The organism is Microcoleus sp. PH2017_09_SFU_O_A (genome assembly GCF_020738625.1).
In the GTDB taxonomy this organism is placed as follows: domain Bacteria; phylum Cyanobacteriota; class Cyanobacteriia; order Cyanobacteriales; family Microcoleaceae; genus Microcoleus.
The window spans coordinates 1-57671 of sequence record NZ_JAEQCF010000035.1; the positions used below are offsets into that span (position 1 = coordinate 1).

A 57671-nucleotide genomic window follows, 5' to 3' on the forward strand; every position below is an offset into this window, starting at 1 on the left:
ATGATGGGAAACTATCACGTTCCGTTTTGGAGAGCAGTGGAGGGGGCGACTCCTTCACTGACTTTAATTATTTTGAGAAAAGTAGCCAGTAAGTTAGGTGTAAGCTTAAACCAACTGGGTAGACGGTCTTTGACGACTCCCAGCGAGAGTTAGACTTTGGGTATTACCTAAATCTACTTTGTCCGCAGAATCTCAGTGGCGTTGACTCCCTGAGAGTGTCAACTATCGGAAGACACAAAGCCCAAATATTCCCTGAGAAAGATTTCATAACCCCGTTATTTAAGCTAAATATTAATTAGCTCAAATTAACTGATTGCCACTGCTGATTCAAGTGGCTTTTATCAAACTTGAGTTAAAGATTGTGCAGAAATTGAGTTAAATTCAGCCTGTTAACAATCTCAACGATCAAAACTTCTAAATACGGAGAAATTTTGTATGTCTTTTATCAGCTTTAACCTCCCAGTCAAGCGTTTAGTTCGCAGTTTAATAGTTGTTTGTTTTTGTGCATTGATGTTTGTTTCCAATGCTTTCACAGCTTTTGCCGTTACCAGCAGCCCCACCAAAGGTGAAGCTCAACTTTTGGGGATTGAGAAAGAAGCTCAAAAAGCTGTTTTGAAAGACCCGATGTCTCTGGAAGAAACTCAGAAAAAAGCTAATGAAGGGATTAATGAAGTTCAGGGAGATGCTGACAGCGAGAAGATGAAAAATCCTTCTAATACAAGCGCGACATCCTTTGAGCAACAAGTCAAAAAGGCTGTCAGCAAAATCAAAGACTAATTGGGCAGCTAAGCTGTTGTGCATTTAAACTGTATGTCAAGAAATAATTCAAGTCTTGTGGGATGGGCTTCTAGCCCGTCCCGAATATGCAATTGAAATGCACGACAGGGACACGGCAATGCCGTGTCCTTATTTTTTTGTGTCCGATATCAATTTAGCTCTAGTTTGAAGAATTGAGATCAGAGTGTTTGATCGTTCGGAATGCGAGTCCGCATCGGGAGCATCTCAGTTTTGCATTTATATATAGTGCGAGCTTAAGAGCTCGCGTATTGTACAACTCGCGAGCTCTTAAGCTCGCACTATAATAAAAAAAATGCTTTTTACAAAAATGAGATGCTCCCGTCCGCATCCATTACGCTTGACTAAAGTCCTTACTACAAACCAATTTTATGGTGTTGTTCTCAGAGGATATGATATCAGATAGAATAATAAAGTGGAAATGACTTGGCATCTTTCGGCTTGACGAACACTCTTTGCTGCGGCTGCAACTGCAAGTTATCGAATCTTTCTCTTGTCAAATTAGCATTCAGCACTTGACCGTCATCTAAGGTTAATTCCACCTGAATTTCCCATCCCAAATGAATCAAGCGACTGATTCTTGCCGGCACTGTTGCACTATTTTCGGTAGTTTCAATTACTACGTCGTGAGGGCGCAAGAAAATTTCTGGGTTGGCTGAGTCAAAGCCGTTGTCTTGAAACATTCTCGAACTGCTGGGCAAGACATTCACAGGCCCGATAAAACTCATGACGAATGCACTAGCTGGATGGTCGTAAATTTCTGCGGGTGTGCCTACTTGTTCGATTTTACCTTTATTCATTACTGTAATTCGATCGGCAACTTCCATCGCTTCTTCTTGGTCGTGCGTCACAAAGACTGTGGTAACGTGCACTTCGTCGTGGAGTCTTCGCAACCAAGCGCGCAAATCTTTGCGGACTTTGGCATCGAGAGCTCCAAAAGGTTCGTCTAGCAGTAACACTTTTGGTTCCACAGCCAGGGCTCTGGCGAGGGCTACCCGCTGACGCTGGCCTCCTGAAAGTTGCGACGGGTATCTGTCGCCCAATCCTCCCAATTGGACTAAATTTAACAATTCTTCTACGCGGGATTTGACTTTCGTCGGTGGAGTTTTCTGAATTTCCATGCCGAAAGCAATATTTTTTCGCACTGTCATGTGCTTGAATAGCGCGTAGTGCTGAAACACAAATCCAATTTTGCGGTCTTGGACGCTAGTATTGGTGGCATCTTGGCCTGTCAGCCAGATTTTGCCGGAGTCGGGCATTTCTAAACCTGCAATCAGTCGCAGCAGGGTGGACTTGCCGGAACCAGACGGGCCCAGCAGTGCGACTAGAGAACCTGATTCAATTTTCAAGCTGACTCGATCGAGTGCTTGGAAACTGCCAAACTGTTTTGATACGTCTTCTACAACTATTCCCATAGGAAATTCGGCAACGGATGAGTGTAATGGATTTAACGGATGTTGAGCTTTGAGGTTCGAGGAAAGAGCGAAAAAAGTTAATCCCCGGTTTATGGATAGATTTATGTAAGATTTTATAGCACGATCGCACATCCGTTGCTTAATTTTAGGGTTTTGGCGATCGCACATCCGTTTTTAGATAGGAGATTTTAGATTTGAGATTGACTCTGGAAGATTCAATGCGAGTCTGAAATTTTGGCCTCTCCACCACAGCCCTGCGGGACTTTGTATTGGTTTTTGGGCGGAGTCAATCGATTTTAGATTTTAGATTTTAGATTTTAGATTGAGCCCACGGATAAATTCGGGGGAAGAGAGGATTTTCGATTTTCGATTTGGGATTGATTCCACGGATAAATCACGTGGCGGGTACCACCGTTGAAATTCTTGGTCAAACACCGGAAAATTTACAAAAATCCACGTCAATAACAAAACAACACAATTATTTACCACCAAAGTTGGCGTTTGGTACTACAATGCAGCAAAAGTTCAAGCGTTTTTGACTTCAAAGGCTGAGGGGATAAAGGAAAATGGGAGATGTTAGACCTGTGCCTGTAGGCATAGTTGGCGCTTCAGGTTATGGCGGCGTACAACTGGTGCGGCTGCTGGCGGATCACCCAGCGGCAGAAGTAGTGTATGTAGGCGGGGATAGCAGTGCGGGAAAACCTTTTTCCAGCCTTTATCCGCATCTGACTAACTGCATTGATTTGACTATTGAGGCGATCGACCTAGATAAAATAGCGGCAAAATGTGAAGTTGTGTTTCTGTCGCTGCCGAATGGTTTAGCTTGCCAAATGGCACCGACGCTGATTGAAGGCGGCTGCAAAGTTTTGGATTTGTCGGCTGACTACAGATTTGAAAATCTGGACACTTACAAAGCTTGGTACGGCGGCGAGCGATCGGACTCTGCTTTAGCTGCAACGGCTGTTTACGGTTTGCCAGAATTGTATCGCGATCGCATTAAAGACGCTCAATTAGTAGGCTGTGCCGGCTGCTACGTCACTGCTAGTTTATTAGCCCTGGCCCCCTTACTCAAACAAGGTCTGATCGAGCCAGAAACAGCAATTATCGACGCCAAATCAGGATCTTCGGGAGGGGGCCGCAAAGCCGAAGTTAATCTGTTGTTGGCAGAAGCTGACAATTCGATCGGCGCTTACGGGGTAGGCCGCCACCGCCACACCCCAGAAATTGAGCAAGTTTGCAGCCATTTGGCCGGACAAGATATCAAAGTCCAATTTACTCCCCACTTGATGCCGATGGTGCGGGGAATTCTGGCAACTGTTTACGCAAATTTGCGCGATCCGGGATTGGTGCGGGAAGATTTGATCACCATTTTCAGTGCTTTTTACCGCAATTCTCCTTTGGTAAAAGTGTTACCGGCTGGGGTTTATCCGCAATCTAAATGGGCTTGCGGCACGAATCTTTGTTACATTGGCGTGGAAGTAGATCCGCGCACTGATAGGGTAATTGTGATGTCGGCGATCGACAATTTAATTAAAGGTCAAGCCGGTCAAGGCATCCAGTGCATGAACTTGATGATGGGCTGGGAAGAAACTTTGGGTTTACCTCAATTGGCTTTCTATCCGTGATTATGGGGCATGGTAATTGGTAATGGGGATCAGTGTCAACTTAAGTTTGAAACCATTGATAAATCTCGTTTGTAGCTTAGTCTCGATCCCCCTAAATCCCCCTTAAGAAGGGGGACTTTGAATGCTTCTTGTCCCCCCCTTCTCAAGGGGGGCTAGGCAGGGTGGTTTTATTGTCGTCACACAAATTAGGTACGTAGTTGCGCTTAAGCGCTCTTTATAAGATTAGGAAAGAGCGCTTAAGCGCAACTACGTACCTTCGCCCAAGCGCGAGCCAATCTTTGAGCGATAATTTTGGTAGTTTCAGATTTCTTTTCCCGACAATAAAACCACCCTGCTTCTCAAGGGGGGCTAGGGGGGATCGAGCCTTGGTGGTAAACAGCCATGTGTGACTACGTTTGACCTGGTTGTTGACACCAATTCCCAATTCCCAATTACCCATTACCAAATTTTATTTGGGCCCGTAACCGATCGCACCAGCATAAATTGCCCGATCGCCCAATTCGTCCTCAATCCGCAATAAACGGTTATACTTAGCAACCCGTTCGCTGCGGCACAGAGAACCAGTCTTGATTTGACCGGCGCGAGTCGCTACGGCTAAATCAGCAATTGTAGTATCTTCAGTTTCACCCGAACGGTGGCTGATTACCGATCGATAGCTGTTGCGCTTCCCTAAGTCGATCGTATCCAAAGTCTCAGTCAAAGAACCAATTTGATTCAGCTTAATCAAAATCGAATTGCTAGCTTTCAAATCAATCCCTTTTTGCAAGCGCGTGCGATTAGTAACAAACAAATCGTCACCCACCAATTGAACTCTGCTACCCATTTTCTGAGTTAGCGCCACCCAACTATCCCAATCGTCTTCGTGCAAACCATCTTCAATGGAAACGATCGGATATTGTCCAACCAAACCATCCAAATAATCGATTAATTCTGCTGGCGAATGAGCCACACCGTCATAGGTGTACTTCCCATCTTTGTAAAATTCGCTAGCAGCAACATCCAAAGCCAAAGCAACTTGTTCACCCGGTTTGTAGCCAGCTTTTTCAATTGCCATCATTAACAAATCCAAAGCTTCCTGATTGGAACCCAAATTAGGAGCAAAACCGCCTTCATCGCCAACACCAGTCAGCAAATTTTTGTCTTTTAAGACTTTAGCCAGACTAGCAAATACTTCTGCACCCCAGCGCAAAGCTTCCTTAAAAGAAGGTGCTCCCACCGGTACAATCATAAACTCTTGAATGTCTACGTTGTTGTCGGCGTGGGAACCGCCGTTGATGACGTTCATCAAAGGCACTGGTAAAACGTTAGCCAAAGCGCCACCCAAGTAGCGGTAAAGGGGTATTTGTAAAGTCTCGGCGGCCGCCTTTGCTGTGGCTAGGGAGACTCCGAGAATGGCATTAGCGCCGAGGTTAGACTTGTTGGGGGAACCGTCCAAGTCAATCATAGTGCGATCGATTAATGGTTGGTCGATCGCATCCAGATTAGCCAAAGCGGGAGCAATTTTGTGTTCGACGTTAGCAACCGCTTTCAAAACTCCCTTACCACCGTAACGTTTTTTGTCATCGTCGCGGAGTTCGTGGGCTTCAAAAGAGCCTGTAGACGCGCCGCTGGGCACTTGGGCGAGTCCGACAACACCATTGGCTAGATACACTTCAGCTTCGATGGTAGGGCGGCCGCGGGAGTCGAGGATTTCTCTGGCTTTGATAGATTCGATCGCAGTGTCTTGCATATTAACGATTCCTGACTTTGCTCAAGGTTTGATGACATTTGGCAGTCTGTCGGTTCTCCCACACTGACTGCTGACGGGTAATAGAGTACGCGATCCCGAGAATTATTGGCGCAGAGTTCAAAATATTTGCGGATTTGGGCTACATCCAAGTGTCAATAAGCTGTGCTTGTTGAATATTTGTGGTAATTTTGACAGTCATTTAATTTGTTTAACCGCAAATACACGCACATTTGTTAATTGGAACATTTATTAAAATAAGACTGTCTAGAAAGTTCATATCAATCAATCAGGGAAAACTTAAATGTTAGAAACAAATCTCGGAACAGTTAAAGCCTCAGCTATCGACTCCGATCGAATTATTCCCGATCCACCAAACATCAGATTACTCACAGGGCCTTTGCCAAATCCTAGCGATCCCAACTTTTTTGACCTTACTCCCAACAACGATACAGTTCAATTAGCCAACGGAATTCTCCGCAACACTCCCGGAGGTTTGCGAGCCTTAGCAGGCGACGATTTTGTCCGAGGTTCCGGTGGTGCGGAACTGATGAATGGGAATGGGGGCGCAGATACTTTAATCGGAGGTTGTGGCAATGATACTATTCGCGGCGGTCAAGATTTTGACATACTGTACGGAGAATGTGGCAACGATATTCTCAGCGGCAATCAAGGCAATGATTACGCCTATGGAGGCACGGGAAATGACTTTGTTAGAGGTGGCCAAGGCAGTGATGCTTTAGTAGGAGAAAGTGGCAACGATACTCTAATCGGTGATGCTGGAATTGACAGACTTTGGGGAGGAGAAGGTGCAGATTTGTTTGTCCTCCGGAGAGAAGCTGGAGCAACTTCGCGTGAAATTGGTTCCGATCAACCACGTCCTGCTGGGACTTTTCCTGCTAACGTAGAGCAAGTGCCTGCGGATTTTATTCTTGACTACAATCCAGCGCAAGGTGATGTAATCGGATTGGCGGGAGGACTGACGCGAAATGATATTGTTTTAACGGAAAAGTTTTTAACAATTGGTGATGCGAGAGATTACGCGAGCAGTGGCCCTGTTCCTCCGGGAACGATTCAAACTGCTGATTTTAGATTTCTGGATACTAAGGCGACGGTGATTCGGGAAGCTAGCACCGGCAATATCTTGGGCTTGGTGAAAGATGTTTCGCCGAGTCAACTTCAATTTACCTCTGTGTCTGATAGTGCGATCGCCCTTGGATAGGATTTGTGAAAAAAACCCGGTTTATTAGATGGTCGCGAGTGCCCAGAAACCGGGTTTTTACGAAAATTGTTGGTGACAGCGTAGAAACTCAAAAAAACCCGGTTTCTTAGATTATGCACGGGTGGTCAGAAACCAGGTTTTTATGGACTCGTATCGAGAGGCTTTTTAAGTTTCAGCTTAACATTGGTTCCTTTTTTAAGGACAACTTCACCACCAGGACTAGACAAGACATAAGCCGTTGCTGCTGCACCCCCAGCTAAAGTACCATGCTTGAATTTCGCTTTATCACCAACGAATTTACCGGCCACTGCTCCAGCTAAAATAATGCCAGCATTCTGAACAAACTTGCCTTTGGTTTTGGTTTCTACCTGAGTATTTACTAAGGTAACATCAAGGGGAGCGGCTGCACCATTTGCGAGTTTAATGTCATCAAAAACTAGATGCAAACTCGCTTTTTTGCCTTTAGCTGCTTTGACGACATCTTCCAGATGTCCCTGAATCACGGCATCTTTAAGAGTTTTATCTCCTCCTTTGACTCGCAGAGTAAAACGCTCGTTGTTGCGGTTTTTACCCGTGGATAAATCTTGTTGGAGAATGGTATCAAAACTGGTTCCAGCAGGGATGGCCGCTGCCTGATTTTTTAGCTTACCGGAACTAGCGTTGCTTTGGTTAGCCGGAGCAGAAGTTTTGCCGATCGGCTCGTTTGACTTCTGACAAGCAACAGCGTTACTGAGTAATACGGCACTCAGTAGTAAGGGCATTAACTTTTTCATCGTTTTTTTCTTCAATTCAATAGGCTATAAGAATCAGATTATGCTAAAAATAGCCAACGCGAACATAAAAAAAGCGATATTTTACTAAATTTTTGGGCGATCGCCAAGGGAGCATCTCAGTTTTGCATTTATTATTATAGTGCGAGCTTAAGAGCTCGCGTATTGTACAATACGCGAGCTCTTAAGCTCGCACTCAAAGAAAAAACGCTTTTTACAAAAATGAGATGCTCCCATCGCCAACCATACATGACTACTTATTTTTGACAAATAAATGCTTCTATCGTATATACAGCAAACGATTTAGACTGCCTAACTACCGCGACAGGGGGTAAGTTCCGTTTAAGATTGCCAGAAATCTGCCACATCATATCCCATGTCGCGGAGCATTTGCCGCAGCAAAGGCAAACTCAAACCAATCACATTGGTATGACAACCTTCGATTTTTTCCACAAAAAAGCCGCCTTTGCCTTCGAGTGCAAAACAGCCAGCACAGGCGAGAGGTTCTCCCGTAGCGACATAAGCAGCAATTTGACGCGAGGTAACTTCCGCAAAATAAACTTTTGTAACTTGACAGCGAATGAGCGATCGATCCATTGCCACATCAAAGCTATCAAATCTCGTATCAATTAAAGCATGACCCGTATAAAGTTCGCCAACTTTACCGCGCATTTTTTGCCAGCGCGAGATTGCTTCGTCGGCATCCTTGGGTTTGCCGTGAATTTCACCATCAATGACCAAAATTGAATCGCATCCTAACACTACACACGATTTGGGATTGGGGATTTGCGGGTGAGAATTAGCCAGCAAAAAACTAGCTACAGCGTCAGCTTTTCCTTCTGCTAAAACCTGCACTAATTTAGTAGCATCCCTCATTTTTATTTGCCCTTCATCAAAGTCGCTGGGGCAAATCACAGCTTGAATGCCTGCATTGCTTAGCAGGCTGCGGCGCGCGGGGGAAGCTGAAGCTAATACAAAAGTTGGAGTTTTCATAAGTTAAGAAGTCAGTTGACAGTTGACAGTTGACAGTTGACAGTTGACAGTTGACAGTTATTATTTGTCATTAGTTATTTGTTACCAATAACCTTCCAGGCTCTACCTCCAATGACCAATGCCCAATGCCCAATGCCCAATGCCCACTGTCAAATTACTTTTTAACCCTAATAAACAGAGAAAGATTTAACAACTTTCTCAAAAGCTTCTTTGACTTTCGGCCAGCGTTCTTCGGTAGTGGAAACGTTCAGGGTAAATAGTTTGCCACGGCTGACTGCTACGCTAGCTAAGTTGTGCCGTTGTTGGTTTGGGAGTTTGACGGCGTATTCTAAAATGTAATAGTTTTTCGATCGCGATTCCCGACTTTCTGCATTGACTAATTCAGCTTCGCGGCCGGAATCAGCCGGGGCGATCCTCTTCGAGGGCTTCGCTAACGCACTTTTACTAAGCTTGTATCCCACATCCGTCGGCGTGCCCAAATCTGCGAGAGTTTTGTTCCCAGCCACTGGACTGATGACCACGCTGACATTCTCAGTTTGCTGGATCAAATCGCGGAACACCACATCGGGCCCGTTAGAAACTGCGATCGGCAACCAGCCGTTAGGATAAAGAAATTGATAGCCGTCGCCAGTATCAACGTAGCTTTTGAGTCCGGTAGCTACAGAGACACAACCGGTCAAGCTGAGAGAGAAAACCACCAGAAGTATTGCTGCAATTCGTTTGAGCATTATTTTTACAAGTACCGTAACACTAAAATATTTAATTTAAATTGTCTCATCAAACCTTGCAAAAATAGTTAAGCTATGGATCGCCAATTGTGTATTGCTGGCAAGCCATAGCCGTACAGTTTAATTTTAAACAAAGTTATTACAGGTTAGTTAGCCAGCTAATCAGTCCGTGCTTGGTAGAAACTTCTAAAGCCAAGAGAGAAACAAAACCAATCATGGCAAGTCGGCCGTTCAAGCGTTCTGCGTAGGGTGTAAAGCCTGTGCGGGCTTCATCGTCAATGTATACTTTGGGCTCGATCGCAAAATTGTTCATTTTACCGTCGTTGTCAAGTAGTAAGCCTCTGTCAGCCATGTCAGTGTCCTAAGTTGTTTTTGGTGTAATGTAAACTAATGTAACAGACTTATGAAGAGATGTAAAGGATTATGAGTTTTTTTTTCAAAGTCGCGACTCAGATACCAGTTTCCCCCAAAAATCCAACGGGCTGACAAGCTCGAAACCCCTATAGAATAAGTAATTCCCAACCTAAAATCTCAAATCTTAAATCTCCAATGGCATGACTGTAGACAGTAGACTCACGGCCCCGGAGGGGGGAGGATAGAGTTGAGAGGCGCAAAAATCGATGGTGTGGCAAATCCCAGTCTGGGTTTGACGAAAATAGTGGAAGAATGGAGGAAAAATTTATGCGGGCCAGTCTGGAAATGCGGTGGTTTTATAGCGGTGCGCTGCCAAAACCGATCGGGCAATGGTTTGGAAGCGAGAGTCTGGGCGGGTATCTATCCCCGCCTGAAGAGCGAGAAGATTTATATTTGCTGATACCTAGTTGCGACTACTTGGGAGTAAAACTGCGCGGGAAAAATTTACAAGTAAAGTGGCGGCAGGAAGAATTGGGGGTGATGCAGTTCGGCAACCGCTGGGAAGGCAAAGTCGAGAAATGGCTGAAGTGGATATGTGCCGACACGATGGCGCCAGTACCGGCGGATATAATCGCAACTGGAAAGTGGGTGAGGGTGAAAAAAAAGCGAGCCCAGCGTCTTTACCAAGTTTCTGCCCCGGGCGTGCTGATGTCTGTGCCTGTCGAAGCCCCAATTCCCCAAGGCTGTATTGTAGAAATTACTCAGTTAAATGTTAACGGCACTGCGTCGTGGACTTTGGGATTTGAAGCGTTTGGTAGCGAAGGTTTTTTGACCGAAAGTCTGGAAACAGTAGCTAATTGGACGAGCAAAAGTTATCAGGCGCAAAAGTTGAAAGCTGAGGATTCTTCGGGTTATCCGATTTGGCTGGCTGGTAAGTAATATCAAATCCCTTTGAATCATACCGCCTGTATTCTTTAGTTCTCATCTGTTGGGACGAAAAATAAGACGGCGGTTGAAACCGCGTCTACACAAACTAAGTCCGCCTCCGCGGACTGAAGAAAATAACGCAATTTTAACCGCCCGGTCTTTCTTCTATTCGCCTTCTCCTATTCTCCCCACTTTGGCAGAAGTTCTGAGAATTTGACAAGCCAAAATCGCCGCCCCAAACCCATTATCAATATTAACCACACCCACACCAGCCGCACAAGAATTGAGCATAGTTAAAAGAGGAGCAATCCCGCCAAAACTCGCGCCGTAGCCTACACTCGTCGGCACAGCAATCACCGGACAATCCGCCAAACCTGCAACCACACTCGCCAAGGCACCTTCCATACCCGCAACCGCAATCAACACATCAGCATCATCAATTACGTGGCGATTACTTAGCAAGCGGTGAATGCCGGCAACTCCCACATCCCACAAACGCCGAACCCCAAAACCGCAGAGTTCCGCAGTCACAGCCGCTTCTTCCGCCACAGGCAAATCCGCTGTTCCAGCACTGATAATAGTCACTGTACCCGGATGCTGGGGAGTGGAGGATTTATCAGAAATTGCACAAATTCGAGCTGTTTGGTAGTAGCACAAGTCGGGTATTTTTTGCTGCAATTTCTCAAAAACCTCTGGTTCAATTCGCGTCGCCATCACCGCAGGATTTCGGCCGCGCATCGCCCCGATAATCTCAACAATTTGGTCTGGCGTTTTTCCGGGGCCCCAGATGACTTCGGGAAAACCGGTTCTTAAGGTGCGGTGGTGGTCAATTTTGGCAAAATCGCCGACTTGTTCAAAGTCAAAATGCTTTAATTTGTCCAAAGCTGCGATCGGGCTAACATCGCCCGCCGCCACAGATTCGAGTAACTTCTGTAAAATTTCAGGTTCCATGAACTAATGATATCTTCTGGGCTCAAACAACACTTAAGATGGGTTCGTAGTAAGGACTTCAGTCCTTCTTTCTGAGGACTAAAGTCCTCACTACTTAAGATGGGTTCGTAGTAAGGACTTTAGTCCTTCTTTCTGAGGACTAAAGTCCTCACTACGAACCAATAATGACTATTCTGCAATTTTCAGTTCATACAAATTCCAGAAAGCACCGCCGAGAGCACTATAGCGAATTCCCGAAACGCGATCGCGCACCGCCTCAAAAGTCAGCGGATTCACCATATAAATAAAAGGCACTTGTTCCGCGATAATCCGCTGCGTCTCCCCATACAGTTCCTTGCGCTTCGCCTCGTCAAGCTCCTGAGAAGCCTTCACATACAAGTCATCAATTTTCTGCTCCCAGTCGTAAACTTCCCGACCTTTAATCGGCGGTTCTCCAGCTTGCGGGCCCTGGTTGAAACTGTGCAAAGTCCCCTTGACTGACCAAATATTGTAACCGCTGTGCGGTTCAGTACCTCCGGTAAAACCGCCGAGGTAAGTATCCCAATTTTTAGTCAGGCGCAGCTTTTCCACATAAGTGTTAAAACTCAGGAACTGCGTATCAACTTCCATCCCCAGTTTACCCAAATCTTGCTTAATTTGCGTTCCCATTTGCTCCCGCACTTTTTTGCCTGCGGCCATCAACAAAGTAAACCGCACTTTGTTGCCCTCAGCATCCAACAATTCGCCGTTACTATTATACTTGAATCCTGCACTTAACAGTAACTCTTTCGCTTTTTCCAGATTGTAACTGTAAGTTTTTAATCCCTGTTCTGGAGACAAGTAGAACGGACTTTGCGCGGGTATCGGCGAATGTAGTGGTGCGCCCAGCCCGCGATAGATATTGTTAGTCATGGCGTCGCGGTTCATGCCATAGGCGATCGCCTGTCGAAACTCCTTACTCAAAAACCACTTAGACTTAATCGGGTCTACAAACGGCTGATTTTGAGCGTTACGCCCCTTATTCAGATTGAAACACATAAACACGCTGCCAGTGTCTGGGCCGCCGTTGAATATCGTATATTTGCCGCGTTTTTCCTCCCGTTTCAGCAGCGGAAACACCTCCGGCTGCACGTCCAGAGTATCCAAATCGCCCGATCGAAAATTCAGCAGTTGATTGTCAGTATTTTCGATAATTTGCCAGACAATTTGCTGGATGTAAGGCTGACTGTTACCCTCTGTATCTTTGCGCCAAAAATAGGGATTTCGTTCCAAAACAACGCGCTGGTTGGGAGTATAGCTCAGCATTCGGTATTGGCCGTTACCGACAATTTTTTTGGGGTCAGTATCCGTACCCCAAGCAGACAGGAATTTAGGCTTGCCGTCTGCCTCTGTCTGGGTGGCAGCTTCCTGCAAGATATGAGCTGGTAAAATCGGTATTCCCCCAGCAAATCTAATAAAAGGAGCAAAAGGTTCTGGCACTGAAAATTCAATGCGGCGGCTGTCAATTTTTTTGAGTTTTGGTAATTGACGGCTGATGCCAACTCTCAGATTATCTTTCAAGCCGCTAGGAATTTTTTCATTGAAATAAATCTTTTCATAGCTGAATATAATATCATCAGTTGTCATCGGTTCGCCGTCCGACCATTTCAATCCTTCTCGCAGGGTGAAGACAATCTTTTTGCCATCTTTAGAAACTTCCCAGGATTCAGCTAAACCGGGTTCTAGTTTCGATGTCACCCCGTTTTCGTTGAGCAATCCCTCGTACATATAGCCAAACACGCTGTATGCAGACTGATTTAGCGGGTAGTTAAACGTAGCCGGGCCGCTGGGGGTGGGAACGACGAGTCTGTTTGCTAAGTTAGTCGATCGGGCTGGAGTGCACGCAGACAGAGTTATCGCGGCAATTACCGCCAGTAAAATCAAGAGCGATCGTAGTTTTGAATATAACATCGTAGAATTTTTCATAGCTTTTAAATATACCATTTCCGTCCAACTACGACTGAGATTGCAACCACCCTAGAAAGTCTTCAGTACGCGAAAAATACTTGGTTATCCCTACTTCCCGCAAAGCATCTTGAACTGATGGCAGACCAAATTCCTTTGTATTATTGCTCAAAAATACCTTAACTTGATTAGGTTGTAAGTGTGCATGGTTCAAAATGCAGTTGAGAATTAAATTGTCTGTCGGGTCTTCTTCAATAAAAATTGAATCCAAATTTTCTCGAAGTATTTGCGCTGTTAATTGGATCATTTCTACCTTGGCAACCAACAAATCAAGAGCATTAAAAAGACGTGCATTAATATCATTGAGCAGCCCCTCATTCTCGGTGAGGGCTTCCTCTAAGTGGAAGACAAGAGACTGGGCAGATGGTGAAGTTTTATCTCGCTTTAGCTGACTGATTTGTTTTTGCATTTCACCGAAAAAACGGTTGCGTCGCTTGATCTCGTCTTCTAAAGCTGATAGTGCTTCCATGCAGCAAATATCTGGTATTGCTATGTTGACTGATGTCGGTACACTTAACAACAAGTTGTTAGCATCAGGGTCGCGTCCTGTAGCAATGCTCATCAAAAAGTTAGTCTCGATATATAAAATTGCCACCAATTTCTACTCCTGATTTTGTCGTTCCACCTGCTAGCAGTGGCAGCAAACCGATTTGTTCTATCTGTTCTGACGCAGTTGGAATCTCAGACTTCCAATTATAAGCTAAGTCGCGCAGCCATGCTTCAATCAATCTTGTTAGGTATCGCTTAAATATCCGCTTGTTGTGAAATTCCGGCTCATAATTGCGAAGTATCTCACCAGTGTTTAGAGAACAAACAGGTTCAGATAAATTTACTCCGTCCCATTTGAAAATCAGAATTTGTTCGGTGTCAACAAACATGGCATAAGGAATGAGTGTGCGTTCTTCGGACATTTTTGCCAAGGCAGCTTTCATCCAAGATATCATGCGATCGGTAATCTTCTGCTTGGCTGCTGTTTCTTGAGCTTGAATAATTTTGACTTCAATCAGCACGACTACCCGATCGTCCTTATCGAGAGCGATGATGTCAACGTCGATTGGGGTTTCGATTTTCAAGTTTTCGGCAAGCATAGATTTGACTCCTAAATTAGCGGAAAATTGTCATAACCTGACAACTATTTTAGCATTAACAAAACTACAGCATAGGCTGCAATTCCTTCCTCTCTCCCCACGGGCCCTAACTTTTCGTTGGTAGTAGCTTTGATGGCAACTTGGTCTGGTTTTAATTGTAGGACAGCAGAAAGGCGATCGCACATTTGCTTAATATGCGGTTTCAGCTTCGGACGTTCGGCCACAACCACCGAGTCAATATTGCCAATTTCCCAGCCTTTATCTAATATTAACTGATTGACTTGTGCCAGCAACACGAGACTGTCTGCACCTTTCCATTTTGGGTCAGTTGGCGGGAAATACAGGCCGATATCTCCCAAACACAGAGCTCCCAGCATCGCGTCCATAATCGCGTGGGTGAGTACGTCTGCGTCGCTGTGTCCTAATAAGCCTAATTCGTGGGGAATGTGGACGCCACCGAGGATCAAGGGGCGTTCTGGAACTAAGCAGTGAATGTCGTAACCGTTACCGATGCGGATGTTCATGTCATTCAGTTGACAGTTGACAGTTGACAGTTGACAGTTGACTTCGGAGGGGCCACCTTTACCTAGAAGTCCGAGGATTGGAGTAATGAATAATCTGATTTTAATTTTTCCAGATCGGGGTTTGGGCTTTAAACCAATTCTTTTTGGTGAATTTTAGGTGGCTAAAAAGCAGACAGTAGAGTATTATGTCATAGTCTGTGTGGATATGAGTAGGTTTTTTGGGCGACTGACTTGTTTTATGTTTCGGGCGATATTGGAGGAATGCGATCGGCTGTTAAAATTACTACTTTCCCATCTTCCCACACAGCAATAGATTCACCTAATTTGCGGTGTCTTTCAATAGCTGCTGCAACTGCCGCTTTCACTCCAACATTAATCTTTGTAGATAAAAGTTGTCTTGGTTTTGATTGTTTCATTTTATTTTTGAGTTATTTGATTCCAGCTTTCAATATTATAGATTATCTGTTCTTCCTCGATACTCCCTTCTGCTACTAACTGAGCCGTTTCGTGAGAGTTGTCATAGATAATCCAATTGTCGCACAGTGGCAAATACAGAGCTATCAAATTTCGCAGTCCTCTGTCATAGCGGCGGCGGATAACATCTTCTGGGATAGAATGACCGCCGCTAGCTACCCGTCGGGCTACTCTTGCTACGGCCAGTTCGGGCGATCGCAGCCAAAAGTAAATTAGGTTAATTGTATAATCTTTTGTTTTACAACTTCTGAGAAAAGTTGCAAAGCTACGGGCTGCTAGAGTAGTCTCAAAAGCAAAATCAGTTCCAGAATTAGATAGTGTTTGCAGTCTTTCTAGCATGATTCGTCCGGCGGTAATCGCTACCGACTCGGGATTGAATGGCGAAAGTGCAGCCGCAATCGCGTCTGCATTGACATATTCAAAACAGTCGAGAAAATTGGGCAATAAACTCATTGATGCAGTGGTTTTGCCGGAACCGTTAGCGCCACCAATTATGTAAAGATTCGGCATAAGTTTAGCATAAATTAATCAGGCAGGACTTAGGTTTTGTATGGTGCGTAGCTTGCACCTTATATCATTTTGACAAAAGATTGCTATACAATAAATAAAGTTGTGTTTGTTTGTCAAACTATTGTGGTCAGGTGCGTCGCTCTTAAATTGTCGATATGTAACTAGGAATTGTTCGTGGCGACACACCCTACGACCACTTTAAGCTGCGGTATATCTATCAATCAAAGATTGATGCAATGCTAGTCTAAGCAACCCGAATCAAATCTGGATAAGCACCCAACAAATCATCGCCTGTCAAACTATCCGTTTCCTGCTGCGGACTCCAAATCACCTCTAAAACCAGCAGATTCTCAGCAGGAGTCGCCGCCGATTTTTCTAACACTGCTTTCAACTTCGCAACATCGCGAATGTCTCCAAACAGCGGTCTGCTATTCTCTGTCCCTATCAAAAACGTGACTGTAATATACTCTCCAGGCTCTTCATCGCCAGCACTAACAGACTGTCTGCGACGGATATCGCCATTCACCATACTCAAAGTTTCCACACTTAATTTGCTGCGTTCTTGCATCGAAATTTGATTGAATATTTGCGTTGCTTGTTCTCGACTTTCGACTATCTGGGAATTCGCACAAACGTGAGTCCACTTTTCTCGATTTCGCAAAACAATCAAAACAGCTTCTTGCAAAAATTCCGCACGTTGATTAGCATTTTTTATGTCAGAACTTAACGTTAGTTCAGTTAGCTGACTGGGAACTTCGCGAGCTTCTGCCAACATGGCAATTTGCAACTTAGTGACCGCAAAAATTTGTTTTTTAGATTCTTTGGCAGGGTGTTGTCGATAATAGTAAATACAGTAAGCAATTAACGCAACGCAACCTCCAGCAACAAACAGCCAAAACACTACAATTTTCCAATCATCATCAGATTCCGAACTCGGAGGGTTATTCGAGTTATTGTCAGTGGTAATTGGTGCTGGTGCATTGACTGCTGGTTGTTGCTCTGAACCTATATTTGGCTGACTGTTATCTGGATTGTCTGAAGTTGGCGAATTGGGATCGCTGTCGCCCGAATTATTATTAGTGGTAACTGGTGCTGGATTGACGGCTGGTTGTTGATTTGAACCTGTGTTTTGCTGACTGTTACCGGAATTATAAGGAACTACATAACTCGGCCCTGAATTATAGGTGCGCTGCTGGATAATTACAGTTCTGTTATTGCTAGATTGTGGCGGAATCGGAGGGTTAGGTGCGGCGACAGGTGCAGGTGCGGCGGGCTTGTCAAAAGAGCCGCTGCGAACTCTTCCGCCAGTGTTGCTGCTGTTGCTGGGGCGGCTGGGATTGGAACTAGCAGCACTATTCGATCTGCTGTTACTGGAACTAGAAGAACTAGAAGAATTAGGTGAGGTATTGCTAGAACGGCTGGAACTGGAAGAAGAACTAGAAGAAGAACTAGAAGAACTCGATCGCCCGCCACTACTTCCTCCACTGCTGCCGCCGCTGCTTCTTGCCAAAGCTTCCTGGTTAATATTTAACCATTTGCCACCGCTGCTGGGAGTTAAATTTACAGTAACTTCACCCGCGAGCAAAAAGCCGATCGCCCAACAGCACAAAAGTTGATTTTTTAGCATAAATTCTCTGGGAAAAAATCCAGTGTTAAATCAAGAACGTCAACAGCCCACAGCCCACAGCCTACAGTTAATTAATCCGCTAGCAAATCCGGGCGGCGCGATCGAGTTCTTTCAATTTGCTGTTCCTTGCGCCAGCGAGCAATTTCTGCGTGATTACCAGACAGCAACACGTCGGGTACCTTCAATCCCCGAAAATCGGCCGGCCTAGTGTACTGCGGATAGTCCAAAAGTCCGTCTTCAAAACTCTCAAATTTCAGCGAATCTTCCTTGGCCACGGTTCCCCGCAACAATCGCAAAACCCCATTAATCAAAGCCAAAGCCGGAATTTCCCCGCCTGTGAGCACAAAATCGCCTAGAGACACCTCGCGAGTTACCAAGTGCAGCACTCGATCGTCCACACCCTCATAATGGCCGCAAATCAACACCAACTGATCGCACCCGGTGGCGAACTCCCGAAACATCGGCTGCTGCATCGGTTCGCCCTGGGGAGTCAGCAAAATCACCTCCCGTCTCGGCAAAACCGGTAGCGATTCCACCGCAGCAAAAATTGGTTCCGGCTTCATCAGCATCCCCACTCCGCCCCCGTAAGGTTCGTCATCGACTCGCTGGTGCTTGTCTGTGGTAAAATGGCGGGGATTGACAAAATTTACCTCAGCAATATTTTTAGCTAAGGCTTTGCCCATGAGTCCCGATGCTAGGGGAGCCAGGAAAAATTCTGGAAACAGGGTAACTACGTCAAATCGCACAATTATTGGAATTTATTGATACATCACCTCTAGTTTGACCCGGAGAGGCCGATCGGTTTTCAGTAATTGCTTTATTCTTTATAATTTCTTATAATTTCTGAGAATTTTTGCCACTTAAATTCTCTTCCTTTGTCCGCGAGCCGATTTTGTACAACAATCATCTGTTCTCAGGACGGTGACTTGTGTAAAATCGCCCTTAAACAACTGCGCGATCGCGCGATCGCACCTTACTCGCACCAAAAAATATTTACTCTTAAAAAGCCCCATTGTACTCACAGGCACGGCAAAATTTAATTTCACATCTCACAGAGGAAGACACACCATGCAGCAGTTGACATCTCAAGCCCTAGAACACAATCTTTCCCAGCGCACGAAAACCTCGATTATGGTCATCGGAGGAGCCGAAGACAAGGTTCACGGGCGAGAGATTCTGAATACCTTTTTTTGCCGTGCTGGGGGTACAAACGCTCGGCTGGCGATCGTTCCCTGCGCTTCCCGAGATCCCGAAGGAATTAGCAACCGCTATCGCACCATATTTGACGAAATGGGCGTGAGTGCCGTCAAAGTCATTGACATCCGCGAACGCGAACAAGGCGAAAACCCCGTCTGGAAAGATTACTTGGAAGACTGTACGGGCGTATTCATCACAGGTGGCGACCAACTGCGGCTCTGCGGGCTGCTGGCCGACACTCCGCTGATGGAAAAAATTCGCGAATATACTCTCTCGGGTAAGATTACCCTCGCCGGCACCAGTGCGGGTGCTGCGGTAATGGGATATCACATGATTGCAGGTGGCGGAAGCGGCGCGTCACCCAACCGCTCTTTGGTAGACATGGCAAACGGACTTAACATTATTCCCAATATCATCGTAGACCAGCATTTTCACAATCGTAACCGCATGGCTCGCTTGTTGTCGGCTGTGGCTTGTCATCCCGATCGCCTCGCTATTGGTATTGACGAAGATACCTGCGCTTTGTTTGAGGGAGACGATACTATGAAGGTTCTAGGTAAAGGCACGGTGACTATTGTTGATTCTAGGGAAAGTTTTTATACCAACGAGGCAATGGTAGCAGCGACAGAACCCTTAAGTCTGTTCAATATGCGCTTGCACGTCTTGTGTCACGGAGATTGCTACAATATGCCCCTAGGCAAACCAATGCCATCGGCAGCCTGTTCCGAGTCTGGCTGGCCTTTGGAATGCCGCACAGCAAACTAACGCAGGATATCAGAGTCATCGATCGGGCAGAAAGTATGCGGCATTTGGGCCCAATCAAAGATACAACAGAAGGATGTATTCCAAAGCAGCCACGCGCTGACACCAGAAGGTAGAATCACACTCTTATTCTACCTTCTGGCTTCTAGTTGGTTCCTGCCCTTTACGTGCACTTGTTTCTAGCCGATCGCTGGGGCATTAATTTTCTTTCGCTGGCGGCCTATAACTGGAAATTCAATGCAAAACTGTTCACAGCGAACAGTCGATCGAGCAATCTAGCTCCAAATTGAATAAATGCTGCAATTACCTATAAGATTTAGCGACCCATACCCCTCTGACAGTCATGAAAATACTTAAAATCCAGACGTTACGCGGCCCCAACTACTGGAGCATCAGACGCCACAAACTCGTCCTCATGCGTCTGGATTTAGAGGAGTTGGCAGATAAAACCACATCTGAAATTCCTGGCTTCTACGAAGGGTTGACCGCCACACTCCCGAGTTTGGACGACCATCACTGTTCCCCCGGCCATCAGGGAGGCTTCCTGCAACGGGTCAGAGAAGGCACAATGATGGGACACGTCATCGAACACGTAGCCCTAGAACTTCAGGAAATGGCAGGAATGCCGGTCGGGTTCGGTCGCACCCGCGAAACTGCCACACCAGGCATTTACCAGGTAGTAATCGAGTATCAAAACGAACAAGCAGGTCGCTATGCCACCCGGGCGGGCGTGCGGATGTGCCAGAGCATTGCCGATACTGGAAGCTATCCAGCAGCGGAATTAGCCCAAGATTTGAGAGATCTCAGAGAGTTTGCTTTGTCGGCGGCCCTGGGCCCGAGTACCGAAACACTGATCAAGGAAGCAGAAGCGCGGGGCATTCCCTGGATACCTTTGAGCGCCCGGTTTATGATTCAGCTCGGTTACGGGGTGCACCAAAAGCGGATTCAGGCAACTCTCAGCAACCGCACGGGAGTTTTGGGGGTAGAACTAGCCTGTGATAAGGAAGGTACCAAAAATATCCTCGGGGCTGCTGGCGTACCGGTTCCAAGAGGGACGGTGATTAATTATTTGGACGAACTGGAAGGAGCGATCGAAGATGTGGGCGGTTATCCGATCGTCCTCAAACCGCTAGACGGCAACCACGGCCGCGGAATTACGATCGACATCAACTCCTGGGAAGTAGCAGAAGAAGCCTACGATTTAGCCAGCAACGCATCAAAAACCAAGAGTGTGATTGTCGAGCGCTACTACACCGGCCGCGACCACAGAGTATTAGTAGTCAACGGACAAGTCGTAGCAGTCGCCGAACGAGTCCCCGCTAACGTTGTGGGAGATGGCAAGTCTACAGTAGAACAGCTCGTTGAAGAAGTAAACCGCGATCCGCAGCGGGGAGACGGACACGACAACGTGCTCACCCGAATTACGATCGACAAATTGACCCTCGATTTGCTGCAAAAACAAGGCTACGCGATGGACTCGGTATTGCCGGCCGGCGAAAGAGTATTCCTGCGCGCGACAGCAAACTTGAGCACCGGTGGCATTGCAGTCGATCGCACCGACGAAATCCACCCAGAAAACGTCTGGCTATTTTCCCGAGTCGCCAAAATCATCGGTTTAGACATCGCCGGCATTGACGTAGTAACATCCGACATCTCCCAACCCCTGCGCGATACAAACGGAGTCATCGTCGAAGTCAACGCAGCACCCGGTTTCAGAATGCACGTCGCGCCGAGCCAGGGTTTGCCCCGCAACGTCGCCGGCGCCGTCTTCGATATGCTATTCCCATCGCCTCAACCCAGCCGGGTGCCGATTTTAGCGGTAACTGGAACCAACGGCAAAACTACAACTACTCGTCTGCTGGCGCACATTGTCAAGCAGACTGGTCAAATTACCGGCTACACGACTACTGACGGCACTTACATCGGCGATTATTTAGTCGAGAGCGGAGATAATACCGGGCCGCAGAGCGCTCATTTGATTTTGTCCGATCCCACGGTGGAAGTGGCGGTGCTGGAAACGGCTAGAGGCGGAATTTTGCGATCGGGCTTGGGCTTCGATCAGTGCGATGTCGGTGTCGTCTTGAACGTCGCGGCGGATCACTTGGGAATCGGCGACATCGACACCGTGGAACAACTAGCCAAACTCAAGAGCGTCCTCGTCGAGTCAGTAATGCCCAAAGGCTATGCAGTTTTGAATGCAGATGACCCGCTTGTATCACAGATGGCGCAGCGTGTCAAGGCTCAAATTGCATATTTTTCGATGAACCCGGACAACGAATTGGTTGCCAAACACACCGCTGCGGGCGGGCTGGCAGCAATTTACGAAAACGGCTACTTGTCCATCCTCAAAGGCGATTGGACGCTGAGAATTGAGCAGGCTGTGAATGTGCCGCTGACGATGGGCGGGCGGGCGCCGTTTATGATTGCGAATGCTTTAGCGGCTTGTTTGGCGGCTTTTGCTCAGGGAGTGAAAATAGAGGATATTCGATCGGCTTTGTCCAGCTTTCAGGCCTCCGTCGGTCAAACTCCGGGACGGATGAACCTGTTTAATTTGGGCAGCTATCACGCTTTGCTCGACTACGCCCACAACCCGCACAGCTACAAAGCTTTGGGTAGTTTTGTGCAGAATTGGGAAGGAATGCGGATCGGGGTAGTTGGTGCGCCGGGGGATAGACGAGATGAAGATTTTGTCACTTTGGGCAAACTTTCTGCCGATATGTTCGATCGGATTATTGTCAAAGAAGATGTTGACAGGCGCGGGCGAGAACCCGGTGTGGTGGCCAAGTTAATTTGCCAAGGGATTGCAGAGGCGATCGCCGCACGCACCCCAGACAAGTCTAAAGTTGAATACGAGTTGATTCTCGACGAGACAATTGCTGTTAACAAGGCTTTAGATCGAGCACCAGCAGGCAGTTTGGTGGTGATTTTACCCGAAGGCGTCACGAAAGCTCTGGCTTTGATTGAAGCCCGGAAACCGATTAAGGAATCTGCGGTAAATGCTGCTATTGTCGATCGGGTTTCCGAGTCGCGCGACAGTTTGAAAACTTCGGTGTAAATCAAGGCTAAAGTCTTAAGTCTCATTTAATTAATAGGTTGGGTTAACGAAAGGAAACCCAACCTTTTTGCTTTAGAAATTACGTAATTCCTGATTTTTATGAAACCTGCTATACTTAAGAAAAACTTTGTAAATCTTCCTCAGATAGCTGAGCTATTTTCATTAAAGCTCTCAAGGTTCCAAGTTTCAAATCTTGATTTCGGTGAACAGGAATTGACAAAATTTGTTCTAGTTCCGGGTTTTCATAGATATGATGACTGCCAGTAACTCTTTTCAGAACCCAACCTTTCTGCTCTACTATTTTGCAAAGTCGCTTGCCCGAAATAGATTTCATACAGCAATTTCCACAACTCGATCTGTGGAGGCAATTGCTTCACGACTATTAGCAACTTCCAGCCAACCTTCGATCGCATCTTTTAAATTAATTATTACTTCTTCTATCGTGTCTCCTTCAGTAATGCAGCCGGGAAGCGCTGGAACTTCTGCCCAATAGCCACCTTCTTCTGCGGGATGTACGATCGCTCTAATTTTCATAGATTTATTGAGGTATTTTTCACGCACTAAAGCCATAAAAACCCGGTTCCTAGGCAAAATCTTCGTTGTGAACGATCGACTTTAAGGCAGAAGCCGGGTTTTTGAGTCCGCCTGTATCTAGGAATATCGTCAAACATATTATAGCAAATATCAATAGTAAAGCGTCCTAACCGCCAAGGCGGTTGCTATAAAGCAAAATCGCCAGATAAATCGCCAATCCGAACCGATCTAATTATAAAATAAGGAAAAAGCAAGCAGCAGGATTGAAGCATGAATGAGGTCGATCGCACCAGAGTCGAAACATTCATCAATCGGTGGGCAGGTTCTAGCGGCAATGAACGCGCCAACTACCAGTTGTTTTTTGCGGAAATGTGCGATGCGCTGGGAGTCGATCGCCCGATCGATAAAGGCAGAATTCCCAACGATCCTTACTGCTTTGATAAAGATCTCAAAATCTTTCATCCCAGTGGCAAAGTAACTTCGGGGTTTGTGGATTTTTACAAAGCCGAACACTTTTTAATCGAGGCAAAACAGGGCGGCACGACTGGTAAAAAAGGAACGGCAAAACGGGGAACGAATACCTATTTGCGAGAGATGGAAAAAGCGTTTGTGCAAGCAGTTGCTTATACTCGAACTTTCACCAGCAAACCGCCGTTTTTGTTAACTTGTGATATTGGCGATCATTTTGAATTGTGGATGGGGTTTAGCGGCGATTACGGCGGCTACGGGGCGCGGCGAGAAATTGCGCTGACAGAGTTGCGAAAGCCGGATGTTTTCGATCTGTTTGTCGATATATTTAGCAATCCGCAGCAGCGCAACCCAGAGAAGATTGCGGCGCGGGTAACGCGGGAAGTGGCGGCGGATTTGGCAGAGTTGGCGAAGCGGATGGAGGCAAATGTCGATCCGCAGCAAGTCCCCCAGTTTTTGATGCGCTGTATTTTCACCATGTTTGCTGAGGATGTGGGTTTGCTGAAGGAACATCTGTTTACCCAGGCGCTGGAAACGCGATGGATTCTCAATCCGAAGACGTTTAAGCCGGAGGTAGAGGCGCTGTGGGAGGCGATGAATCAGGGGACGAGTTTTGGCTTTCATGGCCAACTGTTGCGGTTTAATGGCGGATTGTTTGCGGAATCCCAGGCGTTTGCGCTGACAAAGACGCAGTTGGAAGTGTTGTTACAGGCGGCGAAGCGGGATTGGTGTAATGTGGAACCTGCGATTTTTGGGACTTTGGTGACGTTCTCCCCCGTTATACCGCTTCGGTTAACGGGGGCTTCAAAAGAATTATTCTAACTGAAACCCAGCTAACATTTCCTTTGCTTCTTGTTTCAATGGCTGAGTAATCTCTAAGCCTCCACAAGCAGAAACGATGAGTCCCACCGCTTTAAAATCCTCAATTGCTCTATGCAAAATATTTATTGCCGCATTAATATCACGGTCTAATTCAGTATGGCAATGAGGGCAAGAATGCCACCTAATTGATAAATCTTTTTTAACTTTAACTCCACACCCTGAGCAATCTTGAGATGTATTATTCGGGTTAACTTTAACAACACGAACGCCGCGTATTACCGCCACTGCTTCCAGTATCGTCATGAAACTTCCCCAAGCTGCATCTAAAATTGATTTCCCCCAGTGAGTACGAGCAAGTCCTTTTATATTCAGGTCTTCAACTGCAATTAAGTCATATTGTCTTACCAGGAAGTGTGCTGTTTTATAATGAAAATCTTTTCGCTGTCTCTGAATTCGTTGATGAATTTTGGCGACCTTATTAGCTTGCTTTTGATAGTTGGCGGAGCCTTTTTGTTGATTTGCTAACTTCCTTTGTTGTCTACCTAAATGATTTTGAGCTTTTCTTCTTGTTTGTTGAATCCGGACAATTTTACCGTCTGATGTCGCTAAAAATTTTTCTAAACCGACATCAATGCCAACTGCTGTTTTTATGGTATCTATTGGCATTAGTGTCGGTACACTGCCATCTTCTATGCTTAAGCAAACATACCAACCATCGGCTTTTTTAACAATGGTTGCCGTTTTGAGTGTAAATCCGTTAAGAATAGGACGATGTACAATTACTGGTATTTCTCCAATTCTGGGAATTCGTAATGTAGTTCCTGTTAAAAAACAAGCTGCTTTTGGGTGATTGACTCTAGAAAAACAAAACGAACGTAATTCACCTTTCTTTTTAAAGCGTGGTCTACCAGCACGTTTAAGGGTTTTATCCGGTGTTAACCAACGCCACCAAGCTTTTTCTAATCTTTGAATATTGATTTGCTGAACTTCAGAATAAATATCTTTGTACTCAGGAAATATTTTTTTGGTTTCCTTGAGTGCTGATTGCTGAGTGTAATAATTGGCGGTTTCAGGTATTTTGCCAATGGGCTCTGAGATAATTGAGCATCGGTCAATCCGGCAACGAGTACGATGTAGCCAGTCCAACCTTTGTCCTAAAGCATAATTCCAGTGCCGACGCAACAACTCCAACCAATTGTCCATGATGGCAATTTGTTCGGAGTTAGGCTTAATTCGGTACTGGTACGTTATCATCATGTCATTATCCTAAATCGTTTTCGGTTAATCCGCAAAGAATTTTCGGAATATCTCAGCAATTTCTACTATAAGCCTGTGTTCTGGACTGGCTCGTATTTTGTAGCTAGTTGTGGTGGCGTTACGATTGAACAGCTAAAAAATACGTTGAACAACAATCAGTACCAAATTAAATTGTGCTGCGCGTTTACTTAAAGAGTGGCAATTCCCCACCCGTTAAGCGAAGCGCTATCAAAAAGCCCTAGTCTCCACCCTCAAACAAATCCACGACGAACTCGATCGCGCCGTCTTTGCCGCCTATGATTGGGAAGCAACCCTCACCGACGACCAAATCCTCGAAAACCTCGTCACCCTCAACGCCCAACGCGCCGAAGAAGAACGCAACGGACTAATTCGCTGGCTGCGTCCCGACTACCAAGCCCCAGGCGAAACCTACGTCCAACCATCCCTTGCAGGTATCATAACCGAAACAGAAATCGCGATCGCCCCTACGGAACAACAACCTTTCCCCAAAACCCTGAAAGAGCAACTTTGGGCCATCCGCGACTTGTTCCGCACTCAAAGCGGCGAATGGACAGCCGCCCAAGTCACCGCCCATTTCAAAGGCGCAAATCGCAAACAAAAAGTGATTCTCGACTGTCTAGAAAGCCTCGAAGATTTGGGGATTTTGCTCAGTCATGCGGAAAATGGGATGATATTCTGGCATCTCGCAGAAGTTGGAAGCGATCGGTAAGTTTTGCTTGGCAATTGTTATCATAATTTTATCCAGCAAGAGGCGATCTAATGCTAGAAACCACCATCCTAGAAACCTTAGTCAAATTGCCAGATTCCCTGAAACAGGAAGTGCTGCACTATGTAGAATTCTTAGCTGCAAAATATGCAAATAATGAGGTGGCCGTAAATCCTCCTCAAAAGAAACGTCAAGCCGGGATGATGAAAGGCACATTTATCTTACCGCTTTCTGATGATTTTGATGCACCATTAGAGGATTTCCAGGAGTATATGTAATGAGTACATTGCTCCTCGATACTCACACTTTTATTTGGTTTTCAGAAAATGCTCCTAACCTATCAGTTGCATTGAAAGAGCAGATTGAATCCGCCGATAGAGTCTATTTGAGTATTGCCAGTCTTTGGGAAATTGCCATCAAAATCAGCATTGGTAAACTGACGCTGCAATCAGACTATGCAGCGAAGCTCAGTTACCTGCTGCTGGCATCTTGTTACTGCCAATTTCATTTGCGGATACTGTACGGGTTCGCAACCTACCATTTCATCATCGCGATCCATTCGATCGCATTTTAATTGCCCAATCCATTAATCATTCTTTAGTTTTAGTCAGCCGTGATGAAATGTTTGATGCTTATGCTGTTCAAAGACTATGGACATAAACTAGATTTTTATCGCCAGTGCATCGAAAAGTTACTGCTCGAATCGGGTGAAGACCCGCCGATTAATGGTCAGATAGAAGTAGAATTCGTTTTTGACAAAGAACGCGATCGCTATTTGGTTATCGATTTAGGATGGAATGAACATGACCGTATTTATAACTGCTTCATTCACTTAGATATCAAAGATGGAAAAATTTGGATTCAGCGCAATCAAACCGATCGAAGTTTTGCTGATGAATTAGTAGAAATGGGGATTGCCAAAGAAGAGATCGTGTTAGGAGTTCAGCCTCCGTATGCGCGACAGTATACAGGGTTTGGAGTTGCATAGGAAAGTGTTGCAGCAGTGTGATATGGTCGGTATCGAGAATATATTGAGTCATAGAGTTTCAGACTCAGGAAAATCGATATCGGTATTTCGATCGTGCCGATAGGCTGCAACATATTCCGTGACTTCATTCAACAACGGATTGCATCTCAAAAGAGGCGAAACATTCAACATCGGACGCGCCTCGTACCAAGCAATCCGATCGTCTATTTCTGGCTGATTATCCAGATAAAAGCTAATCGCATCAAAAACTTGAGCACCCGTCACGAGTTGCAGTAACTTCTGTGGGATTTCTTCAGGCTTTATTCCTGATTTCCAAAACACCACAATATCCCGTACAGTCAATTGAGTACCTGCAATAATCGGTTCCCCCTGCAAAACTTCAAGATTGCGGGTGACATAGCGAGAAATACTTGTAGACGATAGCAAACTGGTCATAACGACCTCATAAGACAATGTAAATCTGCCTTCATCTTAGCGTAGTGGACAGAAGATGCCCGCGTTCATTATTGTTTGATTCATTACGAACCTTTTTTATTATGTAATCGACCGGACATGATATTACGACAAAGATCCAGGAAACGGAGAAATAGTCTCGCAAAATGTCCTGACTGTGATTTTCCTACCTAAATCCTGAGCTAATAAATCGATACCGTCAATAACTCGATCTGGTTCTGCAATACTTAAAATATCGTAGCATTTTTCCCTATAATCTGGACGCTCTTGGAAATACTGAATCGCTCGATTTAGCGGTTTCATAACTTGATAAGCTGCTTCAGCTTTGTCGATCGCCTCTTGGGGAATCGGACTCGCTAACCTTTGAATTGCCAAGTCAATTAAATCTCTAGAGTTTACCCGATCGCTCGGCCATCTGTCTGCATTTGCTAACAGTTTTTCTGCTATAATATCGATTTGATTCAAGCAAGGAACAGGCGACCAATTAGGATAATTTGGTTCGCCAAACTGAATTCGCCCTTCACAAACCATCTCGAATTTAATTGTAGTATCATCCACAATAACTGGAAATCTGATGCCGTATTGGTTTGATTGAATATCGTTGGGGAGAAAAATGCGATTGCGATTAGCAAAAATCGCATCATAGCCAGCTTCTGCCACTTTTCGGCGCAGGAGACTGTAGCCACCATCCATCGGACACATAAAGTCAATATCTTGGCTTAACCGATATTCTCCATGTTCCATACTTACCAGGGTGCCGCCACCAAAATAAGCGCGACATTCCTGTAAAAACTCGACATTCAAGTGGCTGAGTACAGTTAATATCTTTTGATGAATTTCACGTTTAAACATGGGTTTAAAATTTACCAGTTTTTCTGTTTCTTGGGGCTGGCCAATGCTTAAGAGTTCCGCTACCAGCCAAGATTGATAATGTTGGCTAATTTGTTGAATAAAAATTATTTCCTCAGAGTTGGGTTCTCCCAAAACTCCCCAATAATGCCAGCCAGATTCGTAGCGACATAGCATTTCCGGGACACTCAGATTTTTGACATTAGCAATTTGCCAGCATATAGCCTGAAGAAATGGCATTTTTGCGGGGATTTTAAATACGGTTGCTATTTCTTTATCGTTCATCTTCTTTGCAAAACTCCTTCTCTATTCCATTTGCAAATACTCCAACACCAGCAGTCGCAAATAGTCTAGCATTCGGATATAAGACCGCATTTGAAGATAGCCCGATCGCGTCTCATCATAAAACTGAGCGATCGCAAAACGATCGAACACCCGAAGGTGATGTAAGTCTGCGATCGCTTCCTCGCGAATTTCAACCCCTGCGCTAGTCTCAATCTGACTAGCATAACCACGAATACTGACTGTCACTAACTCAAGCTCTTCCAGAAACGAAAACTCTTCCTCGGAACCAAGATATATCTGGGCTATCTCTTTACGCTCTGATTTAGTGTTTTGATAGTCAACCGTCAACTGTGCCAAAAGTTGCACAATCATATCCTGTTGCATTACTAACTTGTTTTGAACTTGTGTCATATTTCTATTCCTCATTGATGCCATAAGTCACGATTTTTTCAACACCATACCGATCGGATCGAACAATTAAAAACTCATTTCCCTTTCTGTAAACAGCGGCTCCATCCTGCCGATATCCCGTGCGAGGAACTCTTACAGCACCTCTAGTGTTGAAATTGTGTGCCTTACGCAGATATTTGAGTGGATCGAATCCTTTTCTTTGTGAATGGTCTAACACACTTTGGGCCACAGTTCGATAAGTTCCTCTATCCCATTCAGACAGATATTGCTGTAGTTCAATAACTTCAGTGTTGGAATAGTCTTCAAACAGTTGATCTAGATAAGGATCTACAGATGATTCGTCTGGCATTTTCACTTTCATTCCAGAGGATATTACTGATTATAGCTTTTTGGGAATAAGATCGATCGCCTTTTAGATTAAATCCGCTCTTCATCGGAATGATTCATCTCTCTGATCTCTTCCTCTGTGTTCTCTGCGTACTCTGTGGTTAAATCAATCCGATCCAATCAGAATTGATATTACCTCTTAACAACCGCCCACTGAGTCACCGGTGCAAGCGGTTTCCAACCCTGAAAAGAACCGATCGCACCAACCCGCTGAATCCCAATTCTAATCAGTTCCCCACCATGCAAAGAATGCCATTGCAAAATCTTAAGTTCGCTTTCAATCGTCACCGCATTCACAACTAATCGGCCACCTTCACCTAAAGCATTCCAACAAGTTTCTAGCAAAGCCTCTGCGGTGACACCGCCACCGATGAAAATAGCATTTGGTTGCGGCAAATTTGCCAAAGCATCCGGTGCTGATCCGGTGACGATTTTGAGCTCGGGAACACCCAAATTAGAGGCATTTTCAGCAATATATTCCAGTCTAGTTGGATGGCGCTCGATCGCGATCGCCCGACAACTCCGATGACTCCGCATCCACTCAATCGCGATCGAACCGCAGCCCGCGCCCACATCCCACAGCAACTCCCCCGGAATCGGCGCTAACGCCGACAGCGTAACGGCTCTAACCTCCCGTTTTGTCAACTGTCCATCGTGGCGATAGGCTGCATCCGGTAAGCCGGAGGTGCGGGAAACAATCAGAGTTTCGCGATCGGCTGTAACTGCAATGGCGATCGCATTCAAATCGGCTAAATCCGTCGCATTCCAAGCTGCTGCAACTCCCTCGATCCGCCGTTCCGCCTGCGATCCCATCCGCTCGAACACGGTCATCAAACTGCTGCCAAACCCCCGCTGTGTCAACAATTGGGCAACTTTTTCAGGCGTGTGTCGATCGGCACTCAAGACTAGCAACCGCGCACCGGGAGAGAAACTAAGGGCGATCGAGGCGATCGGGCGATTTGTTAAGCTGAAAGTCTCAACATCCGCCAGAGGCCAACCCAAACGGGCGCAAGCCAGACTAAAAGCCGATGCTGCGGGAATCACAGTCATTTCGGCGATCGGAATCCGGCGCGACAGCGTGACACCAATCCCGTGACACATCGGATCGCCACTTGCGAGCACGCAAACAGCCTCTGGGCGACGGCTGATGATGCTGTCAACTGTGGTTTGTAGTGGTGAAGCCCAAACTAATTTTTCGCGGGTGTCGTCGGTGGGTAGCATTGCGAGGTGACGCGCGCCACCGACAACGATTTTAGATCGATCGAGTAACGAAAGGGCGATCGAACTCAATCCCGAAAGTCCGTCTTCGCCAATTCCCACCACCGAAAGCCATTTGTGCATTGCGCCCTGACTGCTAATTACTACTTATCGATTCTAAAGAATAATATGGGATTTTCATTGACAATCCTTTCTTCTACTTGTCTCATCCCGAGTCTGGCTGCTAATTTGCATGATTCAATGTTTGGGCGATCGCAACTTGCAACCAGATAATCTAATCCAAGTCCATCAAAACCATACTCTAATATTTTCGTGGATGCTTCAGTAGCGTAGCCTTTTTTAATAGCTTTCGGCAACAGCGCATAGACCAACTGCGGCTGCGGTTCCTCAAAAAAATACCACAACCCCACAAATCCAATAACTTCGCGATCGTTCTTTCTCTCGATAAACCACAAGCCGAATTTCTTTTCTCCAAACAGTTGTTCGTTCTGTTCGATCATTTCTTCCACTGGATCTAGCGACCAAATTTGACCGTCGCACAAATATCTCCTGACATAGGAATCGGTAAAAATTGCGTGCAGCTTGTTGAGATCGTTCTCTACAATCGGTGTCAAAATCAATCTATCAGTTTCAAGTATCATTGGACTTCTATTTGTCAACAGTTCGCAAACTTATAAAACCTGATTCACCAAATATCTAGTCTACCATGATATTATATCCGATCGATTAACCATACAGTGCGATCTAGAAGCTCGCACTAGACAATATCGAAATTTTAATATATTTTATCGAACCCTATGCCAATTTTGTTTTTGGCATACAGAAATAGATCGATCGCCCTTAGAGGCAAGTAACTTTTGAGGAAAGTGCGATCGAAAGAACAATGAGAGACTGGCATCAGTTTTATCGAAAACAAAAAATAATCACCGTCGGCTACGGAACCTCAGTTGCGCTGGTACTGGTAGCAATTGGTTGTACCGCGTGGGATGCGATCGTGGTGACGGCAGGCATCTTTAAAACCACTCTCGGTATCTTTAAAACAACTCCTTGTCTGGCTTACAAATTTGAAGACGTTAACCCTTTAATTGCAGGTAAAAACGTTAAACTAAAAATCGGGGAAGGCAGCGGTTCAGATTGCGGAGTATCAGACTTCGCATTGTTGGTAAAACCAGCAGTTTGGTCATCACAAGATACCAAAGTTATCCAACTTTCGCAAGATGGAACTGTGACGGGAATTGCGCCGGGAAAGTTTACCGTGTTGGCAAAAACAGGACAAAAAACACTCTTGATGTCGGGTGTTGTTTATCCGCCAGATTGGGATGTTCGGATTCAGCCAGAAGTGGCGACAGTGCGCGTGGGCGATCGCATTACCTTTGAAATGATCGCCTCTGATTCAAAAGGCAATTTGCTACCCCCATTAACTTTCGGGCTGCGGACTCCAGATTATCAGGAACCGGGGCCTGGTGCGCCAACCAAGCCTCCGAATTCGCGGCCGTTACTCGATCGCACCTTTCATCATATGGGCGCGCAACCGGGCACGTTTCGGGCGCTGCGCCCCGGAAAGATTGCGATTACGGGTAAAATGGGCGATCGGATAAAATCAGCCCAATTAACTATCAAATAAAACAACAAGTTTTGTTGCTTTTTTATGAATGTAGGCGACCGCATAATTTTGACAGTTGCTGCTTATACACCAATACGGTTTACTTAGAATAGTCCGAAGAGAGGAACGAAGCAATCTCCGTATCTATTTATCATAGGGTTTTACCCTCAGGGCGGTCTTAAGTAAACGGTATTAGATTATAAGCTGTCTAGCCTCTAAATTGTAGATTTTGGGGCGGGCTAGAAGCCTACCCCACAAGAGTTTTAAAACCCGGAGAAACCCCCTAACCCCGCTTAGGTCGGGGGGACAAGAGCCTTCTCAAAGTTTCCCTTTCTAAGGGGGATTTAGGGGGATCTGAATTTGAGGTGAAATGTTGAATATTTAATTAGTTAATTCCTACTTCCAACCCAACCACCTTAACAAAGGCACAACCAAATAATGACTGACTCCCAAACAAAACCCGATCGCACTTCCCAACAAACCAAAAAATGCAATTGAACTCCCAATCTGCAACCAGCCGAAGGGATAACCAGACGAAAGATCCAAAATTCCTAAAAAACTCCCTGGAAAAATGCTCAAAGCATTCAAAAATAGAAACATTCCCGTCGAACAAGCAGCCACCACCAAAGCGTGCGCTAATTGGTGACTCCGCAAACCCATGCCGATCGTTAAAGTGGCGATCGCAAATGCCCCCAAAATAATCCCCTGCACGCCGCTAAAAGCAGTCGCTTCCATCCAGCACAAACTCGCCAACAAATAGCCCTGAGCACCCATCAATCCCGACAGCCAATACTGTTTTTGCTGGCGAAAACTCCCCGCATCCGTCAAACCTATCGCAGTGCCCCAGCCCGCAAAAGCAAACAAGAGCACTTCCGGGCCGACATTAAAACTCATATAAGGAATTAATTGGTGCAAACCTTCATTCAAAAAACTCGCAAATTCCGGGCCAATAGGCGAAGCATAGGCCAAAACCAAACCGCCGATCGCCCCTGCGGATCCACCAACCCCACCGAGCACCATTTCCCAGCCCGTATCCAGAGAAGCTACTACAAGTTGGGCGATCGCGCCGAACACCAAAACCGTCAAACTTGCCGTTTTTTGCGCCGTCGCCACCACCACTTGCCGGCAAAATTCCACAATAGCTTGACTGACTGGGGCTAACGCAATTTTGCCCTTACTCTTAGCATAAATATCTTGCAAACGCGATCGAACATCCGCAGCCGAAGCCGGACGCTGCTGTATATTCGATCGCACCATATCATCCAACAAATTCGCAAAAGCCGGACTCACAGACACAATGTGGCGCCAGCGCAACTCCCCCGTCATCGGATCTTCAATTTCCGCCGGATACTTCCCCGTCAGCAAATGAATGCAAGTCCGCCCGAGGGCATAAAAATCCGTCGCCGGGACAACTTGGCCCCCAACAATTTGTTCCGGCGGGCTGTACCCAGGCGAAATCAACCGCGTCGAAGAAGCAGAATCTTTCCCCATTGGTTCGACACCGCCCATTTGTTTAACTCCCCCAAAGTCGATCGTCACCAATTGCAAACCGCCCAAACCCTTGCTCAGCAACACTTGGGGCGACTCCGGGTCTCGCAGCATCAAATTGGAGGGTTTAATGTCGCGGTGAATAATCTGACACCGATGCAACTCCTCTAAAATTTGCACAGCTTGACTCAGCCAGCTAAACACCCATTCCTGCGGACATCCCTGAGGGTGATCTTCAAGAATTTCTTCTAAAGTTTTGCCGTGAATCTTTTCCATTACCAAACAAGGTAAGCGCCTCCCTGTGGCATTTCCATCCCCGCCTCCCAAATTTTGGGTTTGGACGTGAAAATAACCGTCCGGCTCGACTCTTGGAACGCCGGGGTGCCGCAAAATTGCCAAAACCCAAGCTTCCTGCTCGAACAGTTTTAGCGCTTTCGGAGAAGTTTCGAGCAACAATTTGAGGACGCGCTCGGTTTGAGTTTCTGCGTCCCAAACTGTGTAGATAGCTGCAAAACCCCCGGTACCGAGCCCTTGTAGAGGTATGTAGCGATTTTTTAGCCGCAGCGGAGTCCCGCAACTCTGACAAAAATTGTTGCCCCAAGTCTGAGGGTAAGGCCTTGGGCAATCTGGATTGATGCAGTGGACGGCTTGTGAAGGGGGGTGAGGCACAACCAGAGTAAAGATGGGGCTAGATATCCATAGTAGACTTACGTGCAGCTAACGCAGAAACCCGGTTTGCCGCACAAGTCCTGTCCATATTATGTGCTATGCTGCCGACTTTTAGGTACGTTGTTGGGCTTCAGCCCTCTTTACATATATTAGAAGAGGGCTGAAGCCCAACAACGTACCTTTGGAGTTCTGTAAGTATTTATAACTAATTTTTTCCTACCCCCAACCCAAAATTTAATATCTAAAATTTAATCGATCTCCACCATAATTTAAGTATTTATGACTAATTTTTTCTCCTTCTCCAATCTAAAATCTAAAATTTAAAATCTAAAATCTCATCGATCCCCAACCCTTAGCCCTGCATCCTTCGCCACTTTTGTTTGATAAGATATGTTACATAAAATTTCCTAATGTAAAGCTAAATAAACAATACTTATGATGATTAAAAGAATATTAAAATTTCAACGCGCCACTTTATTGATATATTTCTAAGAGCCGGCCATCAGGCCCAAAAAATTAAGCGAATACTAGGAAGCGAGATATGGCTTACGCGCAAACCCAAACTCAATCAAAGGCTGGGTATAAAGCCGGAGTTCAAGACTATAAACTAACGTATTACACACCGGACTACACGCCGAAAGATACAGATATTTTGGCAGCATTCCGCGTCACACCTCAGCCCGGAGTTCCCCCAGAAGAAGCTGGAGCTGCTGTGGCCGCTGAATCTTCCACCGGTACATGGACAACTGTGTGGACTGACCTCCTGACCGACCTCGATCGCTACAAAGGTCGTTGCTACGACATCGAGCCAGTTCCCGGTGAAGACAACCAATACATCTGCTTCATCGCTTATCCTTTGGATTTGTTTGAAGAAGGTTCCGTCACCAACTTGCTGACCTCTTTGGTTGGTAACGTTTTCGGTTTCAAAGCTCTGCGTGCTCTGCGGTTAGAAGACTTGCGGATTCCCATTGCTTACCTGAAAACATTCCAAGGCCCTCCTCACGGTATTACCGTTGAGCGCGACAAATTGAACAAGTACGGCCGTCCTTTGCTGGGTTGTACAATTAAGCCCAAATTGGGTCTGTCTGCTAAGAACTACGGCCGCGCCGTTTACGAAGTTCTACGCGGCGGTTTGGACTTCACCAAAGACGACGAAAACATCAACTCGCAACCGTTCATGCGTTGGCGCGATCGTTTCTTGTTCGTTCAAGAAGCTATTGAAAAAGCTCAAGCAGAAACTGGCGAAGTCAAGGGTCACTACCTCAACGTAACCGCCCCTACCTTTGAAGAAATGATGGAACGGGCTGAGTTCGCCAAAGAAATCAAAACCCCCATCATCATGCACGACTACCTAACCGGTGGTTTCACTGCAAACACCAGCTTGGCCAAATGGTGCCGTCGCAACGGTATTCTGTTGCACATTCACCGCGCTATGCACGCTGTGATCGATCGTCAAAAAAACCACGGTATCCACTTCCGCGTGCTTGCCAAGTGCTTGCGGATGTCCGGCGGCGACCACCTGCACTCCGGTACAGTTGTGGGCAAACTCGAAGGCGAAAAAGGCATCACGATGGGCTTCGTAGACTTGATGCGCGAAGACCACATCGAAGAAGACCGCAGCCGCGGTATTTACTTCACCCAAGATTGGGCCTCCATGCCTGGTGTCATGCCAGTTGCTTCCGGTGGTATCCACATCTGGCACATGCCAGCCTTGGTTGAAATCTTCGGCGACGACTCCTGCTTGCAGTTCGGCGGCGGCACCTTGGGCCACCCTTGGGGTAACGCACCTGGTGCAGCAGCTAACCGCGTTGCATTGGAAGCTTGCGTTCAAGCTCGTAACGAAGGCCGCAACTTGATGCGCGAAGGCGGAGACATCATTCGCGAAGCTTGCAAATGGAGCCCTGAATTGGCTGTTGCTTGCGAACTCTGGAAAGAAATCAAGTTTGAGTTCGAGGCAATGGATACCGTTTGATGATTTTTGGTTAGAGATTTTAAGTTTTAGGTCGCAAACTTGCTGTTAAGTCTTTATCTTTGAAGAAGATTTACAAGTAAGTTTGCATCCAAAATCTAAAATTCAAAACCTAAAATTTGAGGGAGCTGGGGTCAAATGGATCTCAAACAAGTTGCGAAAGACACCGCTAAGGTGCTGGCAAGTTACCTAACCTATCAATCCGTGCGGATTGTTGTAGCTCAGTTGAGCGAAACCAATCCTCCTCTGGCAATCTGGCTGAATGACTTTTCCACCAAGGGCAAAATCCAAGATGGAGAAGCTTACATTGAGGAACTGCTGAGGGAAAATCAAGATTTAGGATTTCGGATCATGACGGTGCGAGAATATCTGGCGCACGATGTGACGGAATTTTTGCCAGAAATGGTTTGTACTGGCATTCAACAGGCGAATATGGAACACAGACGCCAGCATTTGGAGCGAATTACGCAGCTTAATTGGTCTGTGGCTAGCAGCAATCCTGAAACATCCTCAATAGATTCTGAACCGAATCTGGATAATTTGTCGAGTTAATCGATCGCACTTGGCGAATCGAACACACACCTTAGAGATACAAAAAATGAAGACTTTACCTAAAGAGCGTCGTTACGAAACTCTGTCATATTTGCCCCCGCTGACAGACGCCCAAATTGCCAAGCAACTGCAATACATCTTGGATCAAGGCTATATTCCCGGCGTAGAATTCAACGAAACCTCTGCCGCTGAAATGCGCTACTGGACATTGTGGAAGTTGCCTTTGTTTGGTGCTCGCAGCGTCCAAGAAATCATGACTGAAGTTCAAGCTTGCCGCTCTGAAAACCCCACCTGCTACATCCGCGTCATGGGTTTTGACAACGTGAAGCAGTGCCAAGTGCTGAGCTTCATCGTGCACAAGCCTAACACCAGAGGCTACTAAGCTTTAACAACTCTATTTTGTAGAGAAAAAGCTAGCTAAAAATTGAGGCGTGGGAATTCTCCCCGCCTCATTTTTTTGTGCAGAAGACTCGGCGGTTGAAACCGCCTCTGTACATATAAAAGCTGCTTCCGCCGTTTCAAGATTGGATTGTTAGAGCTTGCAAATAGCTTTGAACACTTGCAGCAACACAACTGAAGATTCTGGTTCCATCAGATTTAGCAAAGGCATTAACTGATAGGTGGGCGGATTTCCACGACGGATATTGACAAACTGATATTCCATTCCATTGGTTGTCAAACCCCAGATTGCGTCTTGATATTTTAAATTTTGATAAGCATAGGTAAGCAATTGGGATAAACCCATAAATGCGTTGATTCCTGAATTTTTAGTTTCAATCACTAAAACCCAAAAAGATGTTTCACTTCTTAATGATTTTAATTTATTGACTGCCAAAATATCAAACCGCCCTTTAATGATTATGTCTTCATCTTCAATGCTAATTTCGGCAATGTCTTGTTCTAGACTAATTTTAATAGGTGGGCGGTAGAAGCCAGCTAATCGCATTAAGGGAAAAGTAGTCAGAGCTTGTACCAATCCTTCAGAAACGCGATCGGTAGAGATGTAGTCATCGAAGTCATCCCGGATTTGTATAAGTTCCTGCTGTTCGTGTTCTGTTATATCTTCAAGGGATAACAGCGAGGTAAATGAGCTGTTGTAGTGCTTTTGTAAGCCGAAAAGACGGTGGACTTCTCCTAATGTTAAGTTTTTGGCATTAATAACTGTCATAATCTTCAAACAAATTAAGTCTCTATTGTAATTATAACATATGCACAAAACTAGGTTTGTAGTAAGGACTTCAGTCCTTAAAACCGAGGCTGAAAGGACTAAAGTCCTCACTACGAACTTGAAAGGACTAAAGTCCTCACTACGAACCTAATCTATCTGCTCCACTACAACTCCATCAACTATTTCATAACCCCAGCTAGAATTTCTGGCTGCAAGTTGTTTAGCCATGTCGTATTCGCCCAAAATACAAAGCTCTATTAACTGCTGAAAACCTGAATTTTTCTCGCGCTGCAATCTTTCCTGACGCAGCTTTTCTCTTTCTGGATTAGAAGGATTTGGGCGCTCACTTCCCAGCGGATTGATATCGCTAATTCGTTTCATTTTAGCCTCATTAAAAAGGGATAGATTCTACAATTTCACCGTCAAAAATTTCATAGCCCCATTCTGGATTAGCAGCAATTTGTTTTTCAACTATACTTCGACCGAGAGAAGTTTGGTAAGCTTTTTGCAAAAACGAAATACTCGGGATTTCGTCTGTAGTTGGTGGCTGTTGTTGTTCGATTTTTGGCGGTTCAGGAATTGGTTCAGATGTGGATGGATTAAGGGCAAATTGCGGCGCGATCGCCCCTAATTTATTCATCACACTTTCTTTGGTAATTTGCGGTCTTTCGTTGAAGGAAGACGGTAAATATGCGGTTTCTACCCCTTGGTTTTTGGCTTTGAGCGCATCATCCGCAAGGCGATCGCACTTTCGCAAAAAACCCTCCCACAAATCCTTCCCCAAAACCGGGTTTCTCAAATCAGCACGAGCTTTAGATACCGCTGCTTCCAGCGGTTCGCCCTTGTGCACGTAATACTGAATTCGCTCCTCCTCAAACGCCGGATAAGGCACTTCCGGCTCAATTTCCCACTCCCGCTTAACTTTCTGACTTTCTCCTAAAGGAATTCCCGCGATAAACTCGTCCCAAAAAGTCGAAGTTAAGCCCTTTGTCATGCTATCAATAATTTTAAAAGCCCATCCCGAAGGATTGCCAAACCATAAGTTATGCTGTCTGGCATATTCTTCTAAAGCTCGCTGAAAGTTATGCAGTTCTTCTTGGGAATTCCAAGGCCCGCTAAATCGATAATTTGGATTGACTGCAACCGCTATTTGCTGCCGCGGTTGCCCGAAAAACTTGTCAGTTTTAACCGCACGCTCTGGGGTGTAAGTTTCGGCAAATATTTCTAGAGGAAGATTGTTGTTTTCGCGGCTTGTTTGTGTTATGCTATCGCCGGAAGTAGGTGTCAACAAGTTATTAAATTTTTCCTCGAAGGCGTCAATATCCGCCCAGAGTTCGAGAGTGTCGGTGTTGGGATTTGTGGATTTTGCTTTCAGGAGCGATCGCACTTTCAGCAGCCGTATCGCTAATTCCTGTTCTTCGCGATTTAAACCAGTAGCTTTTTCAATTTCGCTGCTGTTAGTTTTCACCCATTCGCCCGAGTTAGACTGTTGTGTTTGCCATTGCAACAATTGGCACAGAAAAATGCTAGCAGTGACTCCGCCAGTAATTTTGCCTAGTGTCGGATAGTAGATGGCGGGATTTCCGAGATTTCCTAAAAATATTCCTATTTTCATGTTTGATATTCCTAATTCCCTTAAATTGTAGGGTGCGCCATCAGCACCTTACCCTTAAATTGTAGGGTGCGGCATCAGCGCCGAGATCTCCACTAAAGTAGCATCAAAAAACTTAAGATTTTCTTTAAGCTTCTGTCTATTCCTGACTGAATGGAGTTTCTAGAGGAAAGACGGGGATCGCTTGTGCGATCGCCTGATTGACAGAACCGAGTTAAACGTAATAATAAATTATTTACTGTACATTTCCCCCCAAAATGAATCCAGAACGTCAAGAGGCTTATTTGAACTTGATCGAGCGAGTGCTTACCTGTCCCAACGGTCAAGAACCAGAGGTTTTAAGTTCCTGTTCCGATTTAATAGATGCGGGATTTGTGCAGATGCTAATCCAGATATCAGCTTCAATGGCCCGGGAAGGTGACGAAGATACTGCTAATTTTTTAGTGCAACTTGCTCGCTTGCTGGGGAAATCTTTGGGTTTGTCACCGGATGTCGTACCCGCTAGCTACAGCCGCGCACAGTGATAGATAAGCGTAGCTATCCCCTAGGCAATCGCCTCGTTGTATCATGTTTTGGGAAATCGGGGAATCTTAACTCCATCGATACCTTTACAACTGATATTCAAGAGGCTCGCAAAAATCATTTACCCCAGTTTTAAATACATAAATAATCACCGATGTTACCAAAATCTGCGGGCAAGTTTTGGCAGCAACTAAATCTCTAAAAGCAGCATTCAATTGTCCGTTTATCAACTCTTCTTTTACCTCAGATTTGCAAATAGCAACGCGGCATCTTTTTGCCAATCCATCCAACCAGTTTTCAGAGATATTCGGTTCTTGTCCAGCTTGAATTGCTAGAGAAATAGCTGCATCTTCGATGTTGCCTTCACAATCTTCGATTTCGTCTAGGGCTTTGAGGGCTGCGGGATATTCCGCTAATTGCGATCGAAATTGGGCAATTTCTTGTGAGGTAATAATCACCATAAGATTTTCTTGTGTTTTCGGCTCGCGGATATGTTTAGCAGTTAAAGTTGGTATTATAGCATTTTTTGGTTGAGGTTGGGATTGCGCGATCGAACTTAATTACATTTGCAATTAATTGTTGCCACTTCGCAATAGCCCGCCTGGAGGTTAAATCCTCATCTAAAAGCAGAAGTCAGGGCGATGAAGCCTGATGTTAAAATTGATTAGTTTCCTCTGTAATTGCGAAGTTTGTGAATTAATCGCAGACTTTAGCTGATAAATATGTCATTGACAAAAGAGTGACTGAATATCAAGACTGCAACCACTTCATAAACTTATCCGTCGCAGTGCCGATAGACTCTCCCACCTGTTTCTTCAAACGCCACCGCCCAAAAGCTTGTTCGTAATCTTCCCCTTCAGTTTGATAAACATTCCAAGCATTCAGCGACAATCCCAATCCCCAGGTTAGTAAAATGAAGAGTGACCAAGAAAGCTCGTGGGATCCTGCTAGATTAAACAAAACTAAAAAAGTATTGACAATGCCGTATTTTGTCAAGTTTTTTCGCAATTTGCCGCGACGGTAAGAGTTAAAAACCAGCTTTTCCTGAAATTCACCTCTAGTGGCTAACCATTGCTGTTCCGCCGCCACGATATCCTGTTCGGAAATGCCTAATTCCGCCCCAATCTCGAAAAGCTGCACTCGGGAAAGTTCGCCGTCATCTTGTCGCCGTGCGATCGCAAGCTGTAAAATACCTTGGGCATCCTCAGCACCGTAAATTTGATTTATTTGACTGTCATTGGTCGCCATATAATAAGTTTCCTATAATTCCTGATATCCTTTCTATGATAGAGACAAGCGCTGTTAAACGGTAGGTGGTGCCATTGGCGGATTTCAACACCCGGAAACTGCCGAAAGTCGATCGAACGGGCAAGATGCCCATTCCACAAGATAATTGATTAGTTGTGGAACAGGCATCTTGCCTGTTGCTGCTGTATTGTGGAACAGGCATCTTGCCTGTTGCTGCTGTATTGTGGAACAGGCATCTTGCCTGTTGCTGCTCTTGCCTGTTGCTGCTGTATTGTGGAACAGGCATCTTGCCTGTTGCTGCTGTATTGTGGAAAATATCAATTCTAACCCAAAGTATACATCCAGCCATCCCGGGCGCAAATCCTCACAAGCCCATCCCAAACAACAGGTGTCGCCTCAAACGATAAACCCGGCTTAAATCTACCCGATTCTTTTACCTTCAAACGGTAAAACTCGCCCTTAGCATTTTTCAAAGCATTCTTATCCCCCGACTTCGCTCGTTCCCACTTCAACTCAAACAAATAAACACCATTATATCCCGCACTAATTAGTTTATTGCCATCAGTAAATATCGGAGTAGAAATCGAAGAACCAATCTCCTTTTTAAACACGATTACCGGAGTATCGTAAGACTGATTTCGCCAAGGTACAGCATTCTTTTTACCTGTAATCGTATCTTGGGAACCGATGTACAAATTGCCATCGATCGCATTTGTGGCAAATAGCGCTGGAAATCCCCCAGGATTGTACTCATCATTCAACGCCACCGAACCGATTATTCCGCCTTCCCAGCCTGAAAGTCGGCGATTTCCGGTTGGCAAAAACCATTCGACGCTGGCATTCGGTTCTTTGTTCGGATTTAGTTTGAGGACTCCGCCGTTACCTGCAATGTATTGTTTTTCGATCGCACAAAACAGTTTACCCGATTTAGATATTACAGCACTTCCATCAATATCTGAACCAGTATAGAAATCCCATACTATCTTTTTTGTTTTAATACTTATCCCATAAATATGTCCAGAACCCGCAGCTATAAACAGTCTATCTTTGAGCCGAGAAGGTGATGATTCTGCTACCAAGTTACCGCCGTGCTTGCTGATATCTCCTGGCGCATAAAGCTGTACTTCCGACAAGATCTGCGGTTGCTTAATTCCTTGTTTAACTTTAGCTTTGCTGGCAGAACTATTGAGAAAATAGCCGATCGCATTTTCCCCCGCATTGAACAACAGGCCATCGCCCAGATACAAAGCACTGCTATCGTTATCCTGACTGTAGCTGGGCGTTCTCCGGATGTCCAACTTCCACAGTTCCTTACCGGTTCTAAAAGATATTGCCCTAAAACTCGGGACAAGATTTTTGCCACCACCGCCACTGCGGCTGCCTTGCAAAATCACAATTCTGTTTTCGGCGTTGGCTGTTTTGTCGATATAAATTGTTGAACTTCCTTTAATTATATCATCAAATTCATAGCGCCAAACTTCTTTATTTGTCGCCATGTCTATTTTGTGCAAATAGTGGTCAAAAGCACCTATAATTAAATAAGTTTTATCCCGATCTCTGATAATTGTTGGCTGTCCAGTCCAACCGGCACCACTCCAAACTTGAGATTGCCTTCCCAAAAAAGTCCGGCCGCTTCCTAGCTCAAATTTCTTGATTAACTTCAAGCCTTTGGGGACACCTCTACCGTAAAACCTGCGCTGGTCATTTCCCAAAAAAGTCGGTACGAATAATTCTACTTCTTGAACTAATTTTTTTGCCTGTTTTTTGGAGTCACTATTGCTTTTTAATAGAGGCTTGTTAGATGGTTCTGCTTTTTCAGATGGTTCGGATTGGCACTGTTTGAGAATGACAGGAGGAACTACAACACTCAACAAAAAATGTCCTAGCCGTTGATTGAAATTTCGACGAGATGATAAACTCATTTTATATCGAGATAATCAGTAATAATATTAAAACATGATTGTCGCCAAAACTTAACTAAAACATCTCACGCTAAACTGCTAAATAACTGACAAACTTACTCAGCACAAGTTAAATTATCTTTGATTATGGTCAACCGTCTTGCTCAATCCCAAAGCCTTTACCTGCGGAAACACGCCGAAAACCCGATCGACTGGTGGCCCTGGTGCGACGAAGCCTTAGAAACGGCCCTGGGCCAAAATAAACCGATTTTTTTGTCAATTGGCTACTCTAGTTGCCACTGGTGTACAGTGATGGAAGGAGAAGCATTTTCCGATCGCGCGATCGCCGAATACATGAATTCGCAGTTTGTACCGATAAAAGTCGATCGCGAAGAACGCCCGGACATCGACAGCATATATATGCAAGCTTTGCAAATGATGACGGGCCAAGGCGGTTGGCCTCTCAACGTTTTTCTCACTCCCGACGAGCGAGTTCCCTTCTACGGTGGCACTTATTTCCCCGTAACTCCCCGCTACGGACGCCCGGGATTTTTAGAAGTGTTGCAATCTATTCGCCGCTTTTACGATACAGAAAAGCGCAAATTGCAAGCCTTCAAAGGAGAAATTTTAGACAACCTCCACCAGTCGGCGCTGCTGTCAGTAACAACCGCAGAATTAAATCACGAAATATTCCAAAAAGGCTTAGAACTCAATACCGGAATTATTGCCCGGAGTAACCCCGGGCCGAGTTTTCCAATGATGCCCTATGCTGATTTAGCACTGCGGGGAACGCGCTTTAATTTTGATGCAAAATATGACAGCAAACAAGTCTGCACTCAGCGCGGCTTAGACTTAGCCTTGGGCGGCATTTACGACCACGTAGCGGGGGGATTTCACCGCTACACGGTTGACGCAACTTGGACTGTGCCGCACTTTGAAAAAATGCTCTACGATAACGGTCAAATTGTTGAGTATTTAGCGAATTTGTGGAGCGCGGGAATTGAAGAGCCAGCTTTTGAAAGTGCGATCGCGCGGACAGTAGAATGGTTGAAGCGAGAAATGACTGCGCCGACTGGCTATTTCTACGCAGCACAGGATGCTGACAGTTTTACCCCCCCAACCCCCCCTTACCAAGGGGGGACAACGGGGGGGTCTGAGCCGGAAGAAGGAGCGTTTTATGTTTGGACTTACACCGAACTACAAACGCTGTTAACTGTCGAGGAATTTGCTGAAGTTCAAGAAGCGTTTGATATTAGTCGCAGTGGCAATTTTGAAGGCAAAAATGTATTGCAACGCCGACATCCGGGAAAACTGAATGCAACGGTAGAAACGGCTTTAGCTAAACTTTTTGCTCTGCGCTACGGCGGCCATCCAGATACTGTAAAAACCTTTCCGCCAGCCCGCAACAATCAGGAAGCAAAAAACGACAGTTGGCCGGGGAGAATTCCCGCAGTTACTGACACGAAAATGATTGCGGCTTGGAATAGCTTAATGATTTCGGGTTTGGCGCGGGCGGCGGCTGTTTTTGGGAATTTTGAGTATTTGGAATTGGCTGTGAAAGCTGCTAATTTTATTTTAGACAATCAGTGGATTGACGGGCGGTTTCAGCGACTCAATTATGACGGACAATCGGCGGTGGCGGCGCAGTCGGAAGATTATGCTTTGTTTGTGAAAGCTTTGTTGGATTTGCATCAAGCGAGTTTGATGTTAGGAAACGGGGAATCTGTACAGCAATTGCCGAATTCTCAGTTTTGGTTGGAGAAAGCTGTGCGGGTGCAAGATGAGTTTGATGAGTTTTTGTGGAGCTTGGAATTGGGCGGGTATTACAATACTGCTAAGGATGCTAGCGGGGATTTGTTGGTGCGGGAACGCAGTTATACTGACAATGCTACTCCGGCGGCCAATGGAATTGCGATCGCCTCTTTGGTTCGCTTGGCGCTGCTGGGTCAAAATTTAGAATATCTCGATCGCGCCCAACAAGCTTTGCAAGCTTTCAGCAGTATTGTCCGAGATAGTCCCCAAGCTTGTCCGAGTCTACTTTCGGCTTTAGATTGGTACCAGCATTCTACCCTAATTCGCACGTCGCCCGACCAGATTTCTGGATTGATTTCGCGGTATTATCCGACTGCTGTCTGTCAGATTGAGGCTGATTTACCTGAAGGTGTTATCGGGTTAGTTTGTGAGTGTTTGACTTGCAAAGAACCTGCGAAAAGCCAAGAGATGCTGTTAGCAGAAATTCTGCACAGTCAAACGCGAGTATAGAAGGAGAAGGACTTCAGTCCTTACTACAAACTTTTAGGGAAAAAGAAGGACTGAAGTCCTTACTACAAACCTTTAGAGGAGAAGGACTTCAGTCCTTAGTACAAACCTTTTAAGAAAAAGAAGGACTGAAGTCCTTACTACAAACCTTTAGAGAAAAAGAAGGACTAAAGTCCTTACTACAAACTGGTTCGTAATAAGGACTTTAGTCCTTTCAATGTTAGGTCTCAATTCGCCCAAATTTTGACTAAATATTCTATCGTCACCTCGACAGCATGGGCGATTAACACCTGCAATTGACATCAGCCCGGACGTGCGATCGCCTTCGGCGGTAAAAATTGTGTAGAAAAAAAACTTGACATCAGCCGACGATAGAAAGTAAAAATAAATAACAGCAATCACCAAAATGAGGCTTTATGTTTGATTCGCGATCGGTGAGCGACAAGTATGACATTGATAAATTGCTATCTCGTACAACAATTTTGGCTAAAAGACATCCGGTAAAATACGGAGAATAGATGTTTTTTTTGAACCTTGTTCAGCAATCTAAAATTCACAATTCTGCAATCTAAAATCTAAAATCTAAAATCTAAAATGGCAACAGCTATTCTCGACCTGGAAATCTCCCAACTACCGCCAGAAATAGCGGTTGAGGAGCGTTACAGCAAAGCCTTGGTTTTAATTAGACTGCACGGAAAACCGATCGGTCAAGCGACTTTACCCGCAGTCGGAGGTCGCATAGACGGCTCCCAATTGCGGGAAACACTGATGAATGCTGTGGGCGATAACCTGTGGAAAAATTGGCTCTACGAGACCCTGGAATGGGACGAACGCGGGCCAGTACAGGCAATGCCCACAGCCACTGTAGCGGTTTGCACGCGCGATCGCCCGGAAGATTTGCAGCGCTGTCTGGAAGCGTTGATGCGGCTGCCCGACGACGGTCAGGAATACTTAGTAATTGACAATTGTCCCGCCACGGAGGCTACGAGGGAACTGGTCGAAAATTACCCAAAAGTCCGCTACGTGCGGGAAGACGTGGCGGGGTCTAGCACTGCCCGCAACCGCGCTGTGCTGGAAGCTAAGGGGGAAGTTATCGCTCTGACAGATGACGATGCAGTACCAGATCCGAACTGGTTGCGATCGCTCTTGCACAATTTCGGCGATCCGCGAGTTATGTGTGTCACCGGGTTGGTAATGCCTTTGGAACTCGAAACTGAAGCTCAAGAATGGTTCGAGCGTTACAGCCCCCACGGACGTGGATTTCAGCGAGTCATCTTCGACGGGGCGTACTGCAACCCGCTGATTGTAGCTCCTATAGGCGTTTCGGCGAGTATGGCTTTGCGGAAGAGCGCGATCGACTGCGTAGGTCTATTTGACGAAGCTTTGGGTGTGGGGACGCCTGCAAAATGCGGGGAAGATCACGAACTTTATGTCCGCATCCTGACTGCGGGCTATCGCATTATCTACGAACCGAGGGCTCTAAGCTGGCATCGTCACCGGCGCGATTGGGAAGATTTGCGCAAAACGATGTACTGCTACGGAATTGGAGTCTACGCTTTCTGGACGCGCACTTTGGTGAAAAATCGGGAGTTTAGCATACCGCTGTTAGCCTGGGGATGGCTGCGCTACAAACAACTGCCTGAGTTGATTGCTTCTTTGCGAAACAAACCGGACTCTATCCCAAAAGACTTGCTCTTAGCTCAACTTCGCGGCTGCATCGGCGGCCCGATGGCTTATTTTGCTTCTCGCAAACGGTTGCAAGAAATTAAAGGGAAGTCAGTAGTTAGTAGTTAGTAGTCAGTAGTCATTAGTCATTAGTCATTGGTCATTAGTCATTAGTCATTAGTCATTAGTCATTAGTCATTAGTCATAGTGCTGTCCCCGCTCGCGAACGTTATTAGCGCGAGCGTCCCCGCTCGCGAACGTTATTAGCTGAGATTCTTCCATCTTCCATCTTCCATCTTCCATCTTCCATCTTCCATCTTCCATCTTCCAATTCCTATTACCAATTACCAATTATGAACAGGGAAAATCTCACTGTTAGCGTAATTATTCCCAGTCACAACCGCAGTTATTCGCTGCGACGCGCTCTCGATGCCCTGCACTCGCAGACTTATCCGATCGACCTCATCGAAGTGACGGTAGTTGCAGATAGCTGCATTGACGATACTTTGGCAATGCTCAAAGACTACCAAGCTCCGTTTAAAATACAGGTTATTGAAGCAAAGTGTCGGGCTGCTTCGATCGCCCGGAATACCGGAGCAGCCTCCGCTACCGGAAAACTGCTGATATTTATAGACGACGATATCGAACCAACTCCGCCTTTAGTCGAAAGTCATGTACGCATTCACCAACAGCGTCCGGGCTGCGCGGTAATCGGCCCTTATCCTCCTAAATTGCAGGGAGGGACTAGATTCTTTGACGTAACAGTGCGGGCTTGGTGGGAAGAAAAATTTTATGAGATGAGCCAGCCTGCTCATCGTTACACTTATCAAGACTTGCTCACCGGCAACCTTTCTCTGGATGCAGAACTGTTTGCTAGCACCGGAGGCTTCGATTCAGGCTTCGGCCAAGGCACTGCCCATGAAGATTACGAGTTCGGCTTACGCTTGCTCAAAGCAAATATACCTTTTGCTGTGGCAGCGGATGCAGTCGGGTATCACTACGAACACGAAACTAACAACCTCGATCGCTCTTTTCGGCGCGCGCGTGCGGAAGGCCGCTCCGATGTCTTGCTGGGTCAGAGGCACCCAGAACTCAGACCTACTCTGCACGTAGGGGATTACGAAACTCCTTACTCTCTGGTCGATCGGATTTTGGTCGCCCTGGTTTTTTACTGGCCGGCCGCGCTAGATTTGCTGGTGTTGGGACTGAGACGATCGCTAGATTTACTAGAAGCTGTCCGGATGCGCGGTACTTGGCGGTGGCTGAACACTAAATTGCGCGGTTACTGGTACTTCCGTGGTGTGGTAGACGAATTGAAAACTCGATCGGGCATTTCTAGTTTTCTGCAAGAAGGCCCGGCCCGCGCGGATTTGGCAGAAAACGAAATAGAAATCGATTTGCAGCAAGGTTTGGAAGCAGCAGAACAAAGGATTGATGCCGAAAGACCCGCCGGTATTTACCTTTACTACGACAAGCTGACAATCGGTCACATCCCTCCCGAAGTTGGCGCCGAACCTTTACGGGGAGTTCACCTGCGAACGATTCTGGCGCTGCACTTAGCCGAACCGCTGGCGAGAGCGATGGCGGTTAACGGTATGCCACACAGTTCTGAGTCGATCGCAACACAACCTTTACTTGCTTTTGAAGATCGTGTTTTGGCAATTAAATAATTGCTAATTGGTAAGTTGTAAGGGGTAATAGGTAATGGGAATAGTGAAATTAATAGCTAGTGCTTCATGTTAATGGCTAGTAATTTTCCTAATCGCCAATCACAAATACTAAATACCTAATGCTCCATCCGATTTTGGATTGCCGATTTGAGATTACAATTGCCATCAATCTAAAATCTAAAATCTAAAATCTAAAAGTGCCAGATTCCAAGTCGGATATTTAGTTAGGAGGAAATTATGGCAATAAAAATGCTTGAGATCGAGTTTACTGAACAGATAAATCCGATTAGGGGACTAGAAAAATATGAAGGCGTCCGCATCTTGGTTCGCTACCGAGGACGCCCGATCGGCTGGGGCTATGTTAATAACAATCCCTGGGAACAGACAATCTCGGCAGATCGAGTGCGACAAACAATTGTCGAGCAGATGGGCAAGACGTTGATTCAATTGAGTTTGGCAGAGCAGTTAGCCCCGATCGCAGAGTTCGATCGAGAATTGCCACCAATTAGCGTTGTCATCTGTACGCGCGATCGCACTGACTTACTCAAAGGCGCTCTGGAATCGCTGCTGGCCCTCGACTACCCCAATCGCGAAATTATCGTTGTAGACAACGCTCCCTCCAACAACAGAACTGCCGAATACGTCGCGGGATTACCTGTACGCTACGTCAAAGAGGAACGGCCAGGATTGGACTGGGCACGAAATCGCGGCATCGCGGAAGCCCGCCACGAAATTATTGCTTTTACCGACGACGACGCGCGACCCGATCGAGGTTGGCTGCGGTCAATTGCTGCTGGCTTTGCCGATCCCGAAGTCATGGCCGTCAGCGGTTTAGTCTCGGCTGCGGAACTGGAAACCATGCCCCAACAGCAATTTGAGCTGGTTTACGGCGGAATGCTGCAATATTTACACAAATTCAAAGTTGAAGGTAACAAACTTTCGGTGAAAGATTTGCTGTGGGCTTGCAATTACGGCGTTGGAGCAAATATGGCTTTCCGCCGCCAAATTTTTGAGGCTGTGGGCAACTTTGACGTGGCTCTTGATGTGGGGACGGCGACACGCGGCGCTGGCGATGTCGAGATGTTTCACCGGATTTTGGCGAAGGGATATACGACTTTTTACGATCCGAGCACTTTGGTGTGGCACTTGCACCGGCGCAGCGACAAAGCTTTGAGCCGACAGTTACAGGATAACGGGCGCAGTTTTGGGGCTTATTTGCTGACTTGCGATCGCAACCGTACCGTAGGGCGCGCCCAACTTGTGCACTTTGTCGTGTTTGAGTGGTTGGGTTGGTGGCTGCTGCGCCGCTTGCGGAATCCTGGCAAACTTCCCCGCAAATTCGTAGTCAGCGAATTGCTGGGGGCTTTGCAAAGTCCTTTTGCTTACCGAGAAGCTCAGTTGCAAGCGCGTCAGTTGGTGGCCCTTGCTGAAGAGGAATCGCAGGAAGTTGAACCGCAGGTAATGGCTGGGGGTGTCCAGTGAGAAATGCAGGACAACTGGTTTACAGGCGCCAAGTCGCTCATTTCTTTGATTTGCTGCGCGAGTTGGTCGATCGCGACATGAAACTACTCTACAAGCGATCGGCCCTGGGGATTGCTTGGACTTTGATCAATCCACTGTTGCAGTTGGCGGTTTTTTCTTTTGTGTTTCGATCGGTAATTCCAATCAACATTCCAAAATATTCTTCGTTTGCTTTCAGTGGTTTATTAATTTGGACTTGGACTCAAAGTGCCTTATTTCAAGCAACAGGACTAATCACCAGCAACCGCGCTTTAATTAGACAGCCAAATTTTCCGATCGCCATTTTGCCTGTAGTCACAACAGCAACAGGGCTAATTCACTTTTTACTGGCGCTCCCAGTCTTAATGATATTTCTGATAATTGACGGTTTGCAGCCGAATTCAGTGCTGTTTTTTTTGCCAGTGCTGCTGGTAATTCAGTTTTTTTTGACAGTCGGTTTGGCTTATCCCCTCGCTGCTTTGAACGTTACTTTCCGGGACACTCAGCACACTCTAGGCGTACTGTTGCAGATGCTTTTTTATCTGACTCCAATTTTCTACGACCTCAACAGCGTCCCGAAAGAATATCTGATATTTTATCAGTTGAATCCGATGGTGCCGTTGATTGAAGCTTACCGAGCTGTACTCCTCAGAGGCACGCAGCCTGATTGGATGGCATTATTAATTGTGAGTGTAGTAGTAGCTGCTCTTTTGCCGATCGGACTGGGAATTTTTAGACGGCAAAGCGATCGATTTGTGGAGGAATTGTAAATGCGTCAAGCAATTGTGATTAAAGGTTTAGGCAAGCGTTTCAACAGCTACAGTGCCGATCGACCTTTTACGATTATGGAGGCTGCTTTGTGGGGGTGGTGGCGGATGAAGCCACAAGCACATTTTTGGGCCTTGCGAGATGTGAGTTTTAGTGTTTCTCCTGGGGAAATGCTGGGAATTCTTGGCAAAAATGGAGCAGGAAAATCGACACTACTGCAACTGATTGGAGGTATCGGCCGTGCTGAGGAAGGAAGTATTAAAGTCAATGGCAAAATTGGCGGTTTGTTGGATTTGGGTGCAGGCTTTCACTCGGATTTAACAGGGCGAGAAAATGTGTTTGTGGGTGCGGTAGTAGCTGGTTTAACTCACCGGGAAGCGACGCGCCGCTTCTCTGATATTGTTGAATTTGCGGAATTAGAACAGTTTATTGACAGCCCCCTACGAACTTACAGTACGGGGATGCAAATGCGGCTGGCTTTTTCGGTAGCGGTACACACCGATCCGGAAGTGCTTTTAATTGATGAACATTTGTCGGTTGGTGATGTGGCTTTTCAAACTAAATGTTTGAACAAGATAGCCGAGTTTAAAACTAAAGGTTGTGCGATTGTTTTAATTTCTCACAATGCTGGACAAATTCAGAAATTGTGCGATCGAGCTTTGTGGCTGCGGGATGGTAAAATCCAGGCTTACGGAGAGCCGGAAGTTGTAGCCGGTCAGTATTTATCGGAAATGCGATCGGAAACAGAAAAGCGCACTCCCATGCGTCCTCCTGAAGTCACAAGTACAGGCTCGGAATTGCGTGTTAATGAAAACCGTTTCGGTTCTTTGGAAGTAGAAATTACGGATGTCAAAGTGTTGCCGGATGAGGAAATAGACAGCGGCGATACGATTACTATTGAAATTCATTACACGGTTCCCAAATCGATTGATGCTGCAATTTTTGGGGTGACAATCAGTCGGGAAGACGGTCAAAGTTGTTTTGAGACTAATACTAATCAAATGGGCCGGTTGATACCGCTGGCGAAAGGTAAAGGCAAAATCCGGCTGCACGTAGACAGGCTGGATTTAGGAAACGGGCAGTATTACGTGAATCCTGGGGTTTACGAGAAGAGTTGGGCCTACGCTTACGATTATCACTGGCACGTTTATCCGCTGTACGTGCGATCGACTGTACACCAAAAAACGATCCTTTGTCCGCCCTACCGCTGGGAGTTTGACGGCAAAATGGAGGTGCTGGATTTGCCAGAAACAACTGACAAAGTTCACGCTTTGAACAAAAATAATCCCAGCTACGCCAAGATTTCCACTCAGTTGAAAAATAAGCAGTCACCTGACTTTTTAATTCTGGGCGCTCAAAAGTGCAGCACCGAGGCTTTATACGGCTATCTAGAAAATCACTTGCAAAATATCAAAGAAGGTGCTAAGCAAGTACACTTTTTTGAATTGAATTTCGAGCGCGGTGTTGAGTGGTACAGCAAGCAGTTGACGCGGAGTGTTGCGGGTGACAAAGTGCTGCTGTGGGAGATGACTCCTTACTATATTTACCATCCGTTGGTGGCCGAGCGGGTTTACAAGTGTTTCCCGGATGTTAAGCTGATTGTGATGCTCCGCAACCCGGTACAAAGAGCGTGGATGCACTATCATTTAGAAGTGGCGATCGGCTGTGAAAAGCTGGATTTTGAAAAGGCGATCGCATCTGAACCAGACAGACTCAAAGGTGAGATCGAAAAATTCAAAGCCGATGAAGGCTATTACAGTTTCAACCACCAGCATTATTCCTACTTGTCGAGAGGAATTTATGTCGAACAAATCAAGAATTGGCTCGATTATTTTCCCAGGGAACAGTTGCTAATTATCAAAAGCGAAGATTTTCAAAAAAATCCGGGAGATGTGTTTTCAGAGGTGTTAGAATTCTTGGATGTTAAGGCGAGTGCTGTCAAAGAATATCAGGGTAATAGTGCCGAAGATTACAGTAATATGCCTCCGGAAATAGAACAAGAATTAACCAATTATTTTAAGCCTTACAATCAGGAGCTTTCTGATTTGTTGAAGGAAGATTTTAGTTGGAGTTAGGATGTTTGTGAAACCGCAGATGAACGCGGATTAACGCGGATTAATACGGTAAAACATAATTCCTGTAGGGGCGGGTTAACCAACCATATTTAATTTTTACCAACAATCTAGATAAACCCGCCCCCACTCCACGAAAAAAATTAGATCGCCAGTTTATTAATATAAAATCAACAATGCAACGAATATTTTTAGTAGGAGCTCCAAGAAGCGGTACTACAATTCTTCAGAGTTTATTAGCGGCTCATCCTGAAGTTATTTCTTTTCCTGAATCTAAGTTTTTTCACTATTTATTGTACGAGAAGTTTGCGGCAAAGTTGCCAAGCAGGATGGAAGCTTTTTTTAATGATGAGATTAATCGCCCTGAACTTTTGCAAGGTTTTGATGACAATCAAAGTGTGGAAGCTAAAGTTAGTTGGTTTGTCGGAGTTTTGGATGGTTTGGCTGCGGAACAGAACAAAAGCATTTGGTTGGAAAAAACGCCGGAACACATATATTTTATTGAGGATATAGAGCGCTTTTTGCCGGATTCTAAATTCATACATATTATGCGAAACAGCATGGATTGCATAGCTTCTATGTATGAGGCTACTCGGGATTTTAACGAATTGTGGGGCGGTGGTTGGGATTTAGATCGCTGTATCGAGGGATGGAAATATGCAGTATTAACTAGCCATAACTATCTTGATAAATCTAATCATATCTTGGTTAGATATGAAGATCTTGTAGAAAACAAAAAGTTAGTTCTAGAGGATATTTGTAATTTTATTGGAATTGAGTATGATGCTGGAATGCTGATTAATTATAAGGAAAAAGCAGCTAAGCTGAGTTTGAATTTACCTTGGCATCAAGGAATTGCCAGGGATATTCAAAGCACTAAGGTTCACAAATATCATCGAGTTTTTAAAGATAGTGAAATTAAAAATATTCTAACTCATATCGAGTGGGTAAATTCGAGAATTGCCTACAAGGTTACGGTGGAGGTGAGCGAATTAATTTCGGATATTAAGGTTCCACAAATATTCAATCGCGTTTGCTGTACAATCAAGTTAGCAGGTGTTGAACTCGAAGTTAGGGATTTGGAGCTTAATACTATACCAATCCTTTGGCTGCTCCTTCGACAATACAATAGCATGGCTGGGCTCTTATTTCTACGCAAGTCCCTTATTGAATTGCCAGTCTGTGACGGGATTGTGACGGGTACGGTGTTGGCAGATGCGATCGCAGCCCAGTTTGCTTGGCCAATACTTTCACGCTTCTTTCAAGACAATCCAGAAACTCCCCAACTGGAATGGACGCTATTTTTACAAGAAATCTGGAATCGTCCTAATTGGGTTGAGGCTAATTTTTACAATCCCGAAACCGTCGATGAAGCAGTCACAATCACTCTCGATGGAGACTTGATTGCTGTGGAAGTTAGCGAAGAATTGACTAATATAAAAGTTGAGCTTGCTGAAATTGACGTGCTGGTGACAGTAGGCGGTGTGGCGATCGCTATTGTAACCGTTGCCGTGGAAAATAATTTTGTTTCTGCTCAAAAAGTGCGATCGACAATTACTCGAAATATCGGTTTTGAGTTGTGCGTCGCCACCGTGCGAGAAGCTTTGTTGGGAAAACCGTTAGATAATAAGCAATCGTTGCGATCGCGCTTAACCTCTACTGCACAACAAAGGTCGAATCTGCCCGACTGGTTGAATGCAAAGGGTTCTAGGGGCATTTACCCCCAAGATGCGGTGATGTTCGGCAGGCGATGTGGTGCAACAGGAACCAGTATCAGCCGCCGCGCCGCACTCCCAGCCCAGGCGCTGCGCGAATTAGCGAAATCAGCAGCAATCGCAGGGGAAGTGATAATCCAAATTCCCAGAGAAAACGAGTTACCAAAGCAAGTATTTTACGCACCAGAAATCATTTGGCAAAAATCGCCTTACCGAGAAGTTTCTCACTCAGTGAAAACTCAAATATTTGACAATGATAGCATTACAGAAAAACTCTCGATTCTCGCCTACCGTCGCATTTCTCCCGATGGTTTAAATGCAATTACTCCGCAGGTTTTTGAACAACAGTTGCAGTATCTGAAAGAAAATGGTTATTACAGTGCTACTTGGGAAGATTGGCAAAATGCAAAACTAACTAAAACTCCTTTACCAGGTAAAGCTGTATTAATAACTTTTGACGGTGGCTATCTCGACTTTTTAACCTACGCTTTCCCTTTGCTAAAACGCTTTGACTTTACAGCCACTGTTTTTCTAGTAGCCGAGTCAATAGGAAAGACAAATAGTTGGGAAAAAGCCGAATTTGAACAAGTACAGTTAATGGAATGGCCGGAAATTAGACAATTGCGGGATGCAGGGATTGAATTTGGTTCCATGTCTGCCACCTATCAGCCTCTGACTTCATTGTCCCCCACCGAAATTGTGCGCGAAGCGGCGAAATCCCGCGCAACTTTGGAACGGGGATTAGGGAAATCTGTGAGAGTTTTTGCCTATCCCTACGGGAATGTCGATGAAATTGTAGCGCATTTAATCGGAGCAAGTGGGTATAGTTTCGGTGTATCATATAGATGGAGTACGAGCAATTTTCACGATTCTTTAATGTCGCTACCCCGCCTTCAAGTAACAGCAGAAAATTTCTGGGAATTGGTTCGTAGATGTGTATATTTGTAGGGTGCGTCAGCCAGAGATTTTTAAGACAATCAAAAACATTTCAACTGACGCACCCTACAAGTGAAATTGCTGCAACAAGGTGCGTCAGCCAGATATTTTCAACTCAACAAAAATCTTTCAACTGACGTACCCTACAAGTGAAATTGCTGCAACAAGGTGTGTCAGCCAGATATTTTCAACTCAATCAAAAATCTTTCAACTGACGCACCCTACAAGGGAAATTGCTGCAACAAGGTGCGTCAGCCAGATATTTTCAACTCAATCAAAAATCTTTCAACTGACGCACCCTACAAGTGAAATTGCTGCATCAATCCCTGAAATTTACGTCGCAAATAACCGCCAAATCCTCTGGAAATCTTCTCAAACTTATAATCAAATAAAATATCCATCACATCTTTAGTTTTCATGTACTTCAAATAAGAAATCATTTTATCTGTCAATTCATCATTCACATCATCAATATACTTTCTCACCGCCAACCTTTCCGAAATATTCCATTTGCGATCAAACTTGCGGTGCATTTCCGTCTCATAATCCCGAAAATCTGACATTTTCCCATCCAAATATTTTTCAATGTATTTCCCAGCGATTTCGGCACCATCCATTCCGTGTCTGATACCCTCACCGCCCAGAAAATTTACTGTCGAGACAGTATCGCCGATCGCAATTATGTTATCCTTCCAATAAATATCCTGCAAACCGCGACTGTATTTCAGCGTCGAACCGTGTTTGTCAATAATTTTATAACTTTTAGACTTCAGATATTCATCAATCAGCAAATCAATATACTGTTTAATCGGTGACAAATGCTTAACCGTTTTGGCATCTAAAAAAATGCGTCCCGCACCAACTTTCAGTCTATTTTGTTCCATAGGAAATATCCAAGAATAACCCTTCGGCATCCATTTATCACCCAAAAAGAAGATTAAATCATTGGCATATTTATTGTAAACTTCCGGTTCAACTTCAATTAAATATTCGATTCCGGTTCCCGACAAAAAATTAGGCTTATCGTTTTCTTTGTCGTACATAATTGCCCGCGAAAAGCCAGTAGCATCAACCAAGACTTTCGTGCTAACTTTGATAAGTTGCCCGTCAGATAACTGTTTAAATTCTACTGTAGTTTCGCCGTTGGCTTGCGAATGTCCGGTGTAGCGACAACCCAGCCAAACTTCACCGCCAAATCGCTCAACTTCGTCGGCTAAAAATGCTCTAAA

General features: G+C 45.5%; 56 protein-coding genes and 2 pseudogenes (1 of these 58 running past the window's edge). 23 read left to right on the forward strand and 35 right to left on the reverse strand.

Annotation, left to right across the window (positions count from 1 at the left end; translation table 11 throughout):
- Positions 1–435: 435 nt before the first annotated feature.
- Positions 436–777: a low temperature-induced protein gene (locus tag JGK16_RS14485; protein ID WP_293203199.1), complete on the forward strand. Its 342-nt coding sequence runs from the start codon at positions 436–438 to the stop codon at positions 775–777.
- A 416-nt stretch (positions 778–1193) separates the two neighbouring features.
- Here the strand turns inward: JGK16_RS14485 and JGK16_RS14490 are convergent, their stop codons facing one another.
- Positions 1194–2210 (reverse strand): sulfate/molybdate ABC transporter ATP-binding protein, encoded by a 1017-nt coding sequence (locus tag JGK16_RS14490; protein ID WP_293180814.1) that lies wholly within the window; start codon positions 2208–2210, stop codon positions 1194–1196.
- Positions 2211–2776: 566 nt separating this feature from the next.
- Here JGK16_RS14490 and argC point away from each other — a divergent pair.
- On the forward strand, positions 2777–3835 hold the full coding sequence (gene argC / locus JGK16_RS14495; RefSeq protein ID WP_293180817.1) for an N-acetyl-gamma-glutamyl-phosphate reductase: 1059 nt from the start codon (positions 2777–2779) through the stop codon (positions 3833–3835).
- Positions 3836–4283: 448 nt separating this feature from the next.
- Here argC and eno read toward each other — a convergent pair whose 3' ends face one another.
- Positions 4284–5573: a phosphopyruvate hydratase gene (gene eno, locus JGK16_RS14500; protein ID WP_363319160.1), complete on the reverse strand. Its 1290-nt coding sequence runs from the start codon at positions 5571–5573 to the stop codon at positions 4284–4286.
- Positions 5574–5865: 292 nt separating this feature from the next.
- Between eno and JGK16_RS14505 the strand changes: the two genes are divergently transcribed.
- Positions 5866–6783 carry a calcium-binding protein gene (locus tag JGK16_RS14505; RefSeq protein ID WP_293180823.1) on the forward strand — a complete coding sequence of 306 codons (918 nt, stop codon included), beginning with the start codon at positions 5866–5868 and terminating at the stop codon, positions 6781–6783.
- 140 nt (positions 6784–6923) lie between these two features.
- Here the strand turns inward: JGK16_RS14505 and JGK16_RS14510 are convergent, their stop codons facing one another.
- The 4 genes from JGK16_RS14510 to JGK16_RS14525 form a co-directional block, all read right to left on the reverse strand.
- Positions 6924–7556: a hypothetical protein gene (locus JGK16_RS14510; protein WP_293180826.1), complete on the reverse strand. Its 633-nt coding sequence runs from the start codon at positions 7554–7556 to the stop codon at positions 6924–6926.
- Between the two features lie 339 nt (positions 7557–7895).
- A complete protein-coding gene (locus JGK16_RS14515; RefSeq protein WP_293180829.1) occupies positions 7896–8546 on the reverse strand; it encodes a nucleoside triphosphate pyrophosphatase in 651 nt (216 codons plus the stop codon).
- Between the two features lie 167 nt (positions 8547–8713).
- Positions 8714–9274 (reverse strand): photosystem II reaction center PsbP, encoded by a 561-nt coding sequence (gene psbP / locus JGK16_RS14520; protein WP_293180832.1) that lies wholly within the window; start codon positions 9272–9274, stop codon positions 8714–8716.
- A gap of 139 nt (positions 9275–9413) precedes the next feature.
- Positions 9414–9626, reverse strand: coding sequence for a chlorophyll a/b-binding protein (locus JGK16_RS14525; RefSeq protein WP_293154096.1), 213 nt, complete (start codon positions 9624–9626; stop codon positions 9414–9416).
- A gap of 329 nt (positions 9627–9955) precedes the next feature.
- Here JGK16_RS14525 and JGK16_RS14530 point away from each other — a divergent pair, with 329 nt between their 5' ends.
- A complete protein-coding gene (locus JGK16_RS14530; RefSeq protein ID WP_293203202.1) occupies positions 9956–10567 on the forward strand; it encodes a hypothetical protein in 612 nt (203 codons plus the stop codon).
- Positions 10568–10720: 153 nt separating this feature from the next.
- On the opposite strand, the gene larB is transcribed toward JGK16_RS14530, so the two are convergent.
- The 9 genes from larB to trmD all read right to left on the reverse strand — a co-directional run bounded on the left by larB (position 10721) and on the right by trmD (position 18458).
- Complete coding sequence (larB, locus tag JGK16_RS14535; protein ID WP_293180839.1) at positions 10721–11506, reverse strand: nickel pincer cofactor biosynthesis protein LarB; 786 nt, start codon at positions 11504–11506, stop codon at positions 10721–10723.
- Positions 11507–11674: 168 nt separating this feature from the next.
- Entirely contained in the window at positions 11675–13435 is a 1761-nt protein-coding gene (locus JGK16_RS14540) for an ABC transporter substrate-binding protein (protein ID WP_293191117.1), read from the reverse strand.
- A 43-nt stretch (positions 13436–13478) separates the two neighbouring features.
- On the reverse strand, positions 13479–14084 hold the full coding sequence (locus JGK16_RS14545; RefSeq protein ID WP_293191115.1) for a PIN domain-containing protein: 606 nt from the start codon (positions 14082–14084) through the stop codon (positions 13479–13481).
- Positions 14059–14577: a hypothetical protein gene (locus JGK16_RS14550; RefSeq protein ID WP_293180848.1), complete on the reverse strand. Its 519-nt coding sequence runs from the start codon at positions 14575–14577 to the stop codon at positions 14059–14061. Before JGK16_RS14550 ends, JGK16_RS14545 begins: the two co-directional genes overlap by 26 nt.
- 44 nt (positions 14578–14621) lie before the next feature.
- Positions 14622–15101 carry a 2-C-methyl-D-erythritol 2,4-cyclodiphosphate synthase gene (gene ispF, locus JGK16_RS14555; RefSeq protein WP_293191113.1) on the reverse strand — a complete coding sequence of 160 codons (480 nt, stop codon included), beginning with the start codon at positions 15099–15101 and terminating at the stop codon, positions 14622–14624.
- Between the two features lie 236 nt (positions 15102–15337).
- Positions 15338–15517 carry a hypothetical protein gene (locus JGK16_RS14560; RefSeq protein ID WP_293180854.1) on the reverse strand — a complete coding sequence of 60 codons (180 nt, stop codon included), beginning with the start codon at positions 15515–15517 and terminating at the stop codon, positions 15338–15340.
- Position 15518: 1 nt separating this feature from the next.
- The gene (locus JGK16_RS14565) at positions 15519–16085 is read right to left on the reverse strand and encodes a zeta toxin family protein (protein ID WP_293180857.1); all 567 of its coding nucleotides are present in this window, start codon (positions 16083–16085) and stop codon (positions 15519–15521) included.
- Between the two features lie 244 nt (positions 16086–16329).
- Positions 16330–17712 carry a DUF1517 domain-containing protein gene (locus tag JGK16_RS14570; protein ID WP_293180860.1) on the reverse strand — a complete coding sequence of 461 codons (1383 nt, stop codon included), beginning with the start codon at positions 17710–17712 and terminating at the stop codon, positions 16330–16332.
- Positions 17713–17783: 71 nt separating this feature from the next.
- Positions 17784–18458, reverse strand: a complete 675-nt coding sequence (gene trmD, locus JGK16_RS14575; RefSeq protein ID WP_293180863.1) for a tRNA (guanosine(37)-N1)-methyltransferase TrmD — start codon at positions 18456–18458, stop codon at positions 17784–17786.
- A gap of 322 nt (positions 18459–18780) precedes the next feature.
- On the opposite strand from trmD, the gene JGK16_RS14580 reads away from it, so the two are divergent.
- Both JGK16_RS14580 and cphA read left to right on the forward strand, forming a co-directional pair.
- Positions 18781–19674 (forward strand): cyanophycinase, encoded by an 894-nt coding sequence (locus JGK16_RS14580; RefSeq protein ID WP_293181166.1) that lies wholly within the window; start codon positions 18781–18783, stop codon positions 19672–19674.
- Between the two features lie 340 nt (positions 19675–20014).
- Positions 20015–22726, forward strand: a complete 2712-nt coding sequence (gene cphA / locus JGK16_RS14585; RefSeq protein ID WP_293191111.1) for a cyanophycin synthetase — start codon at positions 20015–20017, stop codon at positions 22724–22726.
- Positions 22727–22841: 115 nt separating this feature from the next.
- Here cphA and JGK16_RS14590 read toward each other — a convergent pair whose 3' ends face one another.
- Positions 22842–23060, reverse strand: coding sequence for a type II toxin-antitoxin system HicA family toxin (locus JGK16_RS14590; RefSeq protein ID WP_293180869.1), 219 nt, complete (start codon positions 23058–23060; stop codon positions 22842–22844).
- Positions 23057–23260: a type II toxin-antitoxin system HicB family antitoxin gene (locus tag JGK16_RS14595; RefSeq protein WP_293181169.1), complete on the reverse strand. Its 204-nt coding sequence runs from the start codon at positions 23258–23260 to the stop codon at positions 23057–23059. Before JGK16_RS14595 ends, JGK16_RS14590 begins: the two co-directional genes overlap by 4 nt.
- A 270-nt stretch (positions 23261–23530) precedes the next feature.
- On the opposite strand from JGK16_RS14595, the gene JGK16_RS14600 reads away from it, so the two are divergent.
- Positions 23531–24550 (forward strand): type IIL restriction-modification enzyme MmeI, encoded by a 1020-nt coding sequence (locus tag JGK16_RS14600; protein ID WP_293191109.1) that lies wholly within the window; start codon positions 23531–23533, stop codon positions 24548–24550.
- On the opposite strand, the gene JGK16_RS14605 is transcribed toward JGK16_RS14600, so the two are convergent.
- Positions 24542–25807 carry a transposase gene (locus JGK16_RS14605; protein WP_293191107.1) on the reverse strand — a complete coding sequence of 422 codons (1266 nt, stop codon included), beginning with the start codon at positions 25805–25807 and terminating at the stop codon, positions 24542–24544. The two genes, JGK16_RS14600 and JGK16_RS14605, sit on opposite strands and share 9 nt — an antisense overlap.
- 21 nt (positions 25808–25828) lie before the next feature.
- Here JGK16_RS14605 and JGK16_RS14610 point away from each other — a divergent pair.
- Positions 25829–25977, forward strand: a pseudogene (locus JGK16_RS14610) (transposase); the annotation flags it as partial.
- A 215-nt stretch (positions 25978–26192) separates the two neighbouring features.
- Here the strand turns inward: JGK16_RS14610 and JGK16_RS14615 are convergent.
- Complete coding sequence (locus tag JGK16_RS14615) at positions 26193–26426, reverse strand: hypothetical protein (protein ID WP_293203206.1); 234 nt, start codon at positions 26424–26426, stop codon at positions 26193–26195.
- Positions 26427–26587: 161 nt separating this feature from the next.
- Here JGK16_RS14615 and JGK16_RS14620 point away from each other — a divergent pair, with 161 nt between their 5' ends.
- The 3 genes and pseudogenes from JGK16_RS14620 (at position 26588) to JGK16_RS14630 (ending at position 27522) form a co-directional block, all read left to right on the forward strand.
- Positions 26588–26812 carry a DUF2281 domain-containing protein gene (locus JGK16_RS14620; protein ID WP_293180881.1) on the forward strand — a complete coding sequence of 75 codons (225 nt, stop codon included), beginning with the start codon at positions 26588–26590 and terminating at the stop codon, positions 26810–26812.
- Positions 26812–27194 (forward strand): annotated as a pseudogene (locus JGK16_RS14625) (type II toxin-antitoxin system VapC family toxin). The gene JGK16_RS14620 and the pseudogene JGK16_RS14625 overlap by 1 nt, the downstream one beginning before the upstream one ends.
- Positions 27169–27522, forward strand: a complete 354-nt coding sequence (locus JGK16_RS14630; protein ID WP_293180884.1) for a XisI protein — start codon at positions 27169–27171, stop codon at positions 27520–27522. The pseudogene JGK16_RS14625 and the gene JGK16_RS14630 overlap by 26 nt, the downstream one beginning before the upstream one ends.
- Before the next feature lie 48 nt (positions 27523–27570).
- Here JGK16_RS14630 and JGK16_RS14635 read toward each other — a convergent pair whose 3' ends face one another.
- The 6 genes from JGK16_RS14635 to JGK16_RS14660 all read right to left on the reverse strand — a co-directional run bounded on the left by JGK16_RS14635 (position 27571) and on the right by JGK16_RS14660 (position 31766).
- Positions 27571–27957 carry a DUF433 domain-containing protein gene (locus JGK16_RS14635; RefSeq protein WP_293191103.1) on the reverse strand — a complete coding sequence of 129 codons (387 nt, stop codon included), beginning with the start codon at positions 27955–27957 and terminating at the stop codon, positions 27571–27573.
- Positions 27958–28080: 123 nt separating this feature from the next.
- On the reverse strand, positions 28081–29109 hold the full coding sequence (locus JGK16_RS14640) for a nucleotidyl transferase AbiEii/AbiGii toxin family protein (RefSeq protein WP_293191100.1): 1029 nt from the start codon (positions 29107–29109) through the stop codon (positions 28081–28083).
- A 21-nt stretch (positions 29110–29130) separates the two neighbouring features.
- Positions 29131–29520 (reverse strand): hypothetical protein, encoded by a 390-nt coding sequence (locus JGK16_RS14645; protein WP_293191098.1) that lies wholly within the window; start codon positions 29518–29520, stop codon positions 29131–29133.
- A 4-nt stretch (positions 29521–29524) separates the two neighbouring features.
- The gene (locus tag JGK16_RS14650) at positions 29525–29869 is read right to left on the reverse strand and encodes a hypothetical protein (RefSeq protein WP_293180893.1); all 345 of its coding nucleotides are present in this window, start codon (positions 29867–29869) and stop codon (positions 29525–29527) included.
- A 170-nt stretch (positions 29870–30039) separates the two neighbouring features.
- The gene (cbiE, locus tag JGK16_RS14655; protein ID WP_293180896.1) at positions 30040–31248 is read right to left on the reverse strand and encodes a precorrin-6y C5,15-methyltransferase (decarboxylating) subunit CbiE; all 1209 of its coding nucleotides are present in this window, start codon (positions 31246–31248) and stop codon (positions 30040–30042) included.
- A 20-nt stretch (positions 31249–31268) separates the two neighbouring features.
- Positions 31269–31766 carry a GNAT family N-acetyltransferase gene (locus JGK16_RS14660; RefSeq protein ID WP_293180899.1) on the reverse strand — a complete coding sequence of 166 codons (498 nt, stop codon included), beginning with the start codon at positions 31764–31766 and terminating at the stop codon, positions 31269–31271.
- Positions 31767–32008: 242 nt separating this feature from the next.
- Here JGK16_RS14660 and JGK16_RS14665 point away from each other — a divergent pair, with 242 nt between their 5' ends.
- Complete coding sequence (locus JGK16_RS14665; protein ID WP_293180902.1) at positions 32009–32749, forward strand: hypothetical protein; 741 nt, start codon at positions 32009–32011, stop codon at positions 32747–32749.
- A gap of 375 nt (positions 32750–33124) precedes the next feature.
- Here JGK16_RS14665 and JGK16_RS14670 read toward each other — a convergent pair whose 3' ends face one another.
- Positions 33125–34885 (reverse strand): serine/threonine-protein kinase, encoded by a 1761-nt coding sequence (locus JGK16_RS14670; RefSeq protein ID WP_293191096.1) that lies wholly within the window; start codon positions 34883–34885, stop codon positions 33125–33127.
- A 541-nt stretch (positions 34886–35426) separates the two neighbouring features.
- Here JGK16_RS14670 and JGK16_RS14675 point away from each other — a divergent pair.
- The 3 genes from JGK16_RS14675 (at position 35427) to JGK16_RS14685 (ending at position 37788) form a co-directional block, all read left to right on the forward strand.
- The gene (locus tag JGK16_RS14675; RefSeq protein ID WP_293154026.1) at positions 35427–36857 is read left to right on the forward strand and encodes a form I ribulose bisphosphate carboxylase large subunit; all 1431 of its coding nucleotides are present in this window, start codon (positions 35427–35429) and stop codon (positions 36855–36857) included.
- A 135-nt stretch (positions 36858–36992) separates the two neighbouring features.
- Entirely contained in the window at positions 36993–37406 is a 414-nt protein-coding gene (locus JGK16_RS14680) for a chaperonin family protein RbcX (RefSeq protein WP_293154023.1), read from the forward strand.
- Positions 37407–37452: 46 nt separating this feature from the next.
- Positions 37453–37788 (forward strand): ribulose bisphosphate carboxylase small subunit, encoded by a 336-nt coding sequence (locus tag JGK16_RS14685; protein WP_293154020.1) that lies wholly within the window; start codon positions 37453–37455, stop codon positions 37786–37788.
- A gap of 150 nt (positions 37789–37938) precedes the next feature.
- On the opposite strand, the gene JGK16_RS14690 is transcribed toward JGK16_RS14685, so the two are convergent.
- From JGK16_RS14690 to JGK16_RS14700, 3 genes are all read right to left on the reverse strand, one after another.
- On the reverse strand, positions 37939–38574 hold the full coding sequence (locus tag JGK16_RS14690; protein ID WP_293180908.1) for a restriction endonuclease subunit R: 636 nt from the start codon (positions 38572–38574) through the stop codon (positions 37939–37941).
- 147 nt (positions 38575–38721) lie between these two features.
- Complete coding sequence (locus JGK16_RS14695) at positions 38722–38955, reverse strand: hypothetical protein (protein ID WP_293180911.1); 234 nt, start codon at positions 38953–38955, stop codon at positions 38722–38724.
- A 10-nt stretch (positions 38956–38965) separates the two neighbouring features.
- Positions 38966–40189 carry a hypothetical protein gene (locus JGK16_RS14700; RefSeq protein WP_293191094.1) on the reverse strand — a complete coding sequence of 408 codons (1224 nt, stop codon included), beginning with the start codon at positions 40187–40189 and terminating at the stop codon, positions 38966–38968.
- A 254-nt stretch (positions 40190–40443) separates the two neighbouring features.
- Here JGK16_RS14700 and JGK16_RS14705 point away from each other — a divergent pair, with 254 nt between their 5' ends.
- Positions 40444–40710 carry a hypothetical protein gene (locus JGK16_RS14705; RefSeq protein ID WP_293180917.1) on the forward strand — a complete coding sequence of 89 codons (267 nt, stop codon included), beginning with the start codon at positions 40444–40446 and terminating at the stop codon, positions 40708–40710.
- 84 nt (positions 40711–40794) lie between these two features.
- Here JGK16_RS14705 and JGK16_RS14710 read toward each other — a convergent pair whose 3' ends face one another.
- The 4 genes from JGK16_RS14710 to JGK16_RS14725 all read right to left on the reverse strand — a co-directional run bounded on the left by JGK16_RS14710 (position 40795) and on the right by JGK16_RS14725 (position 43878).
- The gene (locus JGK16_RS14710) at positions 40795–41169 is read right to left on the reverse strand and encodes a hypothetical protein (protein ID WP_293180920.1); all 375 of its coding nucleotides are present in this window, start codon (positions 41167–41169) and stop codon (positions 40795–40797) included.
- Between the two features lie 289 nt (positions 41170–41458).
- Positions 41459–41956, reverse strand: a complete 498-nt coding sequence (locus tag JGK16_RS14715) for a 2TM domain-containing protein (RefSeq protein WP_293180923.1) — start codon at positions 41954–41956, stop codon at positions 41459–41461.
- Positions 41943–42242, reverse strand: a complete 300-nt coding sequence (locus tag JGK16_RS14720; RefSeq protein ID WP_293203209.1) for a hypothetical protein — start codon at positions 42240–42242, stop codon at positions 41943–41945. Before JGK16_RS14720 ends, JGK16_RS14715 begins: the two co-directional genes overlap by 14 nt.
- Positions 42243–42279: 37 nt before the next feature.
- A complete protein-coding gene (locus tag JGK16_RS14725) occupies positions 42280–43878 on the reverse strand; it encodes a PQQ-binding-like beta-propeller repeat protein (protein WP_293191073.1) in 1599 nt (532 codons plus the stop codon).
- A 126-nt stretch (positions 43879–44004) separates the two neighbouring features.
- On the opposite strand from JGK16_RS14725, the gene JGK16_RS14730 reads away from it, so the two are divergent.
- Positions 44005–46119, forward strand: a complete 2115-nt coding sequence (locus JGK16_RS14730; RefSeq protein ID WP_293191071.1) for a thioredoxin domain-containing protein — start codon at positions 44005–44007, stop codon at positions 46117–46119.
- Between the two features lie 591 nt (positions 46120–46710).
- The gene (locus JGK16_RS14735) at positions 46711–47910 is read left to right on the forward strand and encodes a glycosyltransferase (protein ID WP_293191069.1); all 1200 of its coding nucleotides are present in this window, start codon (positions 46711–46713) and stop codon (positions 47908–47910) included.
- 69 nt (positions 47911–47979) lie between these two features.
- Here the strand turns inward: JGK16_RS14735 and JGK16_RS14740 are convergent, their stop codons facing one another.
- Entirely contained in the window at positions 47980–48105 is a 126-nt protein-coding gene (locus JGK16_RS14740) for a hypothetical protein (protein WP_293203212.1), read from the reverse strand.
- Positions 48106–48134: 29 nt separating this feature from the next.
- Between JGK16_RS14740 and JGK16_RS14745 the strand changes: the two genes are divergently transcribed.
- From JGK16_RS14745 to JGK16_RS14765, 5 genes are all read left to right on the forward strand, one after another.
- Positions 48135–49451, forward strand: coding sequence for a glycosyltransferase (locus tag JGK16_RS14745; RefSeq protein WP_293191067.1), 1317 nt, complete (start codon positions 48135–48137; stop codon positions 49449–49451).
- A gap of 237 nt (positions 49452–49688) precedes the next feature.
- On the forward strand, positions 49689–50933 hold the full coding sequence (locus JGK16_RS14750) for a glycosyltransferase (protein WP_293196824.1): 1245 nt from the start codon (positions 49689–49691) through the stop codon (positions 50931–50933).
- Positions 50930–51721, forward strand: a complete 792-nt coding sequence (locus JGK16_RS14755) for an ABC transporter permease (protein ID WP_293180947.1) — start codon at positions 50930–50932, stop codon at positions 51719–51721. Before JGK16_RS14750 ends, JGK16_RS14755 begins: the two co-directional genes overlap by 4 nt.
- On the forward strand, positions 51722–53794 hold the full coding sequence (locus JGK16_RS14760) for a Wzt carbohydrate-binding domain-containing protein (RefSeq protein ID WP_293180950.1): 2073 nt from the start codon (positions 51722–51724) through the stop codon (positions 53792–53794). It abuts the gene before it with no gap.
- 173 nt (positions 53795–53967) lie between these two features.
- Positions 53968–56454, forward strand: a complete 2487-nt coding sequence (locus JGK16_RS14765; RefSeq protein WP_293191063.1) for a sulfotransferase — start codon at positions 53968–53970, stop codon at positions 56452–56454.
- Positions 56455–56741: 287 nt separating this feature from the next.
- Here JGK16_RS14765 and JGK16_RS14770 read toward each other — a convergent pair whose 3' ends face one another.
- Positions 56742–57671, reverse strand: the 3' portion of a protein-coding gene (locus JGK16_RS14770; RefSeq protein ID WP_293191061.1) for an NAD(P)/FAD-dependent oxidoreductase. 291 nt of this gene lie beyond the right edge of the window; only the last 930 of its 1221 coding nucleotides appear in the window; its start codon lies beyond the right edge, outside the window; it ends in the stop codon at positions 56742–56744.

Bases quoted from the DNA above. Each gene is read 5' to 3' on its own strand.
- JGK16_RS14680 (WP_293154023.1), top strand. From the start codon at position 36,993: ATGGATCTCAAACAAGTTGCGAAAGACACCGCTAAGGTGCTGGCAAGT.
- JGK16_RS14515 (WP_293180829.1), bottom strand. From the start codon at position 8,546: ATGAAAACTCCAACTTTTGTATTAGCTTCAGCTTCCCCCGCGCGCCGC.
- JGK16_RS14510 (WP_293180826.1), bottom strand. From the start codon at position 7,556: ATGAAAAAGTTAATGCCCTTACTACTGAGTGCCGTATTACTCAGTAAC.
- JGK16_RS14505 (WP_293180823.1), top strand. From the start codon at position 5,866: ATGTTAGAAACAAATCTCGGAACAGTTAAAGCCTCAGCTATCGACTCC.
- JGK16_RS14700 (WP_293191094.1), bottom strand. From the start codon at position 40,189: ATGAAAATAGGAATATTTTTAGGAAATCTCGGAAATCCCGCCATCTAC.
- JGK16_RS14565 (WP_293180857.1), bottom strand. From the start codon at position 16,085: ATGCCGAATCTTTACATAATTGGTGGCGCTAACGGTTCCGGCAAAACC.
- JGK16_RS14645 (WP_293191098.1), bottom strand. From the start codon at position 29,520: ATGACACAAGTTCAAAACAAGTTAGTAATGCAACAGGATATGATTGTG.
- JGK16_RS14695 (WP_293180911.1), bottom strand. From the start codon at position 38,955: ATGAAACGAATTAGCGATATCAATCCGCTGGGAAGTGAGCGCCCAAAT.
- JGK16_RS14550 (WP_293180848.1), bottom strand. From the start codon at position 14,577: ATGCTTGCCGAAAACTTGAAAATCGAAACCCCAATCGACGTTGACATC.
- JGK16_RS14675 (WP_293154026.1), top strand. From the start codon at position 35,427: ATGGCTTACGCGCAAACCCAAACTCAATCAAAGGCTGGGTATAAAGCC.
- JGK16_RS14595 (WP_293181169.1), bottom strand. From the start codon at position 23,260: ATGAAAATTAGAGCGATCGTACATCCCGCAGAAGAAGGTGGCTATTGG.
- JGK16_RS14690 (WP_293180908.1), bottom strand. From the start codon at position 38,574: ATGACAGTTATTAATGCCAAAAACTTAACATTAGGAGAAGTCCACCGT.
- JGK16_RS14735 (WP_293191069.1), top strand. From the start codon at position 46,711: ATGGCAACAGCTATTCTCGACCTGGAAATCTCCCAACTACCGCCAGAA.
- JGK16_RS14635 (WP_293191103.1), bottom strand. From the start codon at position 27,957: ATGACCAGTTTGCTATCGTCTACAAGTATTTCTCGCTATGTCACCCGC.
- JGK16_RS14640 (WP_293191100.1), bottom strand. From the start codon at position 29,109: ATGAACGATAAAGAAATAGCAACCGTATTTAAAATCCCCGCAAAAATG.
- JGK16_RS14750 (WP_293196824.1), top strand. From the start codon at position 49,689: ATGGCAATAAAAATGCTTGAGATCGAGTTTACTGAACAGATAAATCCG.
- JGK16_RS14605 (WP_293191107.1), bottom strand. From the start codon at position 25,807: ATGATGATAACGTACCAGTACCGAATTAAGCCTAACTCCGAACAAATT.
- argC (WP_293180817.1), top strand. From the start codon at position 2,777: ATGGGAGATGTTAGACCTGTGCCTGTAGGCATAGTTGGCGCTTCAGGT.
- JGK16_RS14720 (WP_293203209.1), bottom strand. From the start codon at position 42,242: ATGCCTGTTCCACAATACAGCAGCAACAGGCAAGAGCAGCAACAGGCA.
- cbiE (WP_293180896.1), bottom strand. From the start codon at position 31,248: ATGCACAAATGGCTTTCGGTGGTGGGAATTGGCGAAGACGGACTTTCG.
- JGK16_RS14760 (WP_293180950.1), top strand. From the start codon at position 51,722: ATGCGTCAAGCAATTGTGATTAAAGGTTTAGGCAAGCGTTTCAACAGC.
- JGK16_RS14660 (WP_293180899.1), bottom strand. From the start codon at position 31,766: ATGATACTTGAAACTGATAGATTGATTTTGACACCGATTGTAGAGAAC.
- JGK16_RS14600 (WP_293191109.1), top strand. From the start codon at position 23,531: ATGAATGAGGTCGATCGCACCAGAGTCGAAACATTCATCAATCGGTGG.
- JGK16_RS14485 (WP_293203199.1), top strand. From the start codon at position 436: ATGTCTTTTATCAGCTTTAACCTCCCAGTCAAGCGTTTAGTTCGCAGT.
- JGK16_RS14710 (WP_293180920.1), bottom strand. From the start codon at position 41,169: ATGGTGATTATTACCTCACAAGAAATTGCCCAATTTCGATCGCAATTA.
- JGK16_RS14765 (WP_293191063.1), top strand. From the start codon at position 53,968: ATGCAACGAATATTTTTAGTAGGAGCTCCAAGAAGCGGTACTACAATT.
- JGK16_RS14740 (WP_293203212.1), bottom strand. From the start codon at position 48,105: ATGGAAGATGGAAGATGGAAGATGGAAGATGGAAGATGGAAGATGGAA.
- JGK16_RS14540 (WP_293191117.1), bottom strand. From the start codon at position 13,435: ATGTTATATTCAAAACTACGATCGCTCTTGATTTTACTGGCGGTAATT.
- larB (WP_293180839.1), bottom strand. From the start codon at position 11,506: ATGGAACCTGAAATTTTACAGAAGTTACTCGAATCTGTGGCGGCGGGC.
- JGK16_RS14570 (WP_293180860.1), bottom strand. From the start codon at position 17,712: ATGCTAAAAAATCAACTTTTGTGCTGTTGGGCGATCGGCTTTTTGCTC.
- JGK16_RS14630 (WP_293180884.1), top strand. From the start codon at position 27,169: ATGCTGTTCAAAGACTATGGACATAAACTAGATTTTTATCGCCAGTGC.
- JGK16_RS14730 (WP_293191071.1), top strand. From the start codon at position 44,005: ATGGTCAACCGTCTTGCTCAATCCCAAAGCCTTTACCTGCGGAAACAC.
- JGK16_RS14590 (WP_293180869.1), bottom strand. From the start codon at position 23,060: ATGAAATCTATTTCGGGCAAGCGACTTTGCAAAATAGTAGAGCAGAAA.
- JGK16_RS14705 (WP_293180917.1), top strand. From the start codon at position 40,444: ATGAATCCAGAACGTCAAGAGGCTTATTTGAACTTGATCGAGCGAGTG.
- JGK16_RS14490 (WP_293180814.1), bottom strand. From the start codon at position 2,210: ATGGGAATAGTTGTAGAAGACGTATCAAAACAGTTTGGCAGTTTCCAA.
- JGK16_RS14580 (WP_293181166.1), top strand. From the start codon at position 18,781: ATGCAGCAGTTGACATCTCAAGCCCTAGAACACAATCTTTCCCAGCGC.
- JGK16_RS14525 (WP_293154096.1), bottom strand. From the start codon at position 9,626: ATGGCTGACAGAGGCTTACTACTTGACAACGACGGTAAAATGAACAAT.
- psbP (WP_293180832.1), bottom strand. From the start codon at position 9,274: ATGCTCAAACGAATTGCAGCAATACTTCTGGTGGTTTTCTCTCTCAGC.
- JGK16_RS14650 (WP_293180893.1), bottom strand. From the start codon at position 29,869: ATGCCAGACGAATCATCTGTAGATCCTTATCTAGATCAACTGTTTGAA.
- JGK16_RS14715 (WP_293180923.1), bottom strand. From the start codon at position 41,956: ATGGCGACCAATGACAGTCAAATAAATCAAATTTACGGTGCTGAGGAT.
- JGK16_RS14560 (WP_293180854.1), bottom strand. From the start codon at position 15,517: ATGAAACAATCAAAACCAAGACAACTTTTATCTACAAAGATTAATGTT.
- JGK16_RS14725 (WP_293191073.1), bottom strand. From the start codon at position 43,878: ATGAGTTTATCATCTCGTCGAAATTTCAATCAACGGCTAGGACATTTT.
- ispF (WP_293191113.1), bottom strand. From the start codon at position 15,101: ATGAACATCCGCATCGGTAACGGTTACGACATTCACTGCTTAGTTCCA.
- cphA (WP_293191111.1), top strand. From the start codon at position 20,015: ATGAAAATACTTAAAATCCAGACGTTACGCGGCCCCAACTACTGGAGC.
- JGK16_RS14685 (WP_293154020.1), top strand. From the start codon at position 37,453: ATGAAGACTTTACCTAAAGAGCGTCGTTACGAAACTCTGTCATATTTG.
- JGK16_RS14745 (WP_293191067.1), top strand. From the start codon at position 48,135: ATGAACAGGGAAAATCTCACTGTTAGCGTAATTATTCCCAGTCACAAC.
- JGK16_RS14530 (WP_293203202.1), top strand. From the start codon at position 9,956: ATGCGGGCCAGTCTGGAAATGCGGTGGTTTTATAGCGGTGCGCTGCCA.
- JGK16_RS14620 (WP_293180881.1), top strand. From the start codon at position 26,588: ATGCTAGAAACCACCATCCTAGAAACCTTAGTCAAATTGCCAGATTCC.
- JGK16_RS14665 (WP_293180902.1), top strand. From the start codon at position 32,009: ATGAGAGACTGGCATCAGTTTTATCGAAAACAAAAAATAATCACCGTC.